This is a genomic window from Pseudohaliea rubra DSM 19751 (assembly GCF_000764025.1).
Classification (GTDB): Bacteria; Pseudomonadota; Gammaproteobacteria; order Pseudomonadales; family Halieaceae; genus Pseudohaliea; species Pseudohaliea rubra.
Map to the genome: position 1 here is coordinate 56,347 of NZ_KN234753.1, position 44,198 is coordinate 100,544.

The 44,198-nt window shown below is 62.9% G+C and carries 39 protein-coding genes, 2 tRNA genes, 1 pseudogene and 2 riboswitches (1 of these 44 running past the window's edge); of the genes and pseudogenes, 32 read left to right on the forward strand and 10 right to left on the reverse strand.

The genetic code is table 11. The features are described 5' to 3' along the window. The 11 genes from ruvB to HRUBRA_RS05310 all read left to right on the forward strand — a co-directional run. Positions 1 to 576, forward strand: partial view of a Holliday junction branch migration DNA helicase RuvB gene (gene ruvB / locus HRUBRA_RS05260; RefSeq protein ID WP_035515153.1) — the 3' portion only. The gene continues 495 nt to the left of window position 1, outside the view; only the last 576 of its 1,071 coding nucleotides appear in the window; its start codon lies beyond the left edge, outside the window; the stop codon is at positions 574 to 576. After that, the gene (gene ybgC / locus HRUBRA_RS05265; protein ID WP_035515155.1) at positions 561 to 989 is read left to right on the forward strand and encodes a tol-pal system-associated acyl-CoA thioesterase; all 429 of its coding nucleotides are present in this window, start codon (positions 561 to 563) and stop codon (positions 987 to 989) included. Before ruvB ends, ybgC begins: the two co-directional genes overlap by 16 nt. Positions 990 to 993: 4 nt before the next feature. Continuing rightward, positions 994 to 1,701 carry a protein TolQ gene (gene tolQ, locus HRUBRA_RS05270; RefSeq protein ID WP_035515157.1) on the forward strand — a complete coding sequence of 236 codons (708 nt, stop codon included), beginning with the start codon at positions 994 to 996 and terminating at the stop codon, positions 1,699 to 1,701. 6 nt (positions 1,702 to 1,707) lie between these two features. Beyond that, positions 1,708 to 2,130, forward strand: a complete 423-nt coding sequence (gene tolR, locus HRUBRA_RS05275; RefSeq protein WP_236629790.1) for a protein TolR — start codon at positions 1,708 to 1,710, stop codon at positions 2,128 to 2,130. A 5-nt stretch (positions 2,131 to 2,135) separates the two neighbouring features. Then, positions 2,136 to 2,897 carry a TonB family protein gene (locus tag HRUBRA_RS05280; RefSeq protein WP_035515214.1) on the forward strand — a complete coding sequence of 254 codons (762 nt, stop codon included), beginning with the start codon at positions 2,136 to 2,138 and terminating at the stop codon, positions 2,895 to 2,897. An 8-nt stretch (positions 2,898 to 2,905) separates the two neighbouring features. Continuing rightward, positions 2,906 to 4,198 (forward strand): Tol-Pal system beta propeller repeat protein TolB, encoded by a 1,293-nt coding sequence (gene tolB, locus HRUBRA_RS05285; protein WP_052094419.1) that lies wholly within the window; start codon positions 2,906 to 2,908, stop codon positions 4,196 to 4,198. A 53-nt stretch (positions 4,199 to 4,251) separates the two neighbouring features. Further along, positions 4,252 to 4,794: a peptidoglycan-associated lipoprotein Pal gene (gene pal, locus HRUBRA_RS05290; RefSeq protein WP_035515159.1), complete on the forward strand. Its 543-nt coding sequence runs from the start codon at positions 4,252 to 4,254 to the stop codon at positions 4,792 to 4,794. Positions 4,795 to 4,811: 17 nt separating this feature from the next. Then, positions 4,812 to 5,657 carry a tol-pal system protein YbgF gene (ybgF, locus tag HRUBRA_RS05295; protein WP_035515161.1) on the forward strand — a complete coding sequence of 282 codons (846 nt, stop codon included), beginning with the start codon at positions 4,812 to 4,814 and terminating at the stop codon, positions 5,655 to 5,657. 10 nt (positions 5,658 to 5,667) lie between these two features. Continuing rightward, a complete protein-coding gene (gene queE / locus HRUBRA_RS05300; protein ID WP_035515163.1) occupies positions 5,668 to 6,336 on the forward strand; it encodes a 7-carboxy-7-deazaguanine synthase QueE in 669 nt (222 codons plus the stop codon). Positions 6,337 to 6,341: 5 nt separating this feature from the next. Next, entirely contained in the window at positions 6,342 to 7,019 is a 678-nt protein-coding gene (gene queC, locus HRUBRA_RS05305) for a 7-cyano-7-deazaguanine synthase QueC (protein WP_035515165.1), read from the forward strand. A gap of 84 nt (positions 7,020 to 7,103) precedes the next feature. Beyond that, a tRNA-Lys gene (locus tag HRUBRA_RS05310) sits at positions 7,104 to 7,179 on the forward strand. A gap of 117 nt (positions 7,180 to 7,296) precedes the next feature. Here HRUBRA_RS05310 and HRUBRA_RS05315 read toward each other — a convergent pair. Together HRUBRA_RS05315 and HRUBRA_RS15775 are read right to left on the reverse strand one after the other, a co-directional pair. Further along, complete coding sequence (locus HRUBRA_RS05315) at positions 7,297 to 8,403, reverse strand: tyrosine-type recombinase/integrase (protein ID WP_084592476.1); 1,107 nt, start codon at positions 8,401 to 8,403, stop codon at positions 7,297 to 7,299. Between the two features lie 9 nt (positions 8,404 to 8,412). Further along, positions 8,413 to 8,925 (reverse strand): DUF4224 domain-containing protein, encoded by a 513-nt coding sequence (locus tag HRUBRA_RS15775; RefSeq protein ID WP_084592482.1) that lies wholly within the window; start codon positions 8,923 to 8,925, stop codon positions 8,413 to 8,415. On the opposite strand from HRUBRA_RS15775, the gene HRUBRA_RS14620 reads away from it, so the two are divergent. The 9 genes from HRUBRA_RS14620 (at position 8,880) to HRUBRA_RS05360 (ending at position 19,335) form a co-directional block, all read left to right on the forward strand. Then, entirely contained in the window at positions 8,880 to 9,893 is a 1,014-nt protein-coding gene (locus HRUBRA_RS14620) for a DUF429 domain-containing protein (RefSeq protein ID WP_161787600.1), read from the forward strand. The genes HRUBRA_RS15775 and HRUBRA_RS14620 overlap by 46 nt on opposite strands. Positions 9,894 to 10,707: 814 nt before the next feature. Further along, a riboswitch (SAM-I-IV-variant riboswitch) is annotated at positions 10,708 to 10,802 on the reverse strand. 144 nt (positions 10,803 to 10,946) lie between these two features. Further along, a riboswitch (SAM-I-IV-variant riboswitch) is annotated at positions 10,947 to 11,051 on the forward strand. A gap of 39 nt (positions 11,052 to 11,090) precedes the next feature. Next, positions 11,091 to 11,411 (forward strand): hypothetical protein, encoded by a 321-nt coding sequence (locus HRUBRA_RS05330; RefSeq protein WP_035515170.1) that lies wholly within the window; start codon positions 11,091 to 11,093, stop codon positions 11,409 to 11,411. Next, positions 11,408 to 11,962, forward strand: coding sequence for a hypothetical protein (locus HRUBRA_RS05335; RefSeq protein WP_035515171.1), 555 nt, complete (start codon positions 11,408 to 11,410; stop codon positions 11,960 to 11,962). The genes HRUBRA_RS05330 and HRUBRA_RS05335 overlap by 4 nt, the downstream gene beginning before the upstream one ends. Positions 11,963 to 12,384: 422 nt before the next feature. Continuing rightward, positions 12,385 to 14,289: a hypothetical protein gene (locus HRUBRA_RS05340; RefSeq protein ID WP_035515172.1), complete on the forward strand. Its 1,905-nt coding sequence runs from the start codon at positions 12,385 to 12,387 to the stop codon at positions 14,287 to 14,289. Beyond that, positions 14,289 to 15,140 (forward strand): hypothetical protein, encoded by an 852-nt coding sequence (locus tag HRUBRA_RS05345; protein WP_144244394.1) that lies wholly within the window; start codon positions 14,289 to 14,291, stop codon positions 15,138 to 15,140. The genes HRUBRA_RS05340 and HRUBRA_RS05345 overlap by 1 nt, the downstream gene beginning before the upstream one ends. After that, a complete protein-coding gene (locus HRUBRA_RS05350) occupies positions 15,137 to 15,904 on the forward strand; it encodes a DUF6339 family protein (protein WP_144244395.1) in 768 nt (255 codons plus the stop codon). The genes HRUBRA_RS05345 and HRUBRA_RS05350 overlap by 4 nt, the downstream gene beginning before the upstream one ends. Positions 15,905 to 16,398: 494 nt before the next feature. Beyond that, the gene (gene dcm, locus HRUBRA_RS05355; RefSeq protein WP_322786719.1) at positions 16,399 to 17,682 is read left to right on the forward strand and encodes a DNA (cytosine-5-)-methyltransferase; all 1,284 of its coding nucleotides are present in this window, start codon (positions 16,399 to 16,401) and stop codon (positions 17,680 to 17,682) included. 31 nt (positions 17,683 to 17,713) lie between these two features. Further along, complete coding sequence (locus HRUBRA_RS14905; RefSeq protein WP_236629793.1) at positions 17,714 to 18,133, forward strand: very short patch repair endonuclease; 420 nt, start codon at positions 17,714 to 17,716, stop codon at positions 18,131 to 18,133. 35 nt (positions 18,134 to 18,168) lie between these two features. Continuing rightward, positions 18,169 to 19,335 carry a type II restriction endonuclease gene (locus tag HRUBRA_RS05360; RefSeq protein ID WP_201771542.1) on the forward strand — a complete coding sequence of 389 codons (1,167 nt, stop codon included), beginning with the start codon at positions 18,169 to 18,171 and terminating at the stop codon, positions 19,333 to 19,335. Positions 19,336 to 19,385: 50 nt separating this feature from the next. Here HRUBRA_RS05360 and HRUBRA_RS15780 read toward each other — a convergent pair whose 3' ends face one another. Then, entirely contained in the window at positions 19,386 to 20,267 is an 882-nt protein-coding gene (locus HRUBRA_RS15780) for an HNH endonuclease (protein WP_084592480.1), read from the reverse strand. A gap of 328 nt (positions 20,268 to 20,595) precedes the next feature. On the opposite strand from HRUBRA_RS15780, the gene HRUBRA_RS05370 reads away from it, so the two are divergent. Continuing rightward, a protein-coding gene (locus HRUBRA_RS05370; protein WP_144244397.1) for an IS3 family transposase occupies positions 20,596 to 21,752 on the forward strand; the annotation gives its coding sequence in 2 pieces (ribosomal slippage) (positions 20,596 to 20,836 and positions 20,836 to 21,752; 1,158 coding nt in all). 165 nt (positions 21,753 to 21,917) lie between these two features. Here the strand turns inward: HRUBRA_RS05370 and HRUBRA_RS05375 are convergent. Further along, complete coding sequence (locus tag HRUBRA_RS05375) at positions 21,918 to 22,253, reverse strand: hypothetical protein (protein ID WP_035515182.1); 336 nt, start codon at positions 22,251 to 22,253, stop codon at positions 21,918 to 21,920. After that, a complete protein-coding gene (locus tag HRUBRA_RS05380) occupies positions 22,246 to 22,539 on the reverse strand; it encodes a helix-turn-helix transcriptional regulator (RefSeq protein ID WP_035515183.1) in 294 nt (97 codons plus the stop codon). Before HRUBRA_RS05380 ends, HRUBRA_RS05375 begins: the two co-directional genes overlap by 8 nt. A 378-nt stretch (positions 22,540 to 22,917) precedes the next feature. Between HRUBRA_RS05380 and HRUBRA_RS15250 the strand changes: the two genes are divergently transcribed. Beyond that, positions 22,918 to 23,018: transfer RNA gene (locus HRUBRA_RS15250), tRNA-Lys, on the forward strand. Positions 23,019 to 23,443: 425 nt separating this feature from the next. Further along, entirely contained in the window at positions 23,444 to 24,727 is a 1,284-nt protein-coding gene (locus tag HRUBRA_RS05385; protein ID WP_084592481.1) for a Fic family protein, read from the forward strand. A 374-nt stretch (positions 24,728 to 25,101) separates the two neighbouring features. On the opposite strand, the gene HRUBRA_RS05390 is transcribed toward HRUBRA_RS05385, so the two are convergent. After that, positions 25,102 to 25,869 carry a MauE/DoxX family redox-associated membrane protein gene (locus HRUBRA_RS05390; RefSeq protein WP_035515185.1) on the reverse strand — a complete coding sequence of 256 codons (768 nt, stop codon included), beginning with the start codon at positions 25,867 to 25,869 and terminating at the stop codon, positions 25,102 to 25,104. 190 nt (positions 25,870 to 26,059) lie between these two features. Between HRUBRA_RS05390 and HRUBRA_RS05395 the strand changes: the two genes are divergently transcribed. Beyond that, a complete protein-coding gene (locus tag HRUBRA_RS05395) occupies positions 26,060 to 28,168 on the forward strand; it encodes a TonB-dependent receptor family protein (protein ID WP_035515187.1) in 2,109 nt (702 codons plus the stop codon). Between the two features lie 112 nt (positions 28,169 to 28,280). On the opposite strand, the gene HRUBRA_RS05400 is transcribed toward HRUBRA_RS05395, so the two are convergent. Genes HRUBRA_RS05400 through malQ form a run of 3 tightly spaced genes read right to left on the reverse strand, consistent with a single transcriptional unit; the run spans position 28,281 to position 31,549 of the window. Further along, the gene (locus HRUBRA_RS05400) at positions 28,281 to 29,357 is read right to left on the reverse strand and encodes an NADH:flavin oxidoreductase (RefSeq protein ID WP_035515188.1); all 1,077 of its coding nucleotides are present in this window, start codon (positions 29,355 to 29,357) and stop codon (positions 28,281 to 28,283) included. Positions 29,358 to 29,414: 57 nt separating this feature from the next. Further along, entirely contained in the window at positions 29,415 to 30,002 is a 588-nt protein-coding gene (locus HRUBRA_RS05405; RefSeq protein ID WP_236629791.1) for an acyl-CoA thioesterase, read from the reverse strand. A gap of 41 nt (positions 30,003 to 30,043) precedes the next feature. Next, a complete protein-coding gene (gene malQ / locus HRUBRA_RS05410) occupies positions 30,044 to 31,549 on the reverse strand; it encodes a 4-alpha-glucanotransferase (RefSeq protein ID WP_035515191.1) in 1,506 nt (501 codons plus the stop codon). 171 nt (positions 31,550 to 31,720) lie between these two features. Here malQ and HRUBRA_RS15545 point away from each other — a divergent pair, with 171 nt between their 5' ends. From HRUBRA_RS15545 to HRUBRA_RS05435, 6 genes are all read left to right on the forward strand, one after another. Further along, positions 31,721 to 32,431, forward strand: a complete 711-nt coding sequence (locus HRUBRA_RS15545; protein WP_201771545.1) for an alpha-amylase family glycosyl hydrolase — start codon at positions 31,721 to 31,723, stop codon at positions 32,429 to 32,431. A gap of 662 nt (positions 32,432 to 33,093) precedes the next feature. Further along, on the forward strand, positions 33,094 to 33,702 hold the full coding sequence (locus tag HRUBRA_RS15550) for a GlgX family protein (protein WP_201771546.1): 609 nt from the start codon (positions 33,094 to 33,096) through the stop codon (positions 33,700 to 33,702). Continuing rightward, a complete protein-coding gene (locus tag HRUBRA_RS05420) occupies positions 33,699 to 36,146 on the forward strand; it encodes a glycogen/starch/alpha-glucan phosphorylase (protein WP_052094417.1) in 2,448 nt (815 codons plus the stop codon). The genes HRUBRA_RS15550 and HRUBRA_RS05420 overlap by 4 nt, the downstream gene beginning before the upstream one ends. 22 nt (positions 36,147 to 36,168) lie before the next feature. After that, a complete protein-coding gene (glgC, locus tag HRUBRA_RS05425; RefSeq protein ID WP_035515193.1) occupies positions 36,169 to 37,443 on the forward strand; it encodes a glucose-1-phosphate adenylyltransferase in 1,275 nt (424 codons plus the stop codon). 32 nt (positions 37,444 to 37,475) lie between these two features. Further along, positions 37,476 to 39,125 (forward strand): alpha-D-glucose phosphate-specific phosphoglucomutase, encoded by a 1,650-nt coding sequence (locus HRUBRA_RS05430; RefSeq protein WP_035515228.1) that lies wholly within the window; start codon positions 37,476 to 37,478, stop codon positions 39,123 to 39,125. Between the two features lie 8 nt (positions 39,126 to 39,133). Next, positions 39,134 to 40,651 (forward strand): glycogen synthase, encoded by a 1,518-nt coding sequence (locus HRUBRA_RS05435; protein WP_035515195.1) that lies wholly within the window; start codon positions 39,134 to 39,136, stop codon positions 40,649 to 40,651. A 27-nt stretch (positions 40,652 to 40,678) separates the two neighbouring features. Here the strand turns inward: HRUBRA_RS05435 and glgB are convergent, their stop codons facing one another. Beyond that, the gene (glgB, locus tag HRUBRA_RS05440; RefSeq protein ID WP_035515196.1) at positions 40,679 to 42,610 is read right to left on the reverse strand and encodes a 1,4-alpha-glucan branching protein GlgB; all 1,932 of its coding nucleotides are present in this window, start codon (positions 42,608 to 42,610) and stop codon (positions 40,679 to 40,681) included. A 130-nt stretch (positions 42,611 to 42,740) separates the two neighbouring features. Between glgB and HRUBRA_RS05445 the strand changes: the two genes are divergently transcribed. Both HRUBRA_RS05445 and HRUBRA_RS05450 read left to right on the forward strand, forming a co-directional pair. Then, a complete protein-coding gene (locus HRUBRA_RS05445; protein WP_035515229.1) occupies positions 42,741 to 43,943 on the forward strand; it encodes a lytic murein transglycosylase in 1,203 nt (400 codons plus the stop codon). Continuing rightward, positions 43,930 to 44,198: pseudogene (locus HRUBRA_RS05450) on the forward strand (glucosaminidase domain-containing protein); the annotation flags it as partial. The gene HRUBRA_RS05445 and the pseudogene HRUBRA_RS05450, both read left to right, overlap by 14 nt.

Below are 44,198 nucleotides of genomic sequence, written 5' to 3' on the forward strand. Positions count from 1 at the left end.
GGGCTCCTGACCTCGCCGCTGCGAGACCGCTTCGGCATTGTGCAGCGCCTCGAGTTCTACGCGGTCGCCGACCTCGCGCATATCGTGGGTCGCAGCGCGGGCATCCTTGGCATCCCCATGGATGAGGGCGGCGCCCGGGAGATCGCGCGCCGGTCCCGGGGTACGCCACGCATCGCCAACCGGCTCCTCCGGCGCGTGCGCGACTTCGCCGAAGTGCGTGGCGACGGCCGTATCGATGTCGCCACGGCGGACCGGGCCCTGGACATGCTCAGCGTTGATGCCGCCGGTTTCGATCACCTCGACCGGCGCCTGCTCCTGACCCTCATCGAGAAATTCGATGGCGGCCCCGTGGGGGTCGACAGCCTCGCGGCGTCGCTTTCGGAGGAGCGGGGCACCATCGAGGACGTGCTCGAGCCCTACCTTATCCAGCAGGGCTTTATCGTGCGCACGCCCCGGGGTCGCGTGGTCACCCGCAACGCCTACCTGCACTTCGGCCTGCGTGCCCCCGACCGCGGCGGTGAAGCGCCGCCGCAGCCGAGTCTGCCGCTCGACGAGCCGCCGTGCGACGGGACGTGAGCGACGGTGAATTTTCCCTGCCGGTGCGTGTCTACATCGAGGACACCGATGCCGGCGGTATTGTCTACTACGTGAACTACCTCAAGTTCATGGAGCGCGCCCGTACCGAATATCTGCGCGAGCTGGGCAGCGGTTGGGACACGCTGCTGCCCGGGGGCCTGATGTTCGTTGTCCGGGATGCGGCGCTGACCTGGTATGCCCCGGCGCGGCTGGACGATCTGCTCTCGGTGACTGCGGCGCCGCACCGGGCGTCCGGTGCGACGGTGGCCCTCACGCAGCTTGTCCGCCGCGGCGCCGAGCTTCTTGTGGCCGGGGAGATCACCATCGCCTGCGTGGATGGCGGCACGCTGCGTCCCCGTCGCATACCGCGCGACATGCTTGCTACACTGCGCGGCGTTATTGCCGGGGAGTAGGGACTTGGAAGAACAGCTCAGCCTTCTGGAGCTCGTGCTCAACGCAAGCTTCACCGTGCAGGCGGTCATGCTGATCCTGCTCGCAGCGTCGGTGACCTCCTGGTACATGATCGCCCAGCGTGTTCTCTACTACCGGCAGAGCCTCGGCGACATGCACGGCTTCGAAGAGCAGTTCTGGTCCGGCATCGACCTGGCCGAGCTCTACCGGGAGGGCAACCAGCGCGTCGCTGAAGGTGACATCATCCTTGGGATGGAAAGCATCTTCCGAGCCGGCTTCAAGGAATTCTCGCGCCTTGCCAAGCAGTCCGACATGGACGCCGAAGCGGTGGTCGAGGGCGCGCGGCGCGCCATGCGCGTGGCGACCCTGCGCGAGGAGGAGCGGCTGGAGAAGAACCTGCCCTTCCTCGCCTCCGTCGGCTCCACCAGCCCCTACATCGGCCTTTTCGGCACGGTGTGGGGAATCATGCACTCCTTCCGCGGCCTCGCCAACGCTACCCAGGCCACCCTCGCCACCGTCGCGCCGGGCATCTCCGAAGCCCTGGTCGCTACGGCCATGGGCCTGTTCGCGGCCATTCCCGCCGTGATGGCCTACAACCGCTTCGCCGCCCGCGTGGACATGTTCGAGAACCGCTACGAGACCTTTGTCGACGAGTTCTCGAGCATCCTCTACCGCCAGGCCTATGCCCTGCGCGGGCGCACCCGGGAGCACTGACCCGCCATGGGCCGTCAGCGCAACAAGCACCGGCCCATGGCCGAGATCAATGTGGTGCCCTACATCGACGTGATGCTTGTGCTGCTGATCATCTTCATGGTGACCGCACCCATGCTCATGCAGGGGGTGAAGGTCGAGCTGCCCGACGCGACCGCCGAGCCGGTGGATAACCAGGACAGCGAGCCGCTGATTGTTTCTGTGAACAGTGCCGGCCAGTTCTTTCTCAATCTCGGCGGCGACAAGGAGCGCCCCGTCTCGCTGGCTACAATCCAGCAGCGGGTGGGGGCGGTCATGCGCCGGAGCCCGGACAAGCCGGTGCTTGTCTGGGGTGACGAGGCCGTTTCCTACGGTGAGGTGGTAACACTCATGGCGGCCCTGCAGGAGGCCGGGGCGCCCGGCGTCGGCCTGGTCACGGAAGATCCGCGGTGAGCGCTATGCCGGCCCCGGACAGCCCCCTTCTCAAGGTACTGCCGGCGGCGGTCACGCTGCTGCTGCACGGGCTCCTGCTGCTTGCTCTCGTCTCGCGCTGGGAGTGGCAGTCGGAGCGCACCATCGAGGCGCGCACGATGACGCCGAAGATTATCGAGGCGAAGCTGGTGACCCTGGACCAGCTGCGACCGGCACCGAAACCAAAAGCGAAACCGAAACCGAAACCCAAAGCACAGGCCCCTGCGAAGCCCCGGGCCGAGCCGCGGCAGCAGGCAAAGGCAGCGCCAGCGGCGAAGCCGACCCCGGCAAAGGCCCTGGCAAAACCTGCTGAAGCGGTGCCGGAAACGCAGCCGGCGCCCCGGGAAACGCAGCGCATGAGTGCGGAGGAGCTGGCCGCGCTCACCCGCAGAGAGCTCGAGGCGGCGGTTGCCGACGAAGAAGAGGCCCGGGTGGCCGTGACCGCCGAGGAGATGGCGGCGAGCTATGCGGCCCTGATCCAGCGCACGGTAGTTGGCTACTGGAGCCGGCCGCCGAGCGCGCGCAATGGCATGGAAGCGCTGCTCGCCGTGCAGCTCGTACCCACCGGGGAAGTGGTCAGCGTGAGTGTGCTCAGGTCCAGCGGTGACGCCGCCTTTGACCGCTCGGCGGTGCTGGCGGTAGAAAAGGCCGAGCGTTTCCCGGAGCTTTCCAGCCTTCCCACCCGTGAATTCGAGAAGACTTTCCGGCGCTTCCGCCTCCTCTTCAGACCCGAGGATCTTCGCTACTGATGACAACCATGAGCCGTGTTCCCCGCCTTGCTGTTGCCCTGACTCTGGCCCTCTTCGTGCCGTTCGCCGCCCGCGCGGAGCTTGTTATTGAAATCACCCAGGGGGTCGACGACCCCACTCCGATCGCCGTGGTGCCCTTTGCGGGCACCGGTGCCATTCCGGAGGACCTCGCCGGCGTGGTGCAGGCGGACCTTGCCCGCAGCGGCCAGTTCGCCCCCGTGGACCGCGGTGACATGCTCAGCCTGCCGAGCAGCGAGGCCGAGATCTTCTATCGGGATTGGCGTGCCATCGACACCGAGTATCTACTCATCGGCCGGGCCAGTGCAGGGGAAGAACTGCGGATCGATTATGCGCTTTACGATGTGAACCGGCAGCGCGAGGTGACCACGGGCACGGTCACGGGCCCCGTGAACGAGGCTCGCATGCTGGCGCACCGCGTCTCCGATGCCATCTACGAGCGGCTCACGGGCATTCCGGGGGCCTTCGCCACCCGCCTGCTCTATGTTTCCGTGACCCGCAACCCCGGCGGTAAGGATTACTACCGGCTCACCCTCGCCGACAGTGATGGCGCGCGGCCCATCGTGCTGCTTGAGTCCCGGGAACCGGTGATGGCGCCCACCTGGGCGCCGGATGCGAGTCAGGTGGCCTACGTCTCCTTCGAGACCGGCCGGCCGGCGATTTTCCGCCAGGACCTGCGCACCGGTGCCCGTGAGCAGCTCACCAACTTCCGGGGCCTCAACAGTTCGCCGGCCTGGTCGCCGGACGGCAATACGCTGGCTCTGGTCCTGTCCAAGGATGGCAGCCCCGACATTTACCTGCTGGATCTGGCCAGCAAGCGGCTCAAGCGCATCACCCGGCACTACGCGATCGACACGGAGCCGACCTGGATGCCGGACGGGAAATCCTTGTTATTCACCTCGGATCGCGGCGGAAGGCCGCAGATCTACCGCTATAACCTGCAGTCGGGGATCACTGACCGGGTGACCTTCGAGGGGGTGTACAACGCCCGCGCGCGGGTTGCCCAGGACGGGCGCAATGTCGCCCTCGTGCACCAGCAGGACGGGCAGTACCACATTGCCATCCATGATCTGGTGACCGAGCGGCTGCACGTGCTCACTAGCACCGACCTCGATGAAAGTCCGAGTATCGCCCCCAATGGCTCTATGGTATTGTACGCTACCAAGCTGGGGGATCGTGGAATCCTCTCTGCCGTGTCTGTAGACGGCGGCGTCAAGTTCCGTCTACCGGCGCGTAGCGGAGATGTTCGCGAGCCGGCCTGGTCGACGTACATCAGCCAGTGAGCGGGCCCTTGCGCGGTCACTTGAACAACGATACGAAGGGAAGGAAAAACGCCATGAATCAACTGCCAAGCCCCGGTAAGGCACTGACCCTGCTGTTCACCGCCGCGTTTCTTGTTGCCTGTTCGGGCTCTGACACGAAGGAGGACGAGGCCGCCGCCGAGGCCGCACGTCAGGCCGAGGTCGCCGCCGCCGAGGCCGCGCGGGAAGCCGAACGCCGGGCCGTAGAAGAGGTCGCAGCTGCCGAGCAGCGCGAACTTGAACAGGCCGCCATGGCCGCCGGGACGGTCTTCTACTTTGACTTCGACAGCTCTGTACTCAAGCCGGAGGCGCAGCAGGCGCTGGATGCCCACATTGCACTCCTCCGCACCAGTGACGAGAGCGTCCGTCTTGAGGGCCACACCGACGAGCGTGGCACCCGTGACTACAATATGGCCCTCGGTGAGCGCCGGGCCAATGCGGTACGCGATTACATGGTTGTCAACGGTATTGCCAGCTACCGCATTGAGACCATCAGCTATGGCGAGGAAAAGCCGGTTGCCTACGGTTCCGGTGAGGCGAACTGGTCTCAGAACCGCCGCGTGGAACTGGTGAAGTAACCGACCAGCGGATATTGATGCGGCAAGGTAGCTTCAAGCGACTCCTGACCGGGCTGGCCTTTTTGGCCGGCCCGGTGTGCTTTGGGGCTCAGGCCCAGGATTACCTTGACGTGGAGGCCGAGCGCGCCCGCAGCGGCAGTCCGACGACCGCTCAGCCGGCGCTGGCCCGCAGCTATGGGCTCGACAGCAGCGCGGGACCGGCCACGGTCAGTCGCCCGCCGGCACCCGCCAGTAACAGCGAAGAGACCATCGGCAACCTGTTCATCCAGCTGCAGCGCCTGCAGCAGGAAGTGATGCAGCTGAACGGGAAGGTCGAAGAGCAGGCCTACGAGCTTCGGCGCCTCAAGGAGCAGAGTCTGGAGCGCTATCTTGACCTCGATCGGCGTCTCGCCGGCAGTGGCGCGCCCACCAGCGGCAATACCGGCGAAAGCACGGTCATCGGCATGCCGGATGCGGGCAGTGGCGCCGAGGCCGCCGAGCAGCCGGGGGAGGGCGATGCCTACCGGGCTGCCTACGCGCGCGTTCGCAACCAGGAGTTCGATGCGGCGGTGGCGGCCTTCAAGCAGTTCCTGGAGCGTTTCCCGGACGGCCGCTACGCACCGAATGCCCATTACTGGCTCGGTGAGCTCTATCTTGTACTGCAGCCGCCGGACCCGGAAGCGGCGCGGCAGTCCTTCATGCTCCTTCTTGACCAGTACCCCGGTAACAGCAAGGAGCCCGACGCCCTCTACAAGCTCGGGCGCGTGCACTACATCAAGGGCAACCGGGAGCGCTCGAGGGAATTCATGGATCGGGTGCTTCGCCAATACCCGGACAGCTCCGCGGCGGGGCTGGCCGGAGAATTCATCGACCAGAATCTCTGAGCTGCGCAAGATGACCGCGGCCGTCCAGCCTGGCGCAACGACCCTGCGCCTTACTGAGATTTTCCACTCGCTCCAGGGTGAGGCGCGGACCGTGGGCCTGCCTACGGTTTTTGTGCGTCTGACCGGCTGCCCCCTGCGCTGTGTGTACTGCGATACCGCCTACGCTTTCAGCGGCGGCGAGCTGTGGGACCTCCCACAGGTTCTCGACACCGTCGCCGGCTATGGAGCACGCTACGTCACTGTCACCGGCGGTGAGCCCCTTGCCCAGCCCGCCTGCCTGCCGCTGCTTTCCGCGCTCTGTGACGCGGGCTACGAGGTCTCCCTGGAAACCAGTGGCGCCATGCCCGTGGGCGAGGTGGATGCGCGGGTGGTGAAGGTGCTGGACCTGAAAACACCAGCTTCGGGAGAGCTGGCGCGCAACGACTATGGCAATATCGTGCACCTCACACGCAACGACCAGGTGAAGTTCGTGATCTGCGACCGCGCCGACTACGACTGGGCCTGCTTCAAGGTAGATGAGTACCGTCTGGTCGAACGTGCGGGCGATGTACTGTTTTCGCCCAGCCATGGCCAGCAGGATGCCCGGGAGCTCGCCGAGTGGATCCTCACCGACCGGCTGCCGGTGCGCCTGCAGCTGCAGCTGCACAAACTCCTCTGGAACGACGAACCGGGGCGCTGAGGGTCATGGAAAAGCGCGCGGTCATCCTCAGCTCCGGCGGTCTGGATTCCACCACCGTGCTGGCCATGGCCCGCGCTGAAGGCTATGCCTGCTATACGCTCAGCTTCGATTACGGTCAGCGCCATCGCGCCGAGCTGAACGCCGCCGTGCGGGTAGCGGCTGCCCTGGGCGACGTTGAACACAAGGTCGTTTCCCTGAACCTCGACAGCATCGGCGGATCGGCGCTCACGGATGCCGCCATCGCGGTACCCGAGGAGGCCAGCGAGGGCATTCCCGTCACCTACGTGCCGGCACGCAACACGGTTTTCCTCGCCATCGCCCTGGGTTGGGCCGAGGTGCTCAATGCCCGCGATATTTTTATCGGGGTGAATGCGGTGGACTATTCCGGCTATCCGGACTGCCGCCCGGCTTTCATCGAGGCTTTCGAGCGCGTGGCCAACCTCGCGACGCGCGTCGGCGTGGAAGAGGGCGGTATTCGCATCCGCGCCCCGCTCATGGAACTGGGCAAGGACGCGATCATCCGTCGAGGCATGGAACTGGGGGTGGATTACGGGCTGACAGTCTCCTGCTACCAGGCCACGGACGAGGGTCTGGCCTGCGGTCGCTGCGACGCCTGCCGGCTGCGCCGGGAGGGTTTTGCCGCGGCCGGCGTGGCAGACCCGACCCGCTACCGCAAAGGCTGAATTTACCCTTGAGTTTTCTCGCCAGATCCGTAAGATGCACGCCTCACTCGGTGCTCAGGCAATCGCCCCGCCGAGGCCCCTTCCGGGTCGTTAGCTCAGTTGGTAGAGCAGTTGGCTTTTAACCAATTGGTCGCTGGTTCGAGCCCAGCACGGCCCACCATTTTTTCTGGCTTGCAGCGTGAAGAAGCACTTACAGCTTCCCCACAGCAGCGCCTCTTCCCCACAAAATCCCGAAAAGTTGCTCTAGCAGGTCCCCCTAAGGCTCAGGCTGCATGAGTCAGGCCTTCGACTCCTTGATGGTGAAGCCGGGTGCTGGCGTGGCCGTTTGCCCCCGTCGCCGGTAATGCTGCCGGGTCAGCTGGGTTGAGGAGTGCGCCAGCAGCTGGCTGGCCTGAAGGTCGGTTTCCAGATCGGACCCTACCTTCGCGCGCAGGTCATGCTCAGTGAACCGCTCCTCAAGCCTGGTTTCCTCCAGGGCCTTCTTCATGGATCGCTGCCATACGGACTGGAAGCCCGAGGCAGAGCGCGTTTCCAGGTCGTAGTAGGACTCCCCTTTCCGGTTGTGGAATAGCCAGGGGGAGATGACCGGACGGCGCCGCTTGCTGTTCTCCTGTTCGAAGTAGGCCTCGACCACGTCTAAAGCCTGCCTCACCGTAGTCGGCTCGCCGTCTTCCGTGTACAGCGGGAAACGAACCTTCTTGCCGGTCTTCAGGCTGGTGGAGACAAGCTCCGTTTGCGAGATGTCTTTCTTCTGCAGTCGCAGCAGGTCCTGCTGGCGTAGGCCCGTAGCGCCCTTCAGCACGACGTAAGCCACTAGGAAGGGGTTGGCTACGGATGCCCATTCCTGAAGCTCCCAGTCCTCGACATAGCGGTCCCTGCCCGGCAGGGAGAACTTGACGACCTTCTTGTTGGTCATCGGGTGGTCACTCGTCAGCCCCCACTCGATGGCCTTGGTGAAGCAGTGGGACAGGACCTCAAGGTCCAGGTTGGCATGCTTCTTCGAGCGTGTGCGGCCGATGTAGTCCCGATACTTGTAGATCACCTGCGGGTTCATCACGGCGATGGGGTTCTCACCCAGGGCAGCACGGAGCCTTTCGAGGCTGAGGTTCTTGGATTTCCGGGTGTTCTCGCTGGCATGCTCTGGCACGACTTCGAGCCGGTACCGATCGAAGAGTTCTTGCATCAGCGTGATGTTGTCCTCTACCTGGTAGAGGTCGGCATAGCGTCGGTAGGCCTTTGCCAGATCCTGCCGGAGAGAAATCTCGGTCTTACCACCATGAAGGGACCGCAGGTGTGCCGGCACCCTGTACGAGTAGGAGCCGTTCTTGAAACGCCAGTATTTGGGTAGGGATTGGTTCTGCTTTTTGCGTTCTCGAGCTGCCATGGTCCCCTCTCAGATCAGTTTCAAGGTAGGCTGGTGCCGCGGTGTAGACGTTGTCCGGGCGGACGATGCCAGCACGCTGCGCGCGACGAAGGGCGTTCCATCTGGCCGTGCCTTGAAGGGTATGCCCATATAACTTAGTGCTTCCATTTGCTTGCTGGCAAGCTTGAAGCCCGTGATGTCCCGAAGCTCTTCAGGAGTCAGTGCTATCGGCTCGTTCACCGGTGTGCCCCCTCGCCCGCGACTGAGCTCCCCATGGTGTTGTCGGCAAGGCGCTGAAGACAAACCAAGCCATCGCGAAGGTCGCCAGTGGTTCGCCGCCGACTGCCCGGACGAATAGTCAGTTCCAGCAAAGAAAAGGCAGTGTAAGAGGTCATCTATCACCCTCTGTTCTGTACGATATCCGCCGAGGACGATATGCGGTTCGAAAAGGGTTTTCTGGACTTTTTTCGTAGGAGGTGCTCGATTTGTTAGAGAGCGTGCTGAAGCAGCTGGAGAATGGCCGCCAGCGGTGCACCTACTCATGCCTTGCCCGCTACCTGGGTGTGCCCCGCGGAAAGCTGATAACGCTACTGGGCGAGAGGCGCCCGGAGACTTCCTGGATCGTCAATGAGCGTACCCTCAGGCCCACTGGGTTCAGTCAGGCATTGGAAGCCCCCGGGCTCTACGACCGGCAAAACGTGATCACGGATGCAGCTGAATTGAAGGCATTCCTGTTGTCCACAGGAGACCAGCCCGCACAGCCAAAAGATTTTGATGATGAGGGCGCTGTCTACGGCGTGGATGGCTGTAAGGGCGGCTGGGTCTACGCCAGGGTCTTCGAGGGCACCATGACCTTTGGCACCGTAAGCACGGTCGCTGAGTTGCTTGCCAGGACAAGCCCGTGCGCTCCGGTCTTCATCGATATCCCTATCGGGCTGCGAAATGGAAGTGCAGAGCCGCGCCTTTGTGATGTTGAAGCACGCAGGGTGTTAGCACCGCGCAGACAGAACAGCGTGTTCAACGCTCCGGTCCGTGAAATCCTTGAAGAGACAACGTTCGACGCGGCCAACGGAAGGAGTAAGAAGCTGACCGGGAAGGGCATCTCTCGCCAAACCTTCAACATCATGAGGAAGATCGGGGAAGTAGATGAACTGCTTCAGCAGAATGAAGCCGCACGTCGACGAGTCCGCGAGGTCCATCCAGAGGTCTGTTTCTGGGCGCTTGCAGGTGGCGAGCCTATGAGGCACTACAAGAAATCAGCAGCCGCCCTGGAAGAGCGCCACAGGCTCATCGATCGGTACCTGCCCGGTGCTGTCGAGTCTTTGCAGATGGCCTACGAGACATTCCCACCTTCCCGCGTTAGCAGAGACGATCTCGTTGATGCTGCTGTGGCGGCAATCACGGCAGTAGGGCAGGATCGGGTCCAGACATTGCCTATCGTCCCGGAGATCGATTCTACTGGACTACAAATGGAAATGGCTTACCGGTCACCCTCAGCTCAGGCCTTGTAAAACAGAGCGGGTGCCGACCGGGAGGCTACATGAGTGAACGTCAAGGCCGACAAAGGAGCGCATGGCAATGATTCCGGACAAGTCCCCCCCGGTGAGTACGGGGCCGAAAAAAGTTCAGGTCAGCACTGGAACCGCCGCGTGCGAGCTCTCGTAGAGCGGATCATCGGCCGCACACTCGACCATCATCCCCGTCAGCAGATCGCAGTGCATCCAGTGGTGCCGAAGCTGGTCTCGACGATCCCCGTGGCAACTCCCATCCAGTCCAGCCAGGATATCGCGGTTCAGTATCGTGATTACATAGCGTGGAACAGACCAGCGGTGCTCTGCACCCTGCCTTGCGTGGACCCAGCCAGCACGCTCTTCCCATTCCAGATCCTGAGGCGGTAGTGGTAAGCAGCGCGGCCACTGCTCCGGCTGCCACTCTTCCGGAACGGCTTCGGGGCGGTTCAGGAGAGCGTTAGCAACGGGCCAGCGGTAGATGTCGTCGTTGGGCGATACAGGCTCACAGGCGCCGGTCAGCCTATCGAAGTCGATCCAAAGCGTTGAGCAGCCGTCCCTGTAATACCTCGGGAAAAGCGGGTGGCTCTCTTCAATCGCGGCCCATACCTTTACCCATCGGGTATCTGTCGTAATGTGCCGGTTGCTGCTTGGAAAGGCCCTACCGGCGCTCGCTGTTGGCGCTATCAGTCCGACGCCACTACTGGCAATGAAACGGCGGCGGCTGAGCCTGGGCCTGTTCTCTGTCGTAGGTTCTGGCTCCGAAGCTGTAGAGTGAGGCGTGGTGGACTTGCGGGAGAATGGAAGGCGCTTCATGGGGGGCTCCTATGTGTTCCAGTGGTCTGGCGCATCTTTGGTCCACCGTTCCCGGAGCGGGCGGTTGGCGGGTGAATACCCTTCTTGATGCCGCTCTGATTATCGGTACGCCCTGCCTAGCGGTCAAACCTCGCTAAGACACCTGTCGCTTTTTCATGCATGTGCGGCTCCGCGGGGGAAAGTCCTACGGTTGAACAGCCCAAACTTCATGGCACATCGCATCGCTGCATGCTATTTTCGTTGGAACATCAAGAGAGAGCTCTGCTCCGCCAACCTGCCGACCCAGGCAAGGTGGTGACCCTGGAACCAGGGGATGTGGCCAGCCCGGCAACCAATTGGGTACCCGCATAGTTCTGAGCCTCTCTGATTCCACAGGAGGCTTGTATGAAAGAATCTACCAGCACACTCACTCAGGACGTGGCGCAACAGCTTGCGTTGTTTTTCCTCCAGCGCTCGACCAGTGGATGGAATGACCGGAAAGCCATAGAAGCGCATGCCGTCGGCGCTGGTCTTGAGCCAGTTACTCTTGGATTGCTTGCTACCTACACCCCATGCCTTTGCCTGAAAGACCCCACGGCCAGTCGGAACGCGCAGCAGCAGTTTCACCGGGCACAACTCGCGAGAGCCGGCGGCGGCACTGAGGCGATGAAGCGTGGCGCTGCGCTGCAATCTTTCCTCGCCTGCCAGGAGGAGTCGCAAGCATGATCTCCCGCCGAGAATTCCTCGTAGGCATCGGCGCCGGCCTCATCCTGCCGAAATTCTTTGATCGTGCACTGGCTGCATACGACAACTTCGGTGAGGCTGTACTTGAGCGACCACAAGCACCTGATCCAACAATCATCACAGCCCGGACCTACGGAGACGGTTACCAACTGCTGCTGGGTGACCCGGATGAGGAGCCCCCAGAGTCGATGACGCTGCGTGAGTACGTGGAGAGATATGGCTACTGGGACATCGAGTCTGCCGAAGAGCATTGGGACATGGCCCTAGATGACCAGATGGACTTCTGGCAGTACTTCGACACCTGGTGCACAGAGGACAGCCCGAATGCCCGCGCTTACCACTTGCTGGACCGCTATGACCTCGGGTCGCTGCGGGGCCAGGGGAGGGAGAAGGTCGGCGAAATCGAGTTCATCGACGGTCCCTGCCCCGGCAACGATTACCTAGGAGTTGAGGCCGCTACTGCCCTCGATCTAAGTCTGCTGCAGAATCGATTGAACGAACTGCGAGCGGGAATCCACCTCGTCATCGGGTAGTAAACATAGCGCTGGATGCGCTTCACCAGGCGACCGCGTGCTGCGAGGTTCTTCGGGAACACTCCCGCCGCAGCGGATCAGAACAGCGCTGATAGCTAGAGGCCCGCGAAGTATTTTGACATGATTCCTTGACGAGGCTACATTACGGACATATAGTTAATATATATCCCACATAAAGCAGTTATCTAGGGAATGGCAATGCCGACCGAAAGCAAGAACGATCGATTCAGAAGACTGGCTGAGTCCAGAGGAAACCGGTTGATCCGTGAAATCTCCCTGCTGGGGAACCTAGCTAATCGGAAGAACTACGCTTACACAGACGAGGAGGTTGAAAGACTGTTCGCGCCAATTCTTGAAGAGCTGGAGACAGTGAGGGCCCTCTTCGACTCAGATCCATCATCAACCAAGAGGGTACGTTTCCAATGAGTTTCGATGAATACGGATTCCACTTCGAGAAACAAGGGCGCTCCGGCTACGAAGGCCCTATCGATCCCGCCCAGCAGTATTTCGAAGGGTCACATGCTGATCACGCCATCGTCAGGGAGACCGGGCAGAATACGCTCGACAACCCGGGCAAGTGCGCTGATGGGCCCATCAGAATGAAATTTGAGCTGGCCTCGATGAACGTCAGCGATATTCCCGGTATCGATGAGCTCCGCAGACACATCGAAGCAGCCGCAGCCCAGACTGAAAATCAGCAGGGGCATGAGAAAATCGCCAGGGCTGCTGATATGGCTAGCGCGGAAAAAATTCCTGTATTGCGCATATCCGACTACAACACGACGGGACTTACCGGTAGCGAGTCGCTCACCTCGGAGGAGTCACCACTTAGCCGGCTTACACGAGGTAAAGGTGGGTCGCAGGATGATGAGCGCGGCGGCTCTTTCGGCATCGGCTCTGCGGTAGGCCCGATGGCGTCAGACCTCTGCACGGTTATCTACATATCAATCGCGGAAGACACCGGCGAGTCGGTAATGGGCGCCTACACACGGCTCGCCACACATACCCTTGACGGAGAAAGCTATCGGGCGGAGGGTCACTTCACCCGACTGACCCGCGAAGATGACTTCGAATATGTCCGGCCAGCCCCAACCATCGGTCCGTTTTCTCCAAGAACCGAGCCCGGCACGGATATTTACGTTCTTGGCTATCGCATGGCCGATCGTGATCCGGAACTTGAGCGGGTTCGTGACGCGATGATCGACAATTTCATGGCAGCTATTTTTCAGGGCAAGCTGATAGTTGAAGGGTGTGCCCCGGGCAACGACTGGACCCTGGATTCTTCAACACTACGTGGATTCACAACAGGCCGGCCGGAAGCCCATGCCTTCTATGAGGCACTGATGGATCCCGAGCCCGCAGAGAAGGAAATTCCCCACGTCGGCAAAGTACGGCTGTTCGTCAATATCGACGACAGGCTGGAAAAAAAATTACACACCATCACGATGCGAACACCGCTGATGAAAATCGACACCTTCCGGCATAACTCCATCTCCGCAAAGTATGCGGCCGTGCTCATATGCGACAGTCACGAAGGCAACAAGTACCTGCGCCAGCTTGAGCCCCCTCAGCATCACATATGGGACCCAGCTAGAGATCCTAAGTACGGATCCTCAGTCATCAATCAGCTTAAGAAATTCACCCGTGAGGCGCTAAAGGAAAGGATCGTTACCGACGTTGGTGACGAGGTGACGATCGACGGTCTTTCGAGATTCCTGCCAACTGAAGCCCCCATAGCAGCCACTCGAGGTGCGCCAGCCATCCCGAGCTCTGAACCTGGAACAGAGGCCACCGATGTGGAATCGGCAACAGTTCAGGGCGGTGGTGGAGAACAGCACCCTCATGTAAATGCACCCGCCAAGAAGGTGCGGGTCAAGGTGCAGCGACCGGCAACCGGTGACGGTACCGAGGATACCAGTCGGGGTAAAGAGACAGGTGGCGCTGGGAAACGGCGCACAAAGGATGTCGGACTGCCGGGCAAGGGTGCCGCTGGTGACGGGGCCTCACGCATCGAAGGGAAAGACCTGTCATTCAGAAGCTGGAGTACACCTGCAGCAGGCGGAAGTGACGCCGTGACGACCCTTGCGGTAAGAGCGCGTCAAGACGAGAGCGGCGACATACAGCTGGTCGGGCTGGGCCCTGGCGGAGACCCCGAGCCATCATACGTTCTGCCGATCTCACGTGCGGTGCTGCACGAGGGCGGCAAGACAAGAGATATCACTGTCTCTGAAAACACGCTGAAAGATGTCCACCTCAAGGGGGGGCAGCTAACACGAATCGACGTTCATATGCCCGCCGGAGAGCGGTACCGGCTGGGGGTGGCGTGATGGCTGGTCGTGGTTCATATCCTCATCCTGTAATCGACAGCGCTGATGACGTCAGCTCTCAATTCGATGTCATTAACGTCCTTGTTGACCCGACTCAGCAGGACATCGAAATTGCCTACGAAGTGCGCACCGATGATCCTGACATCCAGGCGCTGATTGACAATGGGCTTGCGACTCATAGTCTCCGCTGGCGGTGCTCCTCAACGATCTCAACCGGCGAGTTGAGCCCTAGGGAAGATCAGCGCACCGGTGCAGGCGTGAGGCTCAAGGCGTGGCTCGATCAGGAGCTGGTAAAGGGCGACGTTGTCGCTGAGGTTCGCGTAATTGCTGCCCAGGAGATCAAAGGGCATCGTTGGACCAACCAGCACTCAGATTACGGTCATGCAAGCTTCGACCTTGAACCCGGTGATGTTCTCGCAGACGCGGGCTCATTCCGCTTCAACGCCGAAAAGCTCTACGATCCGCTTGATCCGCCGATCGGTAGCTGCTTCAAATTTGTACGTAGCACAGAACGAAGAAAGGGTATCAAAGTACTGTTCGTTGGTGATGAGACCGTAGATGTGCAGATACCGGCACAGACGTTCGATGACTTCAGGCTTCTTGGCCATCGACCGGACCTGCAGATTGCTCTGATGGTGCTGCCTGCGTTGGTCGAGACTCTCGATTTTATCCGCAGCAGTAAGGACGTAGAACCGCTGGACGACAAGGCCTGGTATGTCGCGTTAGACGCACTCGTGCAGGAGAACGGCGGATGGGACCAAAGCCTTCTGGAGCTGGGGCAGAAGATTCTTGAGAGTCCGCTGGACACGGTAATCCGGAAAGGCATCATCTCAGAGGAGGATGACGGATGAGTGCGCATATGCCCGAAGCAAGGGCTCTGACAGGAAGTGCGGTGGTTGAGGTGTACAGTGCTCTCGATGCAGCAGAAAGCCCGGTAGATTTTCTGGCAAGTGCAGATTCCATTATCGCGCGGCCGGAAAATACCCTGCCGCTGCCAGTGAGCCTAGGTATACCCGATGAACTGAAGGTGTTTGGAACTCGTGCTATCGACACGGACAACGCGCCGCGAGTCCATGATTATCTGGGGGAAATGGATAGGGCAAATGCTTCCGATGCAAGGCTCTGGAATTACCTTGCTCTGGCGACCTACAGGTCTTACATGGAGAAGCGCTGGGGTTTGCTGAAAACCGCAGATGACCCAACAGCATGGAAACGCCGGGTCAAAGACCGATGGTTGCTTCACCCTGCAGCCATCACAAGAGGCAGGCTGGTCCGCCATGGGATTGCGCGACTGTGGTGGGTTGCCCACCTGACCTACAGCAGATCGAAGGCGGCCGCATCCGCAGACGACCGCTATGCGTACACGAGGGAAGTCTTCAAGAGCGAAGACCGCATCAACGCTATCTTCGACAGGGAAGTGGGTGCAAACCCTGCCGTTGTTACCGCGATTCTGGATCATGCCATTGACGCTGGCTCTGCAGCGACTGATAAGTATCTACAGCGGATCATGCAGTTCCTGACGCTGACGAATGGCTACCGGGATATAGGTGTGCTGGATACAGCCGGAATTAGCAGCCTGATCAGCGTCGCTGTGGACCATGCACCGCGTAAATAGACGTCCTGACGGCATCGGTCGGCAAGTCAGCCACGGCTTCGGTCAAAAAGAACACGCCGCTAGCCGATCGGCTTTTCATCATAAAAGCGAATCGGGCGCGGCGCTGCTCTTCGACGCAGAACACCCCCAGCTCGGCCCTGGAATAGACCAGCAATCGAAGGCGCGTACACGAGACTTTGGGTATCTCTTTCGCCCATTGCTCTACCGTCGCGGCCTCCGATCCAGAGGAAACCTCCACTCTCCATCCGGAAAACCAGATTCCCTGCCCGGGAAGGCTGCGGACTCCCGCCCTGATTGGCTGAGCTAAAAGGGGCACCTCAAATGAGTGGCGCCTCCACATCCCGCATGGCTCGGGTTTCAGGGGTGCGGTCACTGTCAACCCACAAGTCCGAGAGTCAAGATATGTAGCATTTATACGCACATCTTGATAGCCTGGCTTGCGTCTAAGATCGCCCCCGGACAAAATGTCCAAAATATTCCCAGCGGAGGCAGTTGTGAACCAAGCCGTGACCATCAACGAATTCAAGGCCCTTGCCGAGCGCTTGGGGATGCCTCGCCATCAGTTGGCAGAGAAGCTTGGCAAGTCTGAACGTACGCTTCGTCGGTGGGAAACCGGTGAGAGTCCCGCTCCGCGTGTGGCTGTCGATCTGATGCGGCGTATGCTGCAGGACTCCACATTGCCTCCCGGTGAGCCGAGCTTCACGTTCATCGATTTGTTTGCGGGCATCGGTGGGCTCCGGGCTGGGTTTGAAGCCGTGGGCGGTAACTGTGTCTTCACCAGTGAATGGAATGAACGTAGTCGCCAGACCTATCTCGCCAACTTTGACTGCGATCACGGCATCGAGGGCGACATCACAAAGGTACCTGTTGAGGCGATTCCTGAGCACGATGTGCTGCTGGCGGGTTTCCCCTGTCAGCCGTTCTCGATTGCTGGTGTTTCCAAGAAGAACTCGTTGGGGAGGTCGCATGGCTTTCTATGCGAAGCTCAAGGCACCCTGTTTTTCGATGTGGCGCGGATCATCGATGCACACAGACCCGCTGCTTTTCTTCTGGAGAACGTCAAGAACCTCGTCAACCATGACAAGGGCAATACCTTCCGGGTGATCCGCAAGACTCTGGAGGAGGATCTCGGCTACCGCATCGACTGGCGCGTCATCAATGGGCGAAGTTTCGTACCCCAGGGCAGAGAGCGTATTTTCATTGCGGGTTTCCGCAAGGACACTGGATTCAGCTTCGACGGCCTCGAGCTTCCAGATATCGAAACAGGGCCGCGCATGTCAGCAGTGCTGCACCCGGAGGATGGCTCGGAAGAAGCCGAACACCCGTATACCACGGGTGCACGCGCGCGAGTATCGGACAAGTACACCCTTTCCCCAAAGCTCTGGAGCTATCTGCAAGGATACGCGGAGAAGCACCGCTCCAAAGGGAACGGATTCGGATTCGGGCTAGTGGGGCCTGATGATGTGGCACGGACTCTCTCTGCAAGGTATTACAAGGATGGTTCCGAAATACTGGTCCGGCAGAAGCGCAAGCGCCCCCGCCGACTGACCCCGCGTGAGTGTGCAAGGCTGATGGGCTTCGACCGCCCCGGGCGCCCCCGCTTTGAAATCCCAGTTTCTGATACCCAGGCCTACATGCAGTTTGGCAACGCAGTCATCGTCCCTGTGGTGGAGTCAGTTGCTGCCTACATGCTTCCTCACATTCACGATGCCATGCGTGCAAACCTCGGGCAGCGCGAGCTGGCCCTGGAGGTTCCTCAAGGACTTTCGGTTGGCTGATGTCTTTACATCCAGCAAGCGCAGTGAGGTCATGTCCCGCATTCGCGGGCGCGACACCCGTCCGGAACTACTGGTTCGAAAAGGCCTGCATGCACTGGGCTTTCGGTACCGCCTCCATGACAAGCGCCTCCCGGGTCGGCCTGATCTTGTGTTCCCGAGATTCGGGGCGGTAATACTCGTCAATGGTTGTTTCTGGCATGGGCATGACTGCCACCTGTTCCGATTGCCTGCTACACGGCGTGGTTTCTGGCAGCAAAAAATTGAATCCAACAGGGTCAGGGATGCTCGTAACCTGCGACTACTGGAGGACGCCGGGTGGCGTGTTCTGGTTGTCTGGGAGTGTGCGTTGAAGGGCAAAGAAAGACTGCCTGTCGAGCTTGTTATATCCCGAATAAGCGAATGGCTTACAGGGGGCGGAGAGTCTTGCGAAGTGCGAGGTTCGCTTCAATGACGCGTGGTGCTCTGTCAGGTCACTTCAAGGGAGTCGTGGCCAAGCGGCTCAAGGCCGTCGAGGTCATGCCCACGTCATCAAACCAGCATGAGTTCAACGGTGTGCGTGAGCTGCGCAGTCTCTTTGGGGATGGGCGGTTAGCTGACTGCCCAGCCCACTTCATCTGGTTTGGCGATGAGGGTGACGTCTTTGCCGAGCATGGAGTAATGACCTGGTATGACGCCAGAGAGAGGCACCCCACGCGCTCTGAGTTCAGGCTGTACTTCCGGTCCAATGAGGTAATGGATGCAGCCAGTACAGGGGACTTGCTCCTTCTTGCAAGACAACGTGACGATAGCCTGCTCGCAGTAGTCGCGCCTGGTGAATCGACCATGGAAGGCCAGCTTCTTTGGCTTTTTGATGTGCCGGTAAGTGACGAACGGGACCTAGAGTACCGCGACCTGACGGGGGACGACGAAGCGCTTGGGTTTGCGGAGCGTTACATCCTCGAAGAGCTAGGTATTGAAACCGAAGAACCTGAGTCTGCTGACCTTGACGCGCTGGTAGAGCCATTCGGGCTTTCCTTTCCAACTACTGTCGTGTTTTCCGCGTTTGCTCGGGAGACTCTCCGGGACGTAAACCCTCTTGATGGTCCTGATGCAGCTCTGCTTGCTTGGATGGAGCGCGAGGAAGCCTTGTTCCGGAGGTTGGAGAAGCGCATTGTTGCCTCTAGGCTGGAACAGGGCTTCTTCAGTGATGGTGAAGCTGATGTTGATGGCTTCGTGAGCTTCTCCTTGAGCGTCCAGAATCGAAGGAAGTCTCGGGTCGGGCATGCTCTCGAAAACCACCTTCAGGAGATCTTTGACCAGTTCGGGCTTGCTTACGCGCGCGGAGCCTGCACGGAAGGCCGCAAGAAACCGGATTTTCTTTTCCCAGGACCGGAGGCATATGCTGATCCTGAATTCCCCAGTAGCTCGCTGCGGATGTTGGGTGTGAAATCGACCTGCAAGGACCGGTGGCGCCAGGTGTTGTCAGAAGCGGCAAGAATTGATCACAAACACCTGCTTACCTTGGAGCCTGCCATCAGCACGGACCAGACTGCTGAAATGCAAGCAGCCCAATTGCAATTGGTATTGCCGGAAAGCCTTCACAGTTCTTATAAACCGCTACAGCAGCACTGGCTTATGTCCGTAAGTCAGTTCATTGCGGCCGTACAGGATTGACCTCTTGTCGTGGTCCGGTATCTTGGCTTGGCCGCTCCACTGAAGCTCTTCTAGTTTTCAATTGGCTTTGGCTTTAGCCGTTGATGTACGTAGCTACGGTGCCAAGCCAACGCTTCAGGTGCCGGTGCAAGTGCCGGGTCCGTCGGCGGCCGCAATGCGACGCCATGATACTGTTCGAGAGGGGCGTTGGGCGGAATAGCAAGCACCATGTCAGGTATGCGGAATTCCCCGTTGTCATCAACGTAGGCAAGGCAGTTGTCGAACGCCCAATGCAGTCTCCTGTTGAGAAGTAGACCATTTCGGGCATCATCAGTGCCTGCCAGTGATCTTGGTACTATGTGGGCAGCCTCCAACTCCGAACGTCCATCTGGTGAAACACAGCCCTCGCCTGAAACAGTACACTTGTGGGCGTAAAGATCCAGTAAGCGGGACCTGAACGCAGTAGACCTTGCAACCCTCATGCTCGCGCGCAGTTCGAGCCTGTTGGGTTCATCGAACAGCCTGAAGTCTTGCTGCTCTCTGGCTTCTTCCTGTCTGCCGGCAGCGTAAACGTCTTGCTCGGTCGGTGTTATCTGCGTGTCATCTAGATCCATTTTTCCGTAACGTCGGTTCGCTCCCAGAACCTGCCTAAGCCACCGGTAGTCTTCAGTCCCCCGACGTACGAGAGTGAGCCGAAAAAGCCGAGGCGACGAGCTGCTGCGCTGAAAGAGGACGTAGTCTTCGGCACGACTGCGCTGCCGAAGCGGCCCCAAGTTGCCAGTCAACCTGTACTCCTTGGGACGTGTCCCTCCCCACGTTTGTGACTGAAACCTTGTTTGAACGACGTCTTCTAGACGGCCGTCAACTACAAGCTCTGCTTCAATGCGAACGGTCTGCGTCGATTGCGTCACAGAAAGAGGGGACAGTTGATCAACAGGAAAGCAGTCAAGCATCGCTCGCGCCACTACGATTCCGGCGACATTACTCCTGCACTCGCCCGAGTCGTTTCTGGGAAGGCGCTTGAAATACGGAACAGACCACTTCGGGTCTGCAAGGATACGAGGCAGGAACACTATAGCCTCCAGTTTTGCGTTGTTGTGGGCGGAAAAGCTCGTTATTGGCCTATGAAAACGGCGGAGTGCGGGGAGTGTCAACCCGGTAGTCTTATGCAGAACCAAACGTTTTCCACGTAACTCCAGTGATTTGGTGCCGACGTTGGGTTCACCCCCGTTTTTGCGGACACTTCAAAGAAGCCCGATACTGGGCAAAAGGAGTGTCGTTATGGCCAAGAGAAGAAAGTACAGTCCGGAGTTCAAGCGCGGCGCTGTAGAGCAAGTACGGCAGCCAGGTGTGAGCTGCGCACAGGTGGCTCGGGAGCTGGGCATCGGGGCTAATCTATTGACCCGCTGGAAGCGTGAGGCCGAAGTCGAGGGCACCAGAGCCTTCGGCGGCACAGGTAATGCGCGTGACGAAGAAGTCGCCCAGCTGAAGCGCGAGCTCGCGCGTGTGAAGAAGGAACGCGATTTTTTGCGCGAAGCGGCAACGTTCTTTGCGAAGGAATCGTCCTGAAGTACCGGGCGATCCGACGTTGTCGCAGTGAATTCCCTGTTCGCATGATGTGCCATTGCCTGAAGGTCTCGCCCAGCGGCTACTACGCCTGGGAAGCTCGCCCGCCGAGCCCTCGTCAGCGCGACAATGATCGTCTTCTCGCTCGTATTCGCGAGATTCACTCGGACAGCCAAGGTGCCATAGGCGCGTTTCGGATGCATGAGGATCTCGTCTTTGAGGGCGAAAAGGCCAGCCTGAATCGAGCGGCGCGACTCATGGCGAAAGAGGGTCTGCAAGGCTGGCCGCGCCGCAAGAAGCGTGGCCAGCGCGGTACGCCTGGCTCGCCGCCGGCAGGCGTCAAGAACCTGCTCGAGCGAGATTTCACCGCCCTGGAGCCCGAAAGCAAATGGGTTACCGACATCACCGAAGTGAAGACCGGCGAGGGCAAGCTTTTCTTGTGCATCGTCCTCGATCTGTTCAGCAAGCTCGTTCTGGGTTGGTCGATGCACCATCGCCAAGACCGCAAAATGGTTCTACGGGCTGTGGAGATGGCAGTCTGGCAGCGTGAGAGCGAAGGCGCCCTAATTCTGCATTCGGATCGCGGTAGTCAGTTTTGTAGCGGTGACTACCAGCGTTTCCTGGAGCGCAACACGCTCATCTGCTCCATGAGTGCGGTCGGCCACTGCGGTGATAATGCGGCCTGCGAGGGATTCTTCGGGCTGCTCAAGCGGGACCGGACGAACCGGGTGAAGTATCCGACCTATGACACGGCGAGAGCCGATGTGTTTGACTATATCGAGCGTTTTCATAATCCTCGCATGCGGCGACGGCTTGCACGTCAGGATTTGAAGTTCGCGAGCTTTTCAGAACCGTCCGTGGAAATGGGGTAGAACCCACCTGATTGTTAGGCGCAGAAGCGCCGTTCATGCTAACTTCATCCATAGGCGATCTTTCATCTTGGTTAGTGCTGATGGGTTTGCCGGGGGCCTCGGTGATGCTTGGCGGCTGCCGAGGCCCCTCTCTTCCTTGGTTCCCGCTACCGGGGCAGGGACTTGTCATAGCCATTCGGTATCCACCTCGCCTTCCGTCTCTGGCTGAACAAAGGTGCTGACCTCCCAGCCGATGTACCTGTAGTGCCTTTCGCTTGGGATTAGCTGGCACATCTCGGCTACAGCGGGCTTGCGCTTTCGCTCGATCCTCGCCCCTTTTTCCTTAAGCCGAGCCACGGTCTCGTCAGGCTCCTGGACCCGATGCTTTTTGAGCTCCCAGGCCATGACCCACTCACCGGCCCTATCAAGGAGAACCCGAAGGGTCGTTGCCTCGTCCTCAGGAAGGCGGACGGTCGTCGTCTTTGCCGAGAGCGTCACATCAACTAGTGCCTCATCACTCATGGGGTACCTCCTTTGAGTCCTCAGCGGCTTCCGTTGAAGCTTGGACTTCAGCAGCAAGACCTTGGTCTCGCTCTTGGATTCGCTGCTCCATCCACTCCTCCACCTCGGAGAGGACCCAGGCCCGTGACTTTCCGCCAGGTACAAGCGCAAGGCTCTTGGGGAACCTGCCGTCTGCGGTCAGGGCATGAATGTAGGAGCGTGAGAGACCCGTCATGCGGGCGACCTCGCCGATCCGTACGAGACGGGAGGGTGTGCGGCTATGGTCATGTTTCGAAGCGCTTTTCATAATTGATGCCTTTCAAAAGTTGAGGTTTGTGGCCGATCAGTTCTGACCGGTTCAGCTCAAAGTCTGAGGCAGCGAAAAACGGTTTTCTGAAAAAAAATGCCTATCAGCTGAAACTATTTCTGTGAAAAGCATCGGACGCTGTGCTAAGTGACCGAAGTCGCGTTCAACTGATGCTTCGTTTGCGACGCGAGCAGACCGTGGCTGACTAAAATGCAGGCCTTCGTAGTTGGTGCTGGGCGGCAGCGTTGAGCCAGCTACCCGGCGACCGCAATAAGTCGGAGTGGCAGATGGAGGGGCCTTGAGGTTTCCCCATCAAGAAAGGCTGGTGGCAAGGAAAACAAAGACTTAGCGCGGCCTTTTTGGCAAAGCTGTGGGGAGGGGTGTGAGCCGTAACATACTGGCTTTACGAATAAAAATCGCAAGCTGGCAGTTGGCTTTTAACCAATTGGTCGCTGGTTCGAGCCCAGCACGGCCCACCATTTTTCAAGAGCCCTTTACGCCCACCAGCTGCCCGGGAGCCCCTCGTTTATGGAGTCCTCCGTTTACGATGAAGGGCCGAGGCGTAGCGTGAAGGAGTACTGACTCCTTCCCCATAACTACTGTCTTTCCCCACAAAATCCACTGAAGTTGCTCTGAAGGGTCCCTGCGGCCCCCGCTTCGCTCAGGCCTTCGGGTCCCTGATTGTGAAGTCCGGTGCAGGCGCCACAGTCTGCCCTTTCCGGCGGTAATGCTTGCGGGTGAGTTGTGCGGAGGAGTCTGCCAGCAATTCACTGCCTGCAGACTGAACAACTGTTGGGCCCGGAGAGCAAAAGCCTTGCATAGCGGCCTCGGAAGCGGCCAAAGTAGCGGTCAAATCGAGGGGAAGAAACTTCTTCTTGATTTTCTAACTATATGATATTTCTGGATGTATCGATATTTTTATGTGGACAAAGAAGTGGCCAACAATAAGGACAAAAAGGCGGACAAGAGGGTAGGGGAGGCGGCTCCTGCCGAGGCGCCTCCTGACCGCGGAGAGCGTGCCGGGCTTCTTGAGCCGCTCCTCGTGAGTGATACCTCCCGGCACAGGGCTGCGCTGTCCGATCTCGCGCTGGAGCTTACCGCTGAATCGACGCGGTTGCGGACCGCGCTTCCGGAAAGCATTGCTTCTGCGCTCGCGACCCTCGTGCGCGCCATGAACTGCTACTACAGCAATCTCATCGAAGGTCACGATACCCATCCCGTCGATATCGAGCGAGCGCTGGCTGACGATTTCAGCGCCGAGCCGAAGCAGCGCAACCTGCAACTGGAAGCAAAGGCCCACATCGAGGTTCAGAAATGGATTGACGAGGGTGGTCTTGTCGGCCGAGCCACGACCGAAAGCGGCGTCCGTGAAATCCATGAGCGCTTCTGCGCGCACCTTCCACCCGAACTGCTGATTGTCGAAGACAACGAGACTGGTGAAGAGCTCGACATGATTCCGGGTGCCTACAGAGTCCGCGATGTCATCGTTGGTCGACACGTAGCGGTGAGCCCGGGCGCCGTGCCGCGTTTCATGCAACGTTTTGAGGAGGGTTATGCAAAGCTCGGGAAGACTGATCGCATCCTTTGCGCAGCGAGCGCGCACCATCGGCTGTTATGGATACACCCGTTTTTCGACGGCAACGGCCGCGTGGCCAGACTCATGTCGCATGCGTTGCTTCTCGAAGCGCTTGATACCGGTGGCCTGTGGTCCGTCGCGCGCGGACTTGCCCGTGCTGAGTCGGAGTACAAGAAGCTGCTCCAGGCTTGCGATCTGCCGCGCCGGAATGACCTCGACGGTCGCGGCAACCTCAGTGAAGAAACGCTCGCAGAATTTACGCGTTTCGTTCTCGAAACCTGCATTGACCAGGTGACATTCATGCGGGGACTCATGGAGCCCGAGCGGCTGCGTGACAGAGTAATGATCTGGGCGGAAGAAGAGACCCGCGGCGGCCGCCTGCCGGGCAAAGCAAAAGAGCTTCTCAGCGCCATTCTTTACCGCGGCGAGGTCCAGCGCGGAGACGTAGCAGAAATTGTAGGGGCGAGTGCTCGAACGGCACGCCGCGTTGTGTCAGAGCTGACGGATATTGGCGTCGTACAGTCCGCCTCGCCGCGCGCGCCGGTTCAGTTGCGATTTCCGGCAGAGCTCGCAGGTCGTTGGATGCCCGGACTGTTTCCCGATAAGAAGTGATGCGCGGGACCCGATGGTTAGATGTCCAAACGCCGCGCGGCGCAGATCGCCTGTCGTCCATTTGGGACGAACGCGAATGATCGAGGACATGGACTTCATAGAAGGCGAAACCCCGCTCGACCCGGGCGAACTCCCGCTGCTAGGTCGCTGAACGGGCAGTCACCGACCTGACCGAGCTGCCGTCACCACCTGGCGATGTCAACGCCATCGGGGTGGCGTCCGCGTTCGCGCTCAGTGAATGCAATATCGGGGTAAATGTCACTGTCAGCATTGCTGTGGGAGCGCCCATGGAGGTGGGCTCCGGTGGCGTCGGCGTGTTCAAGGTCGCCGAGACATGGACTGCGATTGCCGGCGCCACGGCATGGCCCGGGGCCCTACAGCACGTAGAGACGCAGCGGCATCCAGAGTCCCATGCCCATCATGATGAGGTTTTCCGTGAGCGAGACAAAACCAAGCGGCACGGTGCTGTCGCCGCCTACGCAGGCGCACTTGAGTTCGCGACGATCGATATAGACTGCCTTGAAGACCGAGACGGCGCCCACGGTGCCGATAAACAAGGCGATGGGTGCCGCCAGCCAGATCAGTGCCCCCGCGAGCATCAGGATGCCGGCAAGGGTTTCCGCATAGGGGTATATGTAGCCGTAACGTACCTGTCGTTGCGCGAGCAGATCGTAATTCAGAAACATGGTGCTGAAACTCTCAAGGTCCTTGAGTTTTTGCAGTCCCAGCAGGGTCATGGCGATAGCAATGGCGTACTCTGCCAGCAAGGGGCCGGCGAGCGTTCCCCACAGCTGCCAGTGCATGGCTATACCCATGGCCAGCGCCGTAGCGAAAAGGACAATGACCGGGACATAGGTGCTTTCATCGCTAGCCGGGACAGCCAGTCCCACATGCTCACGCACTTCCTCATAGCCGCCAATCCGCTCGTTGCCAATAAAGACCTGCGGCGTTGTGTCTACGCCATGTTCTGACTTGAACGCATCGATCTCTTCCCGTGAGGTAAGCGTGTGGTCCTCGACCTGATAGCCCTCGCGCTTGAGAAGATCAAGGGTCTTGAGTCCGAAGGGGCAGACATGTTCGCTGGTCTGCATGCGATAAAGACGGGCTTCCCGGACTGCTGCGCGTTGTTTTTCCGTTGCCATGGGATCTTCCCTGCTCTGCCTCCTCTGTTAAAGCAAACGTAGCAGACAAAAAGAAGCCTCGCTGTCCAGTGAGTACTGCCGGCGCTGTAAAGTTGCCTGCAGCCGGCGGGGCGTTGCTTTTCAGATAACTATAAGTAATAATAATTCGCATTAGTATTAACAACCCCAAGCCGAGAGCTGAGCTATCGTCATGCGTACCCATCCTCTTGCGGCCGCCGTCGCCGCCGCTGTTGTCTCTGTTTCCACCGTTGCAAGCGCCGCGTCGGATCAAAAAGTTCTTGAAACGGTTGAGGTTTTCGGGAACCGCGAAAACAGCGTACCCGGTGCGCTGCCAGCGCTGCAGGACGGGAAGATCTTCGCCGGCAAGAAGACGACGCTGGTCGATCTGACCGAGCAACCCGCGTTTGTTGAGCCGAACCTGCGGCAGATGTTCTCCCGGGTGCCCGGCCTGTTCGTGTCTGATCAGAAAATTCCCAGCATCTACAACGTGAATTACCGGGGCCTCGGCAACCCGCATGAATCCGAGTTCATTGCGTTCTTCCAGAACAACGTCCCGCTGGCCGCCGACCCTTTTGGCTACCCCACCATGTACTACATGCCGGCGGCCCAGCGGGTGGAGCGGATCGAGTTCGTGCGGGGCGGTGGTGGCCTGCTTTACGGCCCGCAGATCGGCCCGGTGCTCAACTTCGTCACGCGGCGGGCCGACGCGTCCGCGGGGCCGTCATTCCGGACCGATCAGGCCACGGGCAGCGACGGTCTCTACAGCACCTACAACGAGGCGCGTTGGTCCCACAACGATGTGGGGTTCATGGCTTCCTTCGACCATCGCAGCGCCGACGGCCCGAGAAGGAACGAAGACTACGAGGTCAACGCCGGCTACTTCGGGGTGTCCTATGAGGGGTTCGACGGGATTCGTCTGGGCTTTGATGTCGACCTCTACCAGTCCGATTCCGGCGAGGCGGGCCGCCTCACGTCGCAGGAATTTGCCGACGATCGCGACCTTGTGAAAACGCCTTTCAATGCGGTGGAAATCGACCAGATCATTGCCACGTTCACCTACGAGCAGCAGATCAACGAGTCGGCGACGCTCGACGCCCGTCTCTGGTACCTGGGCATGGACCGCCTGAGCCGGCGCTCAGCGCAGTTCACCGACCCCGCCAATGAACCGGCGACAACGGCCATCGACGAGCAGCAGTTCAACAACTACGGCTTCGATCTGCGCACAGCTTTCGCCTGGGGTGGCAACAACGTGCTTACCGTCGGCACCACCGGTTACCTGAGCGACAGCCCGCGGACGCGCCATGTGAGCGACGACATCCGTTCCAGTCGCCAGAATCCCGCGGACCTCGCCTTCGAGATCGATCGCGGCGTCAACTACACGGCCCTGTTCCTGGAGAACCTGTTCAGCTTCGGCCGCCTCAGCGTGGTGCCTAGCGCGCGTTACGAGCGCATCAACTACGACCTGGAAGACGTGGTAACCAGTGCCAGCCTCAACCGCGGCCCTATCGACCTTGATCGCACCTCCAATGAAACGCTCCTGGGCCTGGGCCTCATGTACCAGACCGGCGACACCTCGGAGCTTTACGCCAACGTGTCCGAGTCGTATCGCCCTCAGCGGTTCGATGACCTGATCAATCCGGCCTCAGAGCTCGCGGGTTCGAACGGTCCGGGCGTATCGCGCGGGGTGAACTACGAAATCGGTTACCGCAGCCAGCCCACGGAAAGGCTGGTATTCGACATCAGCCTGTTCCGCGTCGACTTCGAGGACAAGATCGAGCAGATTCAGGTGAACATCGCCGATGTCGAGCGCGTCAACAGCGGCGACTCCCGGCACCAGGGACTGGAATTCAGTGTCGAGTACGCCGTGCTCTCTGACGGCCCCCGCTCCCTGACCCTCTTCGCCAATGGTTCCCTGCTGGATGCCGAGCTTACGAACAGCGTCACCGCCAGCCTGGAGGGCAACGACCCGGCTTTTGCACCGGACCATGTGATCCGTGCCGGGTTTATCTATGACGATACAAAGTGGAACGCCGCGCTGACCGCAACGCTGGTGGGCGATCAGTACTGGCAGGACTCGAACCTGCCGCGCGGCGTCGGTGCGAAGCTTATTGAGGCGAGGATTCCCTCCTACGAAGTCGTGGACTTCAGCCTGGAATACCGCCCCGTGGCGCGCTGGACGGTCTATGGCGGCGTCAATAACCTCCTGGACGAGGACTACTACAGTCGCGTGCGCAACGACGGTATCGAACCGGCGCTGGAGCGTACCGTGTACGCGGGTGTGCGTTTTGCCGTGAACTAGTCGCCGCCCGCGACGAGGGGGCCTGCGGCCCGGGGCAAGCCTGCATCAAGGTTGGCCGCCTGCCGCCGACGCTGCACAGCTCGTCTTCAGCCGGGCGCTGTCCGGTGTGCCTTCAGTCGGCGACAAAGCCTTTCCAGGTCGCCATGTAGTCGATGAACGGCTCGCCGAGCCCCTCCTGCGCAAGGTACGCCCGGGAGACCGGGTTGGCCACCGGCTCGAAAGCCGGGTCCGCAGCGATGCGTCGGGGCAGATCGTGGTGCAGGATCGCGGCGCGACCGGTAAGCACGAAGTCGGCGCCTTCGGCGAGACAGCGCGCTGCGGCAGCGCCGCTGCGGATATTGCCGGCGCTGCCGAGGCGTACCGTGCCGCGGTCGATACCGGCAAAGAGTGAGAGCAGGCTCTGGCCCTCGTAACCGGCTTCTGCCGGTTCCTTGAAGCCATCCCAGAGCGACATGTCGAGGAAGTCGAGCTGTCCTTCGCGACAGAGCTGCTGCGCGAGCTCGAGCATTTCGCCGAGGACGATATCGAAGCGCTCCGGCGACAGGCGCAGGCCGAGGAGGAAGTCGGGGCGGCAGCGTGCGCGTATCCCCTCGATGATCTCCAGGAGCAGCCGGGCCCGGTTCTCCAGGGAGCCGCCGTAGCGGTCGCTGCGCTGGTTGATGCCCGGGCTGAGGAACTGCCCGAGCAGGTAGCCGTGGGCGCCGTGCAGCTCTACACCGTCAAAGCCGGCCTGCTCGGCGCGTTTCGCAGCGTCAAGGAAAGCGTCGGCGACTTGCGTCACCTCGTCCTCACTGAGGGCGCGGGCGCCGAATTCGGTATTGTCCGACGGGCAGAGCGGCGCCTCACCGATCGCGTCTGCGGGTGACCGCATGCCCGCGTGGTGCAGCTGCAGGATCGCGAGGCTGTAGCCTTCGTGGATGCCGTTAGCGAGACGGGTGAGACCGGGGAGGTGGTCGTCGGAAAAGCAGCCAAGCTGGCCCGGGAAGCCGAGCCCCGCGGCCTGCACGTGAGAGGCACAGGTCATGGTCGCGCCGAAGCCGCCGTGGGCCCGCAGCGTGAGCCAGCGGTACTCGTCGTCGGACAGCGTGCCGTCGGCGTAGCTTTGCAGGTTGGTCAGCGGGGCGAGCATGAAGCGGTTTTTCATGCGTGCGCCGCTGGCAAAGGCGAGGGGCTCGAAGAGATCGCTCATCGGTGCTCTCCAGTTACCGTAAAGGCGGCGAGTATACCGTCTTGCCGGTAAACCGCGTCATGCGGCGCCGTCCACGAGGATGACGCAGCGCTCGCCGGCGAGGTCAGCGCGCACCTTGTCATTCAGCACGAAGTTCGCCCGGTGGGCATCCATCTTCGCAAACAGCTCTTTGCGCAGCCGCTGGCGCAGGGCGGCAGAGTGGAAGCGGCGAACGTCTTCGGCCGTCTCGAGAATCAACGGCGGCACCGGCACCAGCTCGCCGTCGTCCGCTTTCGCCACGAGGGTGAAGTAGGATGTGTTGGTGTGCTTGACCACGCCCGTCTGCACGTTCTCAGCGATGACCTTGATGCCCACGACCAGGGAGGTGCGGCCGACGTAGTTCACCGAAGCCAGCATGGAGACGAGCTCGCCGACTTCGACCGGTTGGAGGAAGTTCACTGCGCCGACCGCCACGGTGACGCAGTAGGCACCGGCGTGCTTGCTGGCGCAGGCATAGGCGACCTTGTCCATGAGCGAGAGCAGGGTGCCGCCGTGAATTTTGCCGCCAAAGTTGGCGTAGGACGGAATCATCAGTTCGGTGATCGTTGTTTTCGAATAGCTTACCGGGTGTCCTTCCATCGCCAGCCCCTCCCCGGGCTCCACCATGAGTGCCCTGACCTTAGCCCAGCCTCGGACTTATTGCACCGTCACCCCCTGCCGTGCGCTGCCGCTAGCTCGCCCAGCCTTTCCAGCGAGAGGGCCTCGAACTGCTCCCCGGTGAGCTGCCAGTCCCAGTTGCCCGTGGGCTGCCCCGGCGTGTTCATGCGTGCGCTGGCGGGAAGAGCGAGGAGGTCCTGTGCAGAGACAATGACCGTACGCGCCGGGGAAGCCATGAGCAGGTTGAGAAGTCGCGCGACGGTCACCGCGGCGTCCTCGTCCAGTGCCACGAAGCGCGCCAGGCGCTCGCGTGCCGGCTCGTCAAGTTCGCTCTCAAGCCAGCCGCGGGCGGTGTTGTTGTCATGCGTCCCGAGATAGGCCACGCAGTTCTCCGGGTGATTCTGCGGCAGGTAGGGGTGGGCGTCATTGTCCTCATTGAAGGCGAACTGCAGCACCACCATGCCCGGCAGGCGGTAGTGATCCCGGAGGATGTGCACGTCCGGTGTGATCGTGCCCAGGTCCTCGGCGACGACCGGGAGCGGGTCGAAGGCGGATCGTAGCCGGTCGAGGAGCTGGTAGGAGGGCACATCCCGCCACTCCCCGGCGGCTGCTGTTTCCGCACCGGCGGGCACGCGCCAGTACTGGGCGAGCCCACGGAAGTGGTCTATGCGCAGGACATCGACGCGGCCGAGGAGCGTCCCCAGGCGCAGCACCCACCAGCGGAAGTCCTCGGCAGCCAGCCGATCCCAGTCGTAGACCGGGTTGCGCCAGAGCTGCCCGGTGGCGCTGAAGTAGTCCGGGGGAACGCCGGACTCGGCCACGGGTTTCAGCGCGGCGTCGAGCTGGAACACGTCCGGTCGCGCCCAGACGTCGACACTGTCGAGGTTGACGTAGATAGGCATGTCGCCGAACAGCCACACCCCGGCGGTGCGGCAACAGTCGTGGAGCCGCTGCCACTGACGGTGAAACAGATACTGCACGCGTTTTTCCCTGGCAATGGCGCTGCCCAGTGCGGCGTGGGCCTCGGCCGGCGCCGCGCCGTGGCGGAAGCCAAGCGGTGCCGGCCACTCCGACCAGGCCCGTGGATCCTGCGTTTTCAGGGCCGTGAACAGCGCGTGGTCCTCAAGCCAGTCCGCCTCCCGCCTGCAGAAGGCGCGATAGCCGTCGTCGTCCCCGGTAGCGGTGAGGCGATCGGCGGCCCGGGCGAGTAAAGGAAGCTTCAGGGTCCGCGCCCGCGCGAAGTCCGCGTGCCCGGTGTCCGGCGCCGCCGGGGCTGCGAGCTCCGCGGTGGTGAGCAGCCCGTCCTTCGCCAGGTCTTCCAGGCTGATGAGCAGCGGGTTCCCTGCCCGGGATGACGGGCTGAAGTAGGGCGACTCCCCCGCCGCGGCGCTGGTGGGGTTGAGCGGCAGCACCTGCCAGTAGCGCTGCCGCGCCGCGCCGAGGCGCCCGGCCAGTTCCCGCGCGCGGGCGCCCAGGTCGCCCACGCCCCAGGGCGAGGGCAGGGAGGTAATGTGCAGGAGCACGCCGCTGGCGCGCCCGGTGAGTGGTGCCGTCATCGTTTTGTCATGGCCAGGGGCTTTCCGGGGGCCTTACACTATGATGCCAGCGGATGGCTGTGAACAGAGGAGATCACCCTGGAACTCCTGCCCGGCGACCCGTCCCGGCCCGGTGCGCACGGCAGCGCTGAGGGTACTCATTTCGTCCTGTACTCGGCCCACGCCGAGGCGGTGGAGCTGTGCCTGTACGACGACCGTGGTGAGCGCGAGCTGGCGCGGCTGCCCCTGCCCGGCCGTGACGGAGATCATTGGCACGGCTTTGCCCCGGGCATCAGCCCCGGACAGCGCTACGGCTACCGGGTCCACGGCCCCTGGGACCCGGATCGGGGCCACCGGTTCAACGCGGCGAAACTCCTTCTCGATCCCTACGCCCGGGCGCTGGACCGCTCCTGCCCCTGGCACCCGAGCCAGCGGACGCAGGGCGAAGGCGGCGAGCCGGACCCGGCGGACAGCGCGGCCCACGTGCCGCGGGCCCTAGTGACCGGGAAGCTTCCGGCGCCATCGCGCGGGCCGGAAACCCCCTGGGCCGCTACCCGCCTCTACGAACTGCACCTGAAAGGCTTCACGCAGCGTCACCCGGCGCTCACTGACAGGGAGCGGGGCACGGTGGCCGGTCTCGGTGCGCCGGCGATCGTGGCCTACCTCAAGGCCCTGGGCATCACTGCCGTGGAGCTGCTGCCGGTTTTCGCCTTTGCCGATGAGGCGTTTCTGGCGGCGCGCGGTCTTGTCAATTACTGGGGCTACAACCCGGTGGGTTTTTTCGCAGCCCATCCGCCCTATCTCGCGGGAGGAGGTCCGGACGCGTTCCGGGCAATGATCGAACGGTTCCACGATGCCGGGCTCGAGGTCATCCTCGACGTTGTCTACAACCACAGCGCTTAGGGCGACGAGACCGGGCCGACGCTTTCTTTTCGCGGTATCGACAACGCGAGCTACTATCATCTGGAGCATGGTGATCCGGCGCGCTACGTCAATGACACGGGGTGCGGCAACACCCTGGCCTGCGATCACCCGGCCGTGCGCCGCCTGGTCCTCGATAGTCTGCGCTACTGGGCCGGTGATCTGGGGGTCGATGGTTTTCGCTTTGACCTCGCGCCGGTGCTGGCGCGCGGTCCGCACGGCGTAGACCCGCATGCGGCACTCCTGCGGCAGTTAAGCGATGACCCGCTGCTCTCGCAACGCAAGCTCATTGCGGAGCCCTGGGATAGCGGCCCTGGCGGCTACTGGTTGGGGGCCTTTCCACCGCGCTGGGGCGAGTGGAACGATCGTTACCGGGACAGTGTGCGCCGCTTCTGGCGCGGCGACGACGGGGAACTCCCGGAGCTGGCCCGCCGGGTGCACGGCTCCGGCGACCTCTTCGAGGGAGCCGGCCGCGCGCCCTGGGCGAGCATCAACCTGGTTACCAGCCACGACGGCTTTACGCTGCGCGATCTGCTCAGCTACGCGCAGCGGCACAACGGGGACAACGGAGAGGGCAATCGCGACGGGCACGGTGAAATTTCAGTGACAACAACGGCCATGAGGGGCCCTCCAACGACCCCGCTGTGGAGGCGCTGCGCGCCCGGCAGGCACGGAATTTTCTGGCCACGCTGCTGCTCTCGCAGGGTGTGCCCATGCTCCAGGGCGGCGACGAGCAGGGTCGGAGCCAGCGCGGTAACAATAACGCCTACTGCCAGGACAACGAACTAGGCTGGGTGTGCTGGGACGAGGCAGACACTGCCCTGCAGGCTTTCACCGGTGCCCTGTTGGCCCTGCGTGCCGGGGAACCGTTGCTGCGGGCGGACCGCTACCGCCACCGCGATGCCGACAATGACGGCCAGCGCCTGGCCTGGCTTGCGCCGGAGGGCGGTGAGCTGGGCGGGAAGGCCTGGCATGATCCCCGCCGCTGTTGCGTCGGCTGTCTGCTGGGGCAGGACGGGGGTCATGGTCCTGCGCCATACTCGCTGTTGCTGGTGATGAACGGGGGCGAGGAACCGGTGTCTTTCACGCTGCCCAAGGCGGGCCCATGGCAGCGCCGCGTGGATACCGCGGAGGCACCCTGGGTTTTCCGGGGAGAGCCTGTGGCCGGGGCCAGCACCGAGGTGCAGGGGCGGTCCCTGCAACTGCTGAGGGGCGGGCCCTGGACGCCCGCCGGAGAGGAGGGTAGACAGTGAGCGCTGTAAATGTGCCCGGTGAGGGGCAGGCGCTGGCGGACGCAGTAGCCCGCCACTACCACCTTACCCTGGGCAAGGACCGGGCGGGGGGTGATCACCATTACCTGTATGAGGCTTTGGCTCTCGCGCTCCGGGACCGACTGGTGGGCCGCTGGCGCCGCACCCGGGGGCAGGCAGACGACAGCCGCCGCCGCGTTGCTTACCTGTCCCTTGAGTTTCTTATCGGCCGCAGCCTCCACAATGCCTTGCTGTCTCTGGATCTTGAAGCCGAGGCCCGCGAGGCGGTGGCCGCCTTCGCCTGCGATCTTGAGACCGTAGAGGCGGAGGAGCGCGATGCGGGTCTCGGCAATGGCGGCCTGGGGCGCCTAGCGGCCTGCTTTCTCGACAGCTGTGCCACCCTGGCGTTGCCGGTCACCGGCTATGGCATCCGCTACGAGTACGGAATGTTCCAGCAACAGCTGCGGGACGGTTACCAGGTCGAGAACCCTGATCGCTGGCTCCGCGACGGCAACCCCTGGGAATTCGAGGTGCCAGAGCGCATCCGCCGGGTGCATTTCGGCGGCCGTGCCGAGGGTTATCGGGACGACCATGGGCGCTGGCGTCACCGCTGGGTCGATGCGCAGAGCGTGCTCGCCATCCCCTTCGACATGCCGGTGCCCGGCTATCGCAATGGGACGGTGAATACCCTGCGCCTCTGGCGCGCCGCGGCCACGGAGGAGTTTGATCTCGGCGAGTTCAACGCCGGCAGCTACACGGATGCCGTGGATGCCAAGACCCAGGCCGAGAAAATCACCATGGTCCTTTACCCGAACGACCAGAGCGAGGCGGGCAAGGAGCTCAGGCTGCGGCAGCAGTATTTCCTCGCCTCGGCGAGCCTGCAGGACATCCTCGCCGACTGGCTGGCCGCCCACGGCGAGGACTTCACGGGCTTTGCCGATGGCTACTGCCTTCAGCTGAACGATACACACCCGACGGTGTCGATCCCGGAGCTTATGCGCCTGCTCATGGACGAGCACGGGCTCGGCTGGGATGCTGCCTGGGCCATTACCCGCGAGAGCTTCGCCTACACCAACCACACACTCCTGCCAGAGGCCCTCGAGACCTGGTCCGTAGCCCTGTTCGGCAGCCTTCTGCCGCGGCTGCTGGAGATCATTCAAGAGATCAATGCCTGCTTTCTCACGGAAGTTTCACGGCAGTGGCCCGGTGACGTCGACCGGGAGCGGCGCATGTCGCTCATCGACGAGGCGGGAGACCCGCAGCTGCGCATGGCCTACCTCGGCATCGTCGGCAGCTTTTCTGTTAACGGTGTCGCCGCTCTGCATACGCGGCTGCTCACCCGCGGCCTGTTCCGCGACTTTCATGAGCTCTGGCCTGCGAAGTTCAACAACAAAACCAACGGTGTTACCCCCCGCCGCTGGCTCGCCTATTGCAATCCGGGCCTTGCGGCTCTCATCGACGAGACCCTGGGCGATGGCTGGGTCTGCGATCTCGAGCGGCTCCGGGAGCTGACGCCGCGCGCGGAGGATCCGGCCTTCCGTGAGCGTTTCGCCACGGTGAAGTTCGACAACAAGCGGCGCCTGGCCGGGCTGGTGGCCGACAGCTGCGGTGTTGCCTTCGATCCGGCGATGCTGTTCGACGTGCAGGTCAAGCGCATCCACGAGTACAAGCGACAGCTGCTGAACGTGCTCCACATCATCCACCGCTACGACCGGGTGCTGCGCGGCGACACCGCGGGCCTCGCGCCGCGCTGCGTGCTCCTTGGCGGCAAGGCGGCGCCGGGTTACGCCATGGCCAAGGCGATCATCAAACTGGTGAACAACGTAGCCGCGGTGGTCAACGACGACCCGCGGCTGGCGCCCTGGCTGCGGGTCGCCTTTCTGCCGGACTACAAAGTCACCAGCATGGAGGTGGTCTGCCCCGGCGCCGATCTCTCCGAGCAGCTTTCCACCGCCGGCAAAGAGGCTTCCGGCACCGGCAACATGAAGTTCATGATGAACGGGGCCGTGACCATCGGCACCCTGGACGGGGCCAACATCGAGATTCTTGAGGCCGTGGGTGAGGATAATTTCTTTCTCTTCGGTCTCACTGCCGAGGAGGTTGAGGCCCGGCGCCCGAACTACCGGCCCCGGGACGTGGTGGCGGCGGACGACGATCTGCAGCGGGTGCTGCAGCTCCTTGAGAGCGGCCACTTCAGCCTGCTCGAGCCCGGAATCTTCGACGCTGTGCTCGCCGCCATGACAAGCCCCGCTGACCCGTGGATGACGCTGGCCGATTTCCGTTCCTACGTCGACGCGCAGCATCGGGTGGATGCCGCCTGGCACGACCGGGAGGACTGGCTGCGCCGCTGCATCCTGAATACGGCGGCCAGCGGCCGCTTCTCCTCGGACAGGACGATCCGGGAATACGGGCGGGACATCTGGTTCCGCAAAGGCGCCACGCGCTAGCGGGCAACGAGAGGACCGCCCTATGGTAATCAGCGACGACAACCCCCGTTATGTCAGCCGGCTGACCCGCAACACGCTGGGCCCGGTGCTCGCCGGCGGCCGCGGTTCCCGACTCTACGAGCTCACCAGCTGGCGGGCGAAGCCGGCGGTCTACTTTGGCGGCAAGTACCGGATCATCGACTTCCCCCTGTCGAACTGCGTGAACTCCGGGGTGCGCAAGATAGGCGTGCTGACGCAGTACAAGGCGCACTCGCTGATCCGGCACCTCATGCGCGGCTGGAGCCACTTCCGCCGCGAGCTGGGCGAGTACATCGAGGTACTGCCGGCCTCCCAGCGTTACTCTGATGACTGGTATCAGGGCACGGCCGATGCGGTATACCAGAACCTCGATATCATCCGCGCCGAGCGGCCGGAATTCGTCCTTATCCTCGCCGGGGACCATGTTTACAAGATGGACTATGGCCCGCTGCTGGTGGAGCACGTGGAGTCAGGAGCCGACATGACGGTCTGCTGCCTGGAGGTGCCAGTCGCGGAAGCGGCCGGTACCTTCGGCGTTATGGAGATCGATAACACGGGCCGTGTCGTCGGCTTCCAGGAAAAACCCGCGCAGCCGGCGGAAATCCCCGGACGCCCGGGCTATTGCCTGGCGTCCATGGGCAATTACGTCTTCACCACCGACTTTTTGTATGAGCGACTTATCGAGGATGCGGCGACGATAGGTTCGACCCACGACTTCGGCCACGACGTCATCCCCGCCATGATCGAGTCCTGCCACGTGCACGCCCACCCCTTCCGCGACCCGGTTAGCGGCGACAAGGCGTACTGGCGCGATGTGGGGACCCTCGATTCCTACTGGCAGGCAAACATGGAGCTGGTAACGACCACGCCCCAGCTCAATCTCTACGACAGCGACTGGCCCCTCTGGACCTACCAGGAGCAGATGCCACCGGCGAAGTTCGTCTTCGACGACCCCGGTCGCCGGGGCCTGGCGCTGCAGTCCATGGTCGCGGGAGGGTGTATCATCTCTGGCAGCGAGGTTCACGGCTCCGTGCTTTTTTCCGGGGTCTATGTGCACCCGCATTCGCTGGTGGATGGCGCTGTGCTCCTTCCCGACGTTGAAGTCGGCTCGGGGACGACGCTCGGTCGGGTCATCGTTGACCGGAACTGCCAGATACCGGAGGGTATGCAAATCGGACTCAACCCGGAGGAAGACCGCAGCAACGGTTTCCGGGTTTCCGCCGGCGGTGTAACGCTCGTGACCCGCGGCATGCTCGGCCAGGCCGAGGGGTCTCTCTAACAGGTAACAGGAAACAGCCCAGGATGGATGCAATGAACCGGGAGCCGGGTGGGGCCGTGCGCCGCGTGGAGACTCATCCCTTTAACGGTCAGAAGCCCGGAACCTCGGGCCTGCGTAAGAGCGTGCGGGAGTTCAGCCAGCCGCACTACCTGGAGAACTTCATCCAGGCGATTTTCAATACCCTGGGGGCCGAGGTCCGGGGCACCCTGGTCCTGGGCGGTGACGGTCGCTACGGCAACCGCGATGCGATCCAGCGCATTCTCCGGCTGGCGGCGGCCAATGGCTTTCAGCGGGTCGTCGTGGGCCGGGGCGGGATCCTGTCCACGCCCGCCGCCTCCTGCCTGATCCGCAAGCTGGAGGCAGACGGCGGCATTATTCTCTCTGCCAGCCACAACCCCGGCGGTGCCGACGGCGATTTCGGAGTGAAGTTCAACGGCGCCAACGGCGGGCCTGCATCGGAGCGTGTAACGGCGGCCATTCACCGCGAGAGCGGCGTTCTCGATCATTACCTGACCTGCGACAGCGCCGCCCTTGAACTCGACCGCGATGGTTGCCATGACCTTTGCGGTATGCAGGTAGACGTGGTCGACCCGGTGGCCGATTATGCCGACCTGCTCGAAACGCTCTTTGATTTTGATGCCCTGCGCGAGATGCTCGGAGGTGGGCGTTTTCGCATGCGCTTCGACGCCATGCACGCCGTTACCGGTCCCTATGCCCGGGAGATCCTCGAGCGGCGTCTCGGCGCCGCCCAGGGTACCGTAATGAACGGGGAGCCGCTGGAGGACTTCGGCGGCGGCCACCCGGACCCGAACCTCGCCCATGCCCGCGACCTGGTGGACCTCATGAACGGGAACGATCCCCCGGCCTTCGGCGCGGCGTCCGATGGCGACGGCGACCGCAGCATGGTGCTCGGCCGCGGCGGCTATATTAATCCCTGCGATTCCCTGGCGGTGCTCGCTGCAAATGCTCACCTGGTGCGCGGTTACGGTGACCTCGCCGGCGTGGCCCGTTCCATGCCTACGAGCCGCGCCGTGGACCGGGTCGCCGAGGCCCGCAAGCTGCCCTGCTACGAGACACCCACGGGCTGGAAGTTCTTCGGCAATCTCCTCGACGACGGCCGCATTACACTCTGCGGCGAGGAGAGCTTCGGCACCGGGAGCAGTCACGTGCGCGAGAAGGATGGGCTCTGGGCCGTGCTGTTCTGGCTCAATATCATTGCGGTGCGACGGCAGCCGGCGCGGGCTATCCTCCGCGAGCACTGGCGTCAGTTCGGTCGGGATTACTTTACCCGCCACGACTACGAGGGGGTAGACAGCGTAGATGCCGAGGCGCTCATGGCCAGCCTGCGCGAGCGTCTCGCCGGTCTGCCCGGCCAGGCCTACGGCGAGGAGACCGTGGAATGCGCGGATGACTTTGCCTACGAGGACCCGGTGGACGGCAGCGTCAGCCAGGGGCAGGGCATCCGCCTGTACTTCAAGAGCGGCGCGCGCGCCGTGTTCCGCCTCTCCGGTACCGGCACGGCGGGCGCGACCCTGCGTCTTTACTGTGAGCGCTACGAACGCGACCCGACGCTGCTCGAGCTGGACACGCAGCGCACGCTGGCCCCGGTGCTTGGCGCCGCCGCAGCGATCGCAGGCATCGAGGCGCATACCGGCCGTACGGCCCCCGACGTCATCACCTGAGCGCACCCGTGCACATCCTCATGCTTGCCGCCGAAGACGGTGCCCTCCCCGGCGGCAAGGTCGGCGGTATGGGTGACGTGCTGCGCGATATCCCGCCGGCGCTGGCCGCCCTGGGTCACCGGGTGACGGTGCTGACCCCCGGCTATGGCCGGCTGTCGCGGCTCCCCGGAGCTCGCGAGGTCGGCATGATGGCCGTACCCTTCGGTGGCCGCAGTGAGCGCCTTGGTCTCTTCGAGCTGCCCGCACGCGGTCCCGGCGGGGCCGTCCGTCAGTTGCTCCTGGAACATCCGGCCTTTGCCGGACCGGTCTACTGCAACGATCCGCCGGAGCGCCCCTTTGCTACGGATGCGAGTAAATTCGCCCTCTTCTGTGCCGGCGCCGTGCGCGGACTGCTCGAGGGGGAGCTGCCCATGCCGGACGTGGTGCATCTGCACGACTGGCACATGGGTACCTTCGCGCTGCTGTCGCAGGCCCAGCCGCGGCTGGCGGGGCTGCGCCGGGTGTGCACGATCCACAACCTCGCCATGCAGGGCATCCGACCCCTGCGTGCAGATTCTTCCAGCCTCGGCGCCTGGTTTCCCGGCCTGGTGCCGCTGCCTGCGGCGATCGACCCCCGGTATCCTGACTGCTACAACCCGCTGCGCGCCGCCATTGGGCTCTGCGAAGCGCTGCACACGGTGTCGCCGACCTACGCCCGAGAGATCTGCGACCCCGCCAGCGGGCTCGGTGAGGGGCTGCAGCGGGACCTCGCTGTAGCGCGCGATGCGGGGCGGCTGCACGGCATCCTCAACGGCTGCGACTATCCCGGGCAGCCGCCGGCGCTTTTGCCCCACGCCGCGTTTTTCGCCCTTGCGGGGCGCGAGGTGGAGCGCTGGCTCGCAGCCGATGCTGTTACCCGGGCGGCGCATGTACTCGCCCTGCGCCGTATTGATGAACGCCGTGCCGCCCCTGCGGCGCCGGCGCGGCTGCTCACGATCGTGGGCCGGCTGACGGCGCAGAAGGTCGGCATGCTCGCCGCCGGGCTGGAGGACGGACGCCCGGTGCTCGACCACCTGCTGGAGCAGCTGCGGGACGATGAGCTGCTGGTGGTCCTCGGCAGCGGTGATGCGGGGCTCGAGCGCTTCTTCAATGAGGCTCAGGCGCGTAGCGATCGGCTCCTGTTCCTCTGCGGTTATTCCGAGGCGCTCTCCGAGCAACTCTATCGCGCCGGTGAACTCTTCCTCATGCCGAGCAGCTTCGAGCCCTGCGGCATCGCCCAGCTGCTTGCCATGCGCGCGGGGCAGCCTTGCCTTGTGCACCACACGGGGGGGCTGGCCGATACGGTGCGGGACGGGGTGAACGGTTTTGCCTTTGCGGGCGAGACAGAGGCCGAGCGTCTGCGGCAGCTGCTGGCCCGGTTTCGCGATGCGCTGCGCCTCCTGCGCAACCACCCGCGCAAGCGCGACGCCTTGCGGGAAGCCGCTCGCGCCGTCCGCTTTCCCTGGGCCGATGCGGCGCGTGCCTACGTCGAGCGGCTGTACCATTGATCCACCGGCCTGCGGCCGGCGTCGCCATCAGGGTGCCTCTGCGGGCAGGAAGAACAGCGTCGAGAGCGGCGGCACGGTGACTCTGGCGGAGCAGGGCTGGCCCTGGTGCGGCGTCGCGCTGGCCTCGATGGCACCGAGGTTACCGTGATCACCGCCGCCGTAGAGCGCGGCGTCGGTGTTGAGTATTTCCCGCCAGCGCCCCGGAAGCGGCAGGCCGACGCGCCAGTCCCGGCGCTCCACCGGGGTGAAGTTACAGAGCACGGCCACCGGCGGATCCCCCGGTTCGCCGAAGCGCAGCCAGGCGAACAGCGACTGTTCCGCGTCGTTCGCCTCCAGCCAGCGGAAACCGTTGGCCTCGCAGTCCCGACGGTGCAGGGCCGGCGTTTCCCGGTAGAGGGTGTTGAGATCGCGCACCAGGCGACTGATGCCGGCGTGGTCCGGGCGTGCTGCGGTGGCCCAGTCCAGCTCTCCGGCCTGGGCCCACTCTGCGGGCTGGGCGAATTCGCCGCCCATGAACAGCAGCTTCTTGCCGGGGTGGCCCCATTGAAAGCCGTAGTAGGCGCGCAGATTGGCGAGCTTCGCTCGATGGTCGCCGGGCATGCGGCCGTAGAGGGAGCCCTTTCCGTGTACCACCTCGTCGTGGGAGAGGGGCAGGACGAAGTTCTCAGAGAAGGCGTAGTGGATGCCGAAGGTCATTTTATGGTGGTGGTGGCGGCGGTTGATCGGGTCTTCGCCGAGGTAGGCGAGGGTGTCGTTCATCCAGCCCATGTTCCACTTGAAGCCGAAGCCCAGGCCGCCGTCATGCACCGGGCGTGAGACGCCGGGAAAGGCCGTGCTTTCCTCGGCCACGGTCATGACTCCCGGCGCTTCGCCGTACACGAGCCGGTTCATGCGCTGGAGAAAGTCGATGGCCTCAAGGTTCTCCCGACCGCCGTGGCGGTTTGGCAGCCATTCCCCTTCCCCGCGGGAGTAATCGAGATAGAGCATGGAGGCCACGGCATCCACGCGCAGCCCGTCGATGTGGTACTCCTCGAGCCAGTAGAGGGCGTTGGAAAGCAGGAAATTGGCCACCTCCCGGCGTCCGAAGTTGTAGATCAGCGTGTGCCAGTCCGGGTGAAACCCCTGCCGGGGGTCTTCGTGCTCGTAGAGGGCGGAGCCGTCAAAGCGGGCAAGGCCGTGCTTGTCAGCCGGGAAATGGGCGGGCACCCAATCGAGGAGTACGCCGAGGCCGCGGCGGTGGGCCGCGTCGACGAGGTCGCGGAACTCGTGGGGCGGGCCGTGGCGGATCGTTGGCGCATAGAGCCCCACGGGCTGATAGCCCCAGGAGCCGTCAAAGGGGTGCTCCGACAGGGGCAGGAACTCGAGGTGGGTAAAGCCGAGCCCGGCGACGTACTCGACCAGTTCCTCCGCTGCCTCCCGGTAGGAAAGCATGCGGTTGTCTTCGGCAGCGCGGCGGCGCCAGGAGCCGAGGTGTACCTCGTAGATACTGATCGGGGCGCTGCGTTCGTTGCGGGCACCGCGGCCGGCCATCCAGTCGGCGTCGCGCCAGCGGTAGCCGCTGAGATCCCGCACCACGGAAGCGGTCTGTGGCGGATGTTCAGAGCCGAAGGCCACCGGGTCGCTCTTTAGCGGCAGCTCGGCACCGCGCTGGTCCAGGAGCCGGTACTTGTAGCGCGCGCCCTCGCCGACGCCGGCGATGAAGGTCTCCCAAAGGCCGCTGTCGCCGGCAGGGTGGAGGGGGTTGGCGGCCGGATTCCAGCCGTTGAAATCGCCAACCACGGCCACGGCGGAAGCGTTCGGCGCCCACAGGGCAAAGCGGGTGCCGCCAGCCCGCACCTGGGCACCGAGTACCCGCCAGAGCCGCTGGAGGGTGCCCTCGTTGAAGTGGTAGCGCTCGCCGGCGCTGAGGAGGCCGGCGCCGATGGATGGAGCCCGGTCGCTGTCGTTGTGCTCTGCCATAAATACGTATAACTCCAACCAGGGTGAGCGCTGACGCACGGGCGTACTGCGACCGGGGCCGGCAACGCGCCGTGGCGCCGCCGCCGACCCTTTCGCTATGATGCCACTCTCAGCCACCCCCGAGGTATCCATGGCCCGCCCCCTACCGCTCCTGCTTCTCCTTGCCGCAGCGCTGCTGCCCGCGGGGTCTGCTGCTGCCACCGTGACCGCTTTCCGCGACTGCGTGGCGGGCCTCGGCGAGCGCGCCGCCGCCGCCGGGGTCAATGGCGACCTCATCGCCCGCGTCCTGCCCGCGCTCTCGCCGCTGGAGCGAGTGATCGCGCTCGATCGCAGCCAGCCGGAGTTTGTGCAGACCTTCCCGGCCTACCTTGAGGCCCGGGTGACGGAGTCGCGCGTCGACAAGGGCCGGGAGCTGCTCGAGCGCCACGGCCCCTTCCTCCGCACGCTCCTCGCTCGCTATGGTGTGCCGCCGCGCTATCTGCTTGCATTCTGGGGCCTGGAGACAAACTACGGCGGCTACCTCGGCAAGGTCCCGACCCTGGACTCGCTCGCGACCCTGGCCTGCGACGCGCGTCGCTCCGAGTTCTTCGCCGGCGAGTTCGTCAATGCCCTGCAGCTCGTTGAACGGGAGGCCCTGCCGCTGGAGCAGCTGGTCGGCTCCTGGGCCGGCGCCGTGGGCCACACGCAGTTCATGCCGTCCTCCTACCTCCGCTACGCGGTCGATGGCGATGGCGACGGGCGCATCGACCTGTGGCAGAGCGAGCGCGACGCCCTCGCCTCCGGGGCGAACTTCCTGCGCAGCCTCGGCTGGGAGCCCGGGTTGCGCTGGGGGCGCCTGGTCGAGCTTCCCGCGGGCTTTGCTTACGAGCAGACGGGCTTCGGCAAGGCACAGAGCCTGCGCGCCTGGGCTGCCGCCGGCGTGACCCGGGCGGGCGGCGCACCGCTGCCCGCCCTGGACCTCGAAGCGGCCCTCCTGCTCCCGTCCGGGCACCGCGGACCGGCGTTCCTTGTCTATGACAATTTCCGCGTGGTCATGCGCTGGAATGCGTCCCAGTCCTATGCCCTGGCCGTCGGCCTGCTGGCGGACCGGCTCGCCGGTGCGCCGCCGCTGCGCCTGCCGCCTGAGCTTGCGGAACCCCTGCGCAAGGCGGACATCGTCGGCGCCCAGCGGGCGCTGAATGCCCTCGGCCTCGATGCCGGTGCCGCCGACGGCATCATCGGCAGCCGTACCCGCGCGGCCCTGCGGGCTTTCCAGCTCGAGCAGGGTCTGCCCGCGGACGGTTACCCCGATGCGAACACCCTGGAGGCCCTGCAACGCCGTGCGCTGCCCTGAGGCTTGCCGCTACTTCCGCCGCGCCCTCCTGGCCGCGGCCTGCCTGCTGCTCGTGGCCTGCCAGGGCGGTGGTGAGCTGCCGGATCTCGCCGCCGTGAAGGACGTCCCGACCCTGAAGCGCACCTTCTACGGGTTCCTTGTGCCTATCGTCACCCGGGAGAACGATCGCATCAGGGCGCAGCGGGAGGGCCTGGCGGTGCTCCGCGAGACCCTCGCTGCCGGCGAGCGGCCGGGCTGGCTGGCGCGGCGCCGCCT

Coding starts and splice junctions, on each gene's coding strand:
- HRUBRA_RS14905 (WP_236629793.1), top strand. CDS start 17,714: ATGTCCCGCATTCGCGGGCGCGACACCCGTCCGGAACTACTGGTTCGA.
- malQ (WP_035515191.1), bottom strand. CDS start 31,549: ATGACGGCACCACTCACCGGGCGCGCCAGCGGCGTGCTCCTGCACATT.
- HRUBRA_RS05345 (WP_144244394.1), top strand. CDS start 14,289: ATGGCTGGTCGTGGTTCATATCCTCATCCTGTAATCGACAGCGCTGAT.
- HRUBRA_RS05280 (WP_035515214.1), top strand. CDS start 2,136: ATGCCGGCCCCGGACAGCCCCCTTCTCAAGGTACTGCCGGCGGCGGTC.
- HRUBRA_RS05390 (WP_035515185.1), bottom strand. CDS start 25,869: ATGGCAACGGAAAAACAACGCGCAGCAGTCCGGGAAGCCCGTCTTTAT.
- HRUBRA_RS15780 (WP_084592480.1), bottom strand. CDS start 20,267: ATGCTTGACTGCTTTCCTGTTGATCAACTGTCCCCTCTTTCTGTGACG.
- HRUBRA_RS05340 (WP_035515172.1), top strand. CDS start 12,385: ATGAGTTTCGATGAATACGGATTCCACTTCGAGAAACAAGGGCGCTCC.
- queC (WP_035515165.1), top strand. CDS start 6,342: ATGGAAAAGCGCGCGGTCATCCTCAGCTCCGGCGGTCTGGATTCCACC.
- HRUBRA_RS05380 (WP_035515183.1), bottom strand. CDS start 22,539: ATGAAAAGCGCTTCGAAACATGACCATAGCCGCACACCCTCCCGTCTC.
- HRUBRA_RS05315 (WP_084592476.1), bottom strand. CDS start 8,403: ATGGCAGCTCGAGAACGCAAAAAGCAGAACCAATCCCTACCCAAATAC.
- glgC (WP_035515193.1), top strand. CDS start 36,169: ATGGTAATCAGCGACGACAACCCCCGTTATGTCAGCCGGCTGACCCGC.
- HRUBRA_RS05430 (WP_035515228.1), top strand. CDS start 37,476: ATGAACCGGGAGCCGGGTGGGGCCGTGCGCCGCGTGGAGACTCATCCC.
- HRUBRA_RS05395 (WP_035515187.1), top strand. CDS start 26,060: ATGCGTACCCATCCTCTTGCGGCCGCCGTCGCCGCCGCTGTTGTCTCT.
- HRUBRA_RS05445 (WP_035515229.1), top strand. CDS start 42,741: ATGGCCCGCCCCCTACCGCTCCTGCTTCTCCTTGCCGCAGCGCTGCTG.
- HRUBRA_RS05375 (WP_035515182.1), bottom strand. CDS start 22,253: ATGAGTGATGAGGCACTAGTTGATGTGACGCTCTCGGCAAAGACGACG.
- HRUBRA_RS05400 (WP_035515188.1), bottom strand. CDS start 29,357: ATGAGCGATCTCTTCGAGCCCCTCGCCTTTGCCAGCGGCGCACGCATG.
- HRUBRA_RS05350 (WP_144244395.1), top strand. CDS start 15,137: ATGAGTGCGCATATGCCCGAAGCAAGGGCTCTGACAGGAAGTGCGGTG.
- pal (WP_035515159.1), top strand. CDS start 4,252: ATGAATCAACTGCCAAGCCCCGGTAAGGCACTGACCCTGCTGTTCACC.
- HRUBRA_RS05330 (WP_035515170.1), top strand. CDS start 11,091: ATGAAAGAATCTACCAGCACACTCACTCAGGACGTGGCGCAACAGCTT.
- HRUBRA_RS15775 (WP_084592482.1), bottom strand. CDS start 8,925: ATGAGTAGGTGCACCGCTGGCGGCCATTCTCCAGCTGCTTCAGCACGC.
- HRUBRA_RS05335 (WP_035515171.1), top strand. CDS start 11,408: ATGATCTCCCGCCGAGAATTCCTCGTAGGCATCGGCGCCGGCCTCATC.
- tolR (WP_236629790.1), top strand. CDS start 1,708: ATGGGCCGTCAGCGCAACAAGCACCGGCCCATGGCCGAGATCAATGTG.
- glgB (WP_035515196.1), bottom strand. CDS start 42,610: ATGGCAGAGCACAACGACAGCGACCGGGCTCCATCCATCGGCGCCGGC.
- ybgF (WP_035515161.1), top strand. CDS start 4,812: ATGCGGCAAGGTAGCTTCAAGCGACTCCTGACCGGGCTGGCCTTTTTG.
- tolB (WP_052094419.1), top strand. CDS start 2,906: ATGAGCCGTGTTCCCCGCCTTGCTGTTGCCCTGACTCTGGCCCTCTTC.
- queE (WP_035515163.1), top strand. CDS start 5,668: ATGACCGCGGCCGTCCAGCCTGGCGCAACGACCCTGCGCCTTACTGAG.
- HRUBRA_RS05385 (WP_084592481.1), top strand. CDS start 23,444: ATGTATCGATATTTTTATGTGGACAAAGAAGTGGCCAACAATAAGGAC.
- HRUBRA_RS05405 (WP_236629791.1), bottom strand. CDS start 30,002: ATGGTGGAGCCCGGGGAGGGGCTGGCGATGGAAGGACACCCGGTAAGC.